Origin of the sequence: Amycolatopsis sp. WAC 01376 (assembly GCF_003947415.1) — a bacterium.
GTDB lineage: Bacteria > Actinomycetota > Actinomycetes > Mycobacteriales > Pseudonocardiaceae > Amycolatopsis.
Genome location: NZ_QHKL01000002.1, coordinates 1,414,558 through 1,470,505, shown reverse-complemented (window position 1 = coordinate 1,470,505; position 55,948 = coordinate 1,414,558). Strand labels below are relative to the sequence as shown.

At 68.5% G+C, this 55,948-nt stretch carries 58 protein-coding genes (1 of these 58 cut by a window edge); 20 read left to right on the top strand and 38 right to left on the bottom strand.

What is annotated here, in order from left to right; all coding sequences use genetic code 11:
* Positions 1–140: 140 nt before the first annotated feature.
* The 4 genes from DMH03_RS16240 (at position 141) to DMH03_RS16225 (ending at position 7,406) form a co-directional block, all read left to right on the top strand.
* Entirely contained in the window at positions 141–812 is a 672-nt protein-coding gene (locus tag DMH03_RS16240; protein ID WP_125792768.1) for a peptidylprolyl isomerase, read from the top strand.
* Positions 813–1,077: 265 nt separating this feature from the next.
* Complete coding sequence (locus DMH03_RS16235) at positions 1,078–2,166, top strand: acyltransferase (protein ID WP_125792767.1); 1,089 nt, start codon at positions 1,078–1,080, stop codon at positions 2,164–2,166.
* A 143-nt stretch (positions 2,167–2,309) separates the two neighbouring features.
* Positions 2,310–5,957: a methionine synthase gene (gene metH / locus DMH03_RS16230; RefSeq protein ID WP_125792766.1), complete on the top strand. Its 3,648-nt coding sequence runs from the start codon at positions 2,310–2,312 to the stop codon at positions 5,955–5,957.
* A gap of 12 nt (positions 5,958–5,969) precedes the next feature.
* Positions 5,970–7,406 (top strand): PLP-dependent aminotransferase family protein, encoded by a 1,437-nt coding sequence (locus DMH03_RS16225; protein ID WP_125792765.1) that lies wholly within the window; start codon positions 5,970–5,972, stop codon positions 7,404–7,406.
* 55 nt (positions 7,407–7,461) lie between these two features.
* Here the strand turns inward: DMH03_RS16225 and DMH03_RS16220 are convergent, their stop codons facing one another.
* Positions 7,462–8,190 carry an alpha/beta fold hydrolase gene (locus tag DMH03_RS16220; RefSeq protein ID WP_125792764.1) on the bottom strand — a complete coding sequence of 243 codons (729 nt, stop codon included), beginning with the start codon at positions 8,188–8,190 and terminating at the stop codon, positions 7,462–7,464.
* A 48-nt stretch (positions 8,191–8,238) separates the two neighbouring features.
* Here DMH03_RS16220 and DMH03_RS16215 point away from each other — a divergent pair, with 48 nt between their 5' ends.
* Positions 8,239–9,498, top strand: coding sequence for a cytochrome P450 (locus DMH03_RS16215; protein WP_125792763.1), 1,260 nt, complete (start codon positions 8,239–8,241; stop codon positions 9,496–9,498).
* 45 nt (positions 9,499–9,543) lie between these two features.
* On the opposite strand, the gene DMH03_RS16210 is transcribed toward DMH03_RS16215, so the two are convergent.
* Positions 9,544–11,001, bottom strand: a complete 1,458-nt coding sequence (locus tag DMH03_RS16210; protein ID WP_125792762.1) for an MFS transporter — start codon at positions 10,999–11,001, stop codon at positions 9,544–9,546.
* An 86-nt stretch (positions 11,002–11,087) separates the two neighbouring features.
* On the opposite strand from DMH03_RS16210, the gene DMH03_RS16205 reads away from it, so the two are divergent.
* From DMH03_RS16205 to DMH03_RS16180, 6 genes are all read left to right on the top strand, one after another.
* A complete protein-coding gene (locus DMH03_RS16205; protein WP_125786470.1) occupies positions 11,088–11,474 on the top strand; it encodes a MarR family winged helix-turn-helix transcriptional regulator in 387 nt (128 codons plus the stop codon).
* Positions 11,475–11,999: 525 nt separating this feature from the next.
* Complete coding sequence (locus tag DMH03_RS16200) at positions 12,000–12,428, top strand: hypothetical protein (RefSeq protein ID WP_125792761.1); 429 nt, start codon at positions 12,000–12,002, stop codon at positions 12,426–12,428.
* The gene (locus DMH03_RS16195; RefSeq protein ID WP_125673158.1) at positions 12,422–12,643 is read left to right on the top strand and encodes a helix-turn-helix transcriptional regulator; all 222 of its coding nucleotides are present in this window, start codon (positions 12,422–12,424) and stop codon (positions 12,641–12,643) included. The genes DMH03_RS16200 and DMH03_RS16195 overlap by 7 nt, the downstream gene beginning before the upstream one ends.
* A 7-nt stretch (positions 12,644–12,650) precedes the next feature.
* Complete coding sequence (locus tag DMH03_RS16190) at positions 12,651–13,613, top strand: NAD(P)-dependent alcohol dehydrogenase (RefSeq protein ID WP_125792760.1); 963 nt, start codon at positions 12,651–12,653, stop codon at positions 13,611–13,613.
* 84 nt (positions 13,614–13,697) lie between these two features.
* The gene (locus DMH03_RS16185; RefSeq protein ID WP_125792759.1) at positions 13,698–15,233 is read left to right on the top strand and encodes an alkaline phosphatase; all 1,536 of its coding nucleotides are present in this window, start codon (positions 13,698–13,700) and stop codon (positions 15,231–15,233) included.
* A gap of 162 nt (positions 15,234–15,395) precedes the next feature.
* Positions 15,396–15,737, top strand: a complete 342-nt coding sequence (locus DMH03_RS16180) for a hypothetical protein (RefSeq protein WP_125792758.1) — start codon at positions 15,396–15,398, stop codon at positions 15,735–15,737.
* 37 nt (positions 15,738–15,774) lie between these two features.
* Here the strand turns inward: DMH03_RS16180 and DMH03_RS16175 are convergent, their stop codons facing one another.
* Positions 15,775–16,638: an alpha/beta fold hydrolase gene (locus DMH03_RS16175; protein WP_125792757.1), complete on the bottom strand. Its 864-nt coding sequence runs from the start codon at positions 16,636–16,638 to the stop codon at positions 15,775–15,777.
* 28 nt (positions 16,639–16,666) lie between these two features.
* On the bottom strand, positions 16,667–17,572 hold the full coding sequence (locus DMH03_RS16170) for a GAF and ANTAR domain-containing protein (RefSeq protein ID WP_125792756.1): 906 nt from the start codon (positions 17,570–17,572) through the stop codon (positions 16,667–16,669).
* 289 nt (positions 17,573–17,861) lie between these two features.
* Between DMH03_RS16170 and DMH03_RS16165 the strand changes: the two genes are divergently transcribed.
* Complete coding sequence (locus DMH03_RS16165) at positions 17,862–19,364, top strand: PP2C family protein-serine/threonine phosphatase (protein WP_233611521.1); 1,503 nt, start codon at positions 17,862–17,864, stop codon at positions 19,362–19,364.
* Here DMH03_RS16165 and DMH03_RS16160 read toward each other — a convergent pair.
* The 5 genes from DMH03_RS16160 to DMH03_RS16140 all read right to left on the bottom strand — a co-directional run bounded on the left by DMH03_RS16160 (position 19,301) and on the right by DMH03_RS16140 (position 25,223).
* On the bottom strand, positions 19,301–19,855 hold the full coding sequence (locus DMH03_RS16160; protein WP_125792754.1) for an isochorismatase family protein: 555 nt from the start codon (positions 19,853–19,855) through the stop codon (positions 19,301–19,303). The two genes, DMH03_RS16165 and DMH03_RS16160, sit on opposite strands and share 64 nt — an antisense overlap.
* 69 nt (positions 19,856–19,924) lie before the next feature.
* Entirely contained in the window at positions 19,925–20,764 is an 840-nt protein-coding gene (locus DMH03_RS16155) for an acetylxylan esterase (protein WP_125792753.1), read from the bottom strand.
* 279 nt (positions 20,765–21,043) lie between these two features.
* The gene (locus DMH03_RS16150; protein ID WP_125792752.1) at positions 21,044–22,225 is read right to left on the bottom strand and encodes a cysteine desulfurase-like protein; all 1,182 of its coding nucleotides are present in this window, start codon (positions 22,223–22,225) and stop codon (positions 21,044–21,046) included.
* 80 nt (positions 22,226–22,305) lie between these two features.
* Positions 22,306–24,291 (bottom strand): exo-alpha-sialidase, encoded by a 1,986-nt coding sequence (locus DMH03_RS16145; RefSeq protein ID WP_125792751.1) that lies wholly within the window; start codon positions 24,289–24,291, stop codon positions 22,306–22,308.
* Positions 24,292–24,419: 128 nt separating this feature from the next.
* Positions 24,420–25,223, bottom strand: a complete 804-nt coding sequence (locus DMH03_RS16140) for a sulfite exporter TauE/SafE family protein (protein WP_125792750.1) — start codon at positions 25,221–25,223, stop codon at positions 24,420–24,422.
* A gap of 91 nt (positions 25,224–25,314) precedes the next feature.
* On the opposite strand from DMH03_RS16140, the gene DMH03_RS16135 reads away from it, so the two are divergent.
* From DMH03_RS16135 to DMH03_RS16125, 3 genes are all read left to right on the top strand, one after another.
* Positions 25,315–26,088 (top strand): helix-turn-helix domain-containing protein, encoded by a 774-nt coding sequence (locus DMH03_RS16135; protein ID WP_125792749.1) that lies wholly within the window; start codon positions 25,315–25,317, stop codon positions 26,086–26,088.
* A gap of 77 nt (positions 26,089–26,165) precedes the next feature.
* A complete protein-coding gene (locus DMH03_RS16130) occupies positions 26,166–26,942 on the top strand; it encodes an acetoin reductase (protein ID WP_125792748.1) in 777 nt (258 codons plus the stop codon).
* A gap of 18 nt (positions 26,943–26,960) precedes the next feature.
* Positions 26,961–27,284 (top strand): putative quinol monooxygenase, encoded by a 324-nt coding sequence (locus tag DMH03_RS16125; RefSeq protein ID WP_125792747.1) that lies wholly within the window; start codon positions 26,961–26,963, stop codon positions 27,282–27,284.
* 54 nt (positions 27,285–27,338) lie between these two features.
* On the opposite strand, the gene DMH03_RS16120 is transcribed toward DMH03_RS16125, so the two are convergent.
* Entirely contained in the window at positions 27,339–28,154 is an 816-nt protein-coding gene (locus DMH03_RS16120) for a DUF1206 domain-containing protein (protein ID WP_125792746.1), read from the bottom strand.
* Positions 28,155–28,241: 87 nt separating this feature from the next.
* Entirely contained in the window at positions 28,242–28,691 is a 450-nt protein-coding gene (locus tag DMH03_RS16115; RefSeq protein WP_125792745.1) for a hypothetical protein, read from the bottom strand.
* A gap of 108 nt (positions 28,692–28,799) precedes the next feature.
* Here DMH03_RS16115 and DMH03_RS16110 point away from each other — a divergent pair, with 108 nt between their 5' ends.
* Positions 28,800–29,384: a dihydrofolate reductase family protein gene (locus tag DMH03_RS16110; RefSeq protein WP_125792744.1), complete on the top strand. Its 585-nt coding sequence runs from the start codon at positions 28,800–28,802 to the stop codon at positions 29,382–29,384.
* A 22-nt stretch (positions 29,385–29,406) separates the two neighbouring features.
* Here DMH03_RS16110 and DMH03_RS16105 read toward each other — a convergent pair whose 3' ends face one another.
* Both DMH03_RS16105 and rlmN read right to left on the bottom strand, forming a co-directional pair.
* Positions 29,407–29,679 (bottom strand): hypothetical protein, encoded by a 273-nt coding sequence (locus DMH03_RS16105; RefSeq protein WP_125786489.1) that lies wholly within the window; start codon positions 29,677–29,679, stop codon positions 29,407–29,409.
* Between the two features lie 32 nt (positions 29,680–29,711).
* On the bottom strand, positions 29,712–30,818 hold the full coding sequence (gene rlmN / locus DMH03_RS16100; RefSeq protein ID WP_125786490.1) for a 23S rRNA (adenine(2503)-C(2))-methyltransferase RlmN: 1,107 nt from the start codon (positions 30,816–30,818) through the stop codon (positions 29,712–29,714).
* Positions 30,819–30,983: 165 nt separating this feature from the next.
* On the opposite strand from rlmN, the gene DMH03_RS16095 reads away from it, so the two are divergent.
* Positions 30,984–31,604, top strand: a complete 621-nt coding sequence (locus tag DMH03_RS16095; RefSeq protein WP_125792743.1) for a PadR family transcriptional regulator — start codon at positions 30,984–30,986, stop codon at positions 31,602–31,604.
* Here DMH03_RS16095 and DMH03_RS16090 read toward each other — a convergent pair.
* Positions 31,541–32,386, bottom strand: a complete 846-nt coding sequence (locus tag DMH03_RS16090) for a class I SAM-dependent methyltransferase (protein WP_125792742.1) — start codon at positions 32,384–32,386, stop codon at positions 31,541–31,543. The two genes, DMH03_RS16095 and DMH03_RS16090, sit on opposite strands and share 64 nt — an antisense overlap.
* A 116-nt stretch (positions 32,387–32,502) precedes the next feature.
* Between DMH03_RS16090 and DMH03_RS16085 the strand changes: the two genes are divergently transcribed.
* Positions 32,503–33,348, top strand: coding sequence for a VOC family protein (locus DMH03_RS16085; RefSeq protein ID WP_125792741.1), 846 nt, complete (start codon positions 32,503–32,505; stop codon positions 33,346–33,348).
* A gap of 40 nt (positions 33,349–33,388) precedes the next feature.
* On the opposite strand, the gene DMH03_RS16080 is transcribed toward DMH03_RS16085, so the two are convergent.
* From DMH03_RS16080 to rpsB, 6 genes are all read right to left on the bottom strand, one after another.
* A complete protein-coding gene (locus tag DMH03_RS16080; protein ID WP_125792966.1) occupies positions 33,389–34,900 on the bottom strand; it encodes a carboxylesterase/lipase family protein in 1,512 nt (503 codons plus the stop codon).
* A gap of 82 nt (positions 34,901–34,982) precedes the next feature.
* A complete protein-coding gene (locus DMH03_RS16075) occupies positions 34,983–35,897 on the bottom strand; it encodes a phosphatidate cytidylyltransferase (protein ID WP_125792740.1) in 915 nt (304 codons plus the stop codon).
* The gene (frr, locus tag DMH03_RS16070) at positions 35,897–36,454 is read right to left on the bottom strand and encodes a ribosome recycling factor (RefSeq protein WP_125786495.1); all 558 of its coding nucleotides are present in this window, start codon (positions 36,452–36,454) and stop codon (positions 35,897–35,899) included. The genes DMH03_RS16075 and frr overlap by 1 nt, the downstream gene beginning before the upstream one ends.
* Positions 36,455–36,505: 51 nt before the next feature.
* Positions 36,506–37,249, bottom strand: a complete 744-nt coding sequence (gene pyrH / locus DMH03_RS16065; RefSeq protein ID WP_005154669.1) for a UMP kinase — start codon at positions 37,247–37,249, stop codon at positions 36,506–36,508.
* A 92-nt stretch (positions 37,250–37,341) separates the two neighbouring features.
* On the bottom strand, positions 37,342–38,166 hold the full coding sequence (tsf, locus tag DMH03_RS16060; protein WP_125792739.1) for a translation elongation factor Ts: 825 nt from the start codon (positions 38,164–38,166) through the stop codon (positions 37,342–37,344).
* Positions 38,167–38,259: 93 nt separating this feature from the next.
* Positions 38,260–39,144, bottom strand: coding sequence for a 30S ribosomal protein S2 (rpsB, locus tag DMH03_RS16055; protein WP_125792738.1), 885 nt, complete (start codon positions 39,142–39,144; stop codon positions 38,260–38,262).
* Positions 39,145–39,526: 382 nt separating this feature from the next.
* Here rpsB and DMH03_RS16050 point away from each other — a divergent pair, with 382 nt between their 5' ends.
* Positions 39,527–40,132: a murein hydrolase activator EnvC gene (locus DMH03_RS16050; RefSeq protein ID WP_125792737.1), complete on the top strand. Its 606-nt coding sequence runs from the start codon at positions 39,527–39,529 to the stop codon at positions 40,130–40,132.
* 412 nt (positions 40,133–40,544) lie between these two features.
* On the opposite strand, the gene DMH03_RS16045 is transcribed toward DMH03_RS16050, so the two are convergent.
* From DMH03_RS16045 to DMH03_RS15960, 18 genes are all read right to left on the bottom strand, one after another.
* Positions 40,545–41,393, bottom strand: coding sequence for a FliA/WhiG family RNA polymerase sigma factor (locus DMH03_RS16045; protein ID WP_125786499.1), 849 nt, complete (start codon positions 41,391–41,393; stop codon positions 40,545–40,547).
* A 107-nt stretch (positions 41,394–41,500) separates the two neighbouring features.
* Complete coding sequence (locus DMH03_RS16040) at positions 41,501–42,496, bottom strand: tyrosine recombinase XerC (protein WP_125792736.1); 996 nt, start codon at positions 42,494–42,496, stop codon at positions 41,501–41,503.
* A gap of 105 nt (positions 42,497–42,601) precedes the next feature.
* On the bottom strand, positions 42,602–43,741 hold the full coding sequence (gene dprA, locus DMH03_RS16035; RefSeq protein WP_125792735.1) for a DNA-processing protein DprA: 1,140 nt from the start codon (positions 43,739–43,741) through the stop codon (positions 42,602–42,604).
* Positions 43,738–45,249 (bottom strand): YifB family Mg chelatase-like AAA ATPase, encoded by a 1,512-nt coding sequence (locus tag DMH03_RS16030; RefSeq protein WP_125792734.1) that lies wholly within the window; start codon positions 45,247–45,249, stop codon positions 43,738–43,740. The genes dprA and DMH03_RS16030 overlap by 4 nt, the downstream gene beginning before the upstream one ends.
* Positions 45,250–45,636 (bottom strand): YraN family protein, encoded by a 387-nt coding sequence (locus DMH03_RS16025; protein WP_125792733.1) that lies wholly within the window; start codon positions 45,634–45,636, stop codon positions 45,250–45,252.
* Between the two features lie 238 nt (positions 45,637–45,874).
* Positions 45,875–46,198: a DUF2469 domain-containing protein gene (locus tag DMH03_RS16020; protein WP_003096226.1), complete on the bottom strand. Its 324-nt coding sequence runs from the start codon at positions 46,196–46,198 to the stop codon at positions 45,875–45,877.
* Positions 46,195–46,974: a ribonuclease HII gene (locus DMH03_RS16015; RefSeq protein ID WP_125792965.1), complete on the bottom strand. Its 780-nt coding sequence runs from the start codon at positions 46,972–46,974 to the stop codon at positions 46,195–46,197. Before DMH03_RS16015 ends, DMH03_RS16020 begins: the two co-directional genes overlap by 4 nt.
* 58 nt (positions 46,975–47,032) lie before the next feature.
* On the bottom strand, positions 47,033–47,962 hold the full coding sequence (gene lepB / locus DMH03_RS16010) for a signal peptidase I (protein ID WP_125792732.1): 930 nt from the start codon (positions 47,960–47,962) through the stop codon (positions 47,033–47,035).
* Between the two features lie 31 nt (positions 47,963–47,993).
* Positions 47,994–48,362: a 50S ribosomal protein L19 gene (rplS, locus tag DMH03_RS16005; RefSeq protein ID WP_125792731.1), complete on the bottom strand. Its 369-nt coding sequence runs from the start codon at positions 48,360–48,362 to the stop codon at positions 47,994–47,996.
* Positions 48,363–48,544: 182 nt separating this feature from the next.
* Positions 48,545–49,309 (bottom strand): tRNA (guanosine(37)-N1)-methyltransferase TrmD, encoded by a 765-nt coding sequence (gene trmD / locus DMH03_RS16000; RefSeq protein WP_125786506.1) that lies wholly within the window; start codon positions 49,307–49,309, stop codon positions 48,545–48,547.
* A complete protein-coding gene (rimM, locus tag DMH03_RS15995; RefSeq protein ID WP_125792730.1) occupies positions 49,309–49,821 on the bottom strand; it encodes a ribosome maturation factor RimM in 513 nt (170 codons plus the stop codon). The genes trmD and rimM overlap by 1 nt, the downstream gene beginning before the upstream one ends.
* Before the next feature lie 16 nt (positions 49,822–49,837).
* Entirely contained in the window at positions 49,838–50,077 is a 240-nt protein-coding gene (locus tag DMH03_RS15990) for an RNA-binding protein (protein WP_003103110.1), read from the bottom strand.
* A complete protein-coding gene (gene rpsP, locus DMH03_RS15985; RefSeq protein ID WP_005154724.1) occupies positions 50,074–50,520 on the bottom strand; it encodes a 30S ribosomal protein S16 in 447 nt (148 codons plus the stop codon). Before rpsP ends, DMH03_RS15990 begins: the two co-directional genes overlap by 4 nt.
* Before the next feature lie 158 nt (positions 50,521–50,678).
* Positions 50,679–51,485: a CPBP family intramembrane glutamic endopeptidase gene (locus tag DMH03_RS15980; protein WP_125792729.1), complete on the bottom strand. Its 807-nt coding sequence runs from the start codon at positions 51,483–51,485 to the stop codon at positions 50,679–50,681.
* Between the two features lie 57 nt (positions 51,486–51,542).
* A complete protein-coding gene (locus tag DMH03_RS15975; protein ID WP_125786934.1) occupies positions 51,543–52,292 on the bottom strand; it encodes a CPBP family intramembrane glutamic endopeptidase in 750 nt (249 codons plus the stop codon).
* Positions 52,293–52,337: 45 nt separating this feature from the next.
* Complete coding sequence (locus DMH03_RS15970) at positions 52,338–53,411, bottom strand: amidohydrolase family protein (RefSeq protein ID WP_125792728.1); 1,074 nt, start codon at positions 53,409–53,411, stop codon at positions 52,338–52,340.
* Between the two features lie 3 nt (positions 53,412–53,414).
* Positions 53,415–54,962 (bottom strand): signal recognition particle protein, encoded by a 1,548-nt coding sequence (ffh, locus tag DMH03_RS15965; protein WP_125792727.1) that lies wholly within the window; start codon positions 54,960–54,962, stop codon positions 53,415–53,417.
* Positions 54,963–55,073: 111 nt separating this feature from the next.
* Complete coding sequence (locus DMH03_RS15960) at positions 55,074–55,565, bottom strand: MarR family winged helix-turn-helix transcriptional regulator (protein WP_125792726.1); 492 nt, start codon at positions 55,563–55,565, stop codon at positions 55,074–55,076.
* 70 nt (positions 55,566–55,635) lie between these two features.
* Here DMH03_RS15960 and DMH03_RS15955 point away from each other — a divergent pair, with 70 nt between their 5' ends.
* Positions 55,636–55,948, top strand: the start of a protein-coding gene (locus tag DMH03_RS15955; protein ID WP_125792725.1) for an NAD(P)H-binding protein. Its footprint extends 545 nt past the window's final position; the window shows 313 of its 858 coding nt (coding positions 1–313); it begins with the start codon at positions 55,636–55,638; the stop codon falls past the right edge of the window.

Sequence of the window (55,948 nt, the reverse complement as noted above, 5' to 3'; positions counted from 1 at the left end):
ACCCTCAGGGTAGGCAAGGAGGCCTTCACGGACTCGCGACCCGCGATCACCACAGCCAGGTCGCCGCTCGCGACCACCTGGACACCGCACCCGCGTGAAGCGCTACCCGACGACCACCCTTTTGGGTTAGGTTCCCCCTCATGAAGCTGCGCTGGGGTGTCACCGCTGTCGTTTCCGCTCTCGCCGCCGTGCTCCTGCCCGGTGTCGCCACCGCCGCGCCCGCGTCTTCGGCGCCGATCGTGCGCTGCGAGTTCACGCCGACGCCGGAAAACCCCGCGGCCCGGCCGGTCCTGCGCCCGCTCCCCTTCGCGCTGACCCGCGGCACCGTCGACGTCACGTTCCGCTTCAACTACGGCCCGGTGACCGTGCGCCTGAACCGCGCAGGCGCCGCTCCGTGCGCCGTCCACAACCTGGCGAGCCTGGCCCTGCAGCGCTTCTACGACCGCAGCCAGTGCTGGCGCCTGACGAACTCGTCGCGCCTCGGCGTCCTTCAGTGCGGCGACATCTACGAAGCCGAGAAGGGCGGGCCGGGCTACAAGTTCCCGGACGAGGTCGACGGCACCGAGACCTACGAACGCGGCACCATCGCCATGGGCAACCAGGGCCCCGGCACGAACGGCAGCGAGTTCTTCATCGTGCACTCGTTCGCGAACATCCCGAAGAACTACTCGGTGATGGGCAAGGTCGTGCGGGGCATGGAGGTGCTGGACCGGATCGTGGCGAACGGCATCATCCCGACCGATCCGAACGGACCTGCCGACGGGCTGCCCGCGAAGCCGGTGAAGATCCAGAAAGCGTCTGTGGGCTTCTGAGTCATTCGCTGTCTCCCCATCGATACGAAAAGGCCGAGCGGGGAGGATTTGGGACGTTCAACGTCCCGGATCCTCCCCGCTCGTTTGCCATGAAGCTTGATCACGACCAGATTCGGCGACAAAAGAGCCATAAAGCTCGACAGCACGCAAATCTCCAACAATGTCCACAGGAAAACCACAGCCCCCTCACAGGAACGAGCGATTCACCCTTTAGAGTGACGCATCCTTACCGGCCAGTCCGCCGGTGTCGTTCCTGGGGGCCACGATGATGACTCACGAGCAGTACCTGTCCACCAAAAGATTCCCGGCCCTCGACGGGTTGCGTGCGATCGCCGCGCTCCTCGTGGTGGTGTTCCACTACGGAGGACCGTCGTGGGCCATGGCCAACGGATGGATCGGTGTCCACCTGTTCTTCGTTCTCTCGGGCTTCCTGATCACCACGCTGGCACTGCGCGAAGAAGACCGAAACGGCAGGATTTCGCTCGCCGACTTCTACATCCGCCGCGCGTTTCGCATTCTTCCGGTGTACTTCGCGGTTTTGGGCATCATCGTGGTGTTCACCTATCTCCGCGGCCAGTACACCTCGAGCGGGCTCTCCGGCGCGATGCCTTACTTCCTCACGTTCACCAACGAATTCGCCCATAATGCGCCTTTCGGTCAATCGTGGACGCTGGGCGTCGAGCAGAAGTTCTACCTCGTCTGGCCGTTCCTCGCCTTCGGCATCGCGGCGCTGAGCTTCCCGAAGCGACTCGGCCTGGCGATCGGCCTGATCGCGCTCATGATCGCGCTGATCCCGGTGATGCCGTACGCCGGTGCCTACTCCCCCATCATCATCGGTTGCGCGCTCGCCATCGGTCTCCACTACCGCAAGGGCTTCGCGGTCCTCCGCTTCTTCACCCACCCGCTGGCCTGCTTCGTCCTGCTCCCGGCGCTTGTGGTCCTCCAGATCCACATCACCGACATCGAGGCCTTCTTCAAGGACGGCGGCACGATCGGCGGCACGACGTATGCGGTCCTGGTCGCGCTGTTCATCACCTCGCTGATTCCGCGTGGTCCGATCGCCTGGCTCTTCTCCACCCCGCCGATGCGGTTCATCGGCGAGCGGTCGTACTCGGTGTACCTCTTGCAAGGGGTGGCGGCGACCGTGGTCGCCTTGTCGATCCCCCAGTTGGGCGTCCACCGGACCTTGACCGCGATCGTCGTGACCGTCGTCGCACTCGTCATCTCCGACGTCCTCTACCGGTGGGTCGAGGTGCCGATGATCGACGTGGGCCGCAAGGTGGTCGCCCGGCGCCGGCCCGTCCTGCCCGATCCCACGATCCGGGAAGCCGAGCCCGCTCTGGCCAGGGGCTGAGCGATTCGGGCGGATCACCCTTGTGCGGGTCCGGTACTGTGGTCGCCAAGGTCGAGAGGCGCTGCAACGGACCGCGGGGTCCGCCACGCTCGGCCCCGGACATCACCGCAAGGGCGCCTCCCACGACATGGGAGGAGCGCTGGATGGAAACGACCGCCCTGCGAAAGCTGCTGGATGAGCGCATCGTCGTGCTCGACGGCGCGTGGGGGTCGATGCTCCAGAACGCCGGCCTCGAACCTGAGGATTACCGCACCGAGCGGTTCCAGGACCATCCTCGTGACATCACCGGCGACCCCGACCTGCTGAACATCACCCGGCCGGACGTCGTCCTCAACATCCACCGCCAGTATCTGGACGCCGGCGCGGACATCACGACGACGAACACGTTCACCGCCACCACCATCGGCCAGGCGGATTACGGGCTCGAGAACCTCGCGTACGAGATGAACCTCCGCGGCGCCCAGATCGCGCGCGAGGCGGCGGACGCGGCGGGCGGGAAGTTCGTCGCCGGGTCGGTCGGGCCGCTGAACGTCACGTTGTCGCTGTCGCCGAAGGTCGAGGATCCGGCGTTCCGCGCGGTGACCTTCGACGAGGTGTACGCGGCGTACGCGGATCAAATCAAGGCGCTCGCCGAAGGCGGTGTCGATCTGCTGCTGATCGAGACGATCTTCGACACCCTCAACTGCAAGGCCGCGATCGCCGCCGCCCGCGACGTCGCGCCGCACCTGCCGCTGTGGATCTCGGTGACGATCGTCGACCTGAGCGGCCGGACGCTGTCGGGGCAGACGGTCGAGGCGTTCTGGAGTTCCATCGAGCACGCCGATCCGCTGCTGGTCGGCGTCAACTGTTCGCTGGGCGCCGAGGAAATGCGCCCGCACATCGCCGAACTGTCCCACCTCGCCGGCACGTACACGGCCTGCCATCCGAACGCCGGACTGCCGAACGCGTTCGGCGGGTACGACCAGACGCCCGAGGAGACCGGCGGGCTGCTCGGCGACTTCGCCACGGCAGGGATGGTCAACGTCGTCGGTGGCTGCTGCGGCACGACTCCCGCGCACATCAAGGAGATCGCCGACGCCGTCCGCGGGATGGCGCCGCGGACCGTGCCGGAGCCGAAGGCGAACACCCGGTTCAGCGGCCTGGAGCCGTTCGAGATCGGCAAGGACACCGGGTTCGTCATGATCGGCGAGCGGACCAACGTCACCGGATCCGCCAAGTTCCGCAAGCTGATCGAGGCCGACGACCACCAGGCGGCCGTCGACGTCGCGCTGGAGCAGGTACGGGGCGGGGCGAACCTGCTGGACGTCAACATGGACGCCGATTTGCTCGACAGCGAAAAGGCGATGACCACGTTCCTGAACCTCATCGCCACCGAACCCGAGGTCGCCCGGCTGCCGATCATGATCGACAGCTCGCGCTGGACGGTGCTCGAGGCCGGGCTGAAATGCGTGCAGGGCAAGGGAGTCGTCAACTCCATCAGCCTCAAGGAGGGCGAGGAGCAGTTCCTCCAGCAGGCCCGGCGCATCCGCGACTACGGCGCGGGCGTGGTCGTGATGGCCTTCGACGAGCAGGGCCAGGCCGACACCGCCGACCGGAAGGTCGACATCTGCGGGCGCGCCTACGACCTGCTGACCCAGAAGGCCGGTTTCGTCGCCGAGGACATCATCTTCGACCCGAACGTGCTCGCGGTCGCGACCGGTATCTCCGAGCACAACGGGTACGCCAAAGCGTTCATCGACGCGTTGCCGCGGATCAAGGAACGCTGTCCCGGCGTGCACATCAGCGGCGGTATCTCGAACCTGTCGTTCTCCTTCCGCGGCAACAACGTCGTGCGCGAAGCGATGCACTCGGCCTTCCTGCTGCACGCGGTACGCGCCGGGCTGGACATGGGCATCGTCAACGCCGGGCAGCTCGCGGTCTACGAGGACATCCCCAAGGATCTGCTGGAGCTGGTCGAGGACGTGCTCTTCGACCGCCGTGAGGACGCCACCGACAGGCTGGTCACCTTCGCGGAAACGGTCAACGGCAAGGGAACCCAGCGCGTCATCGACCTGTCCTGGCGCGAAGGTACGGTCGAGGAGCGCCTCAGCCACGCGCTGGTGCACGGCATCGTCGACTACATCGAAGAGGACACCGAGGAAGCCCGCCAGAAGCTGCCGAAGCCGCTCGAGGTCATCGAAGGCCCGCTGATGGACGGCATGAAGATCGTCGGGGACCTGTTCGGGTCCGGGAAGATGTTTCTGCCGCAGGTGGTCAAGAGCGCGCGCGTGATGAAGCGGTCCGTGGCCTACCTCGAACCGTTCATGGAGGCCGAGAAGGAGAAGGCGCGCCTCGAAGGCCGGGTCGAAACCCGCCAGGGCAACGGAAAGGTCGTCCTGGCGACGGTCAAGGGCGACGTGCACGACATCGGCAAGAACATCGTCGGCGTCGTCCTCGGCTGCAACAACTACGAGGTGATCGACCTCGGCGTGATGGTCCCGGCTTCGGTCATCCTGGACACCGCTGTCTCCGAGGGCGCCGACGCCGTCGGGCTCTCCGGCCTGATCACGCCGTCGCTGGACGAAATGGTCAACGTCGCCGCCGAAATGGAGCGGCGCGGGCTGAAGCTGCCCCTGCTGATCGGCGGTGCGACCACGTCACGCCAGCACACCGCGGTCCGCATCGCGCCCGCGTACGAGCAGACGACCGTGCACGTCCTGGACGCCTCGCGCGTCGTGGGCGTCGTCGGTGACCTGCTCGACGCGGACCGCGCCGATATCCTCGACAAGAAGAACCGCGAGGACCAGGAAGCGCTGCGCGTGCAGCACGCGAACAAGCAGCGGACGCCGTTGCTGACGGTCGAGGAGGCCAGGGCCAACCCGGAGAAGGTCTCCTTCGACGACATCCCGACGCCCGAGTTCACCGGCGTCCGGTACGTCTCGCCGACGCTCACCGAGCTGCGCGAGATGATCGACTGGACCTTCCTGTTCCTGGCCTGGGAGCTGAAGGGCAAGTATCCGGCGATCCTGAACAACCCGGTGGCGCGGGAGCTGTTCGACGACGCGAACACCCTGATGGACCAGATCATCGCCGAGGAACGGTTCCAGGCGAAGGGCGCGTACGCGTTCTGGCCGGCGCACTCCGAGGGCGACGACATCATCCTGGACTGTGCTGATGCGCCCTCGGCGGGAAAGAGTGCCTCGGGCGGTGGCGTCAAGTTCCCGATGCTGCGCCAGCAGACCAAGAAACCGTTGTCGCGGCCCAACCGCTGCCTGGCGGACTACATCGCCCCGGCGGGCGCGGGAGACCACCTCGGCGGGTTCGCGGTCACCATCCTCGGAGCCGAGGATTTCGCGGCCGAGTTCGAGGCGGACCAGGACGACTATCGCGCCATCATGGTGAAGGCGCTCGCGCACCGGCTCGCCGAGGCGTTCGCCGAGTACCTCCACCTCCAGGCGCGGCGGGACTGGTTCGAGCCGGACGCCGATCCGAAGCTGGAAGACCTGCACGCCGAACGCTTCCGCGGCATCCGCCCGGCGCTGGGGTACCCGGCGAGCCCGGACCACAGCGAGAAGCAGGAGCTGTTCGACCTGCTCGACTCGGACCGGCTCGGCATGGGACTGACGGAGTCCTTCGCGATGACGCCGGCGGCGAGCGTCAGCGGGCTGATCTTCGCCCACCCCGATTCGCGGTACTTCACCGTCGGACGGCTCGGCAAGGACCAGGTCGAGGACTACGCCGCCCGCCGCGGCCTCGAACTGTCCACTATGGAGCAGTGGTTGCGGCCGAACCTCGCCTACGAACCCGAATGACACAATGATCGGGTGACTGCCGAGGGCTCGGACTTCCTGCAGCTGGACATCGGGGACGCACCACCGGGGCGCCGGTCGGACTGGCTGGCGTCCCGGTTGCGGCACGCCATCTCCGACGGCCGCCTGCCGGTCGGCAGCAGGCTGCCCGCGACCAGGGCGCTGGCCGCGGACCTGCGGGTCTCCCGCGGTGTGGTCACCGAGGCGTACCAGCGCCTCGTCGAGGACGGCCACGTCGCCGGACGGGGCCGGGCGGGCACGGTGGTCGTCGCGGCGCCTGCCCGGACGAAGGAGCAGAGGACGTCCGGGCCGCCGTCCGCGGGCACGATCTTCCAGCCCGCTCCCGGGATCGGCGTCTTCGACTCGCTGCGGTCGACCCCGGCGAGGATCGACCTGTCCCCCGGCGTGCCGGATCTGACGGCCTTCCCGCGAACGGCGTGGTTACGCGCCGAGCGCACTGTGCTCAACGACCTTTCGGCGGCGGCCTTCGGCTACGGCGACCCTCGGGGCGCTCCCGCGTTGCGGCGGGCCATCGCGCACTGGATCGCCCGTACTCGGGGCATCACCGCCGACGCGGACGACGTGCTGATCGTCGCCGGTGTCGCGCAGGGCCTCGGGTTGCTGGCGCAGGTGCTCTGCGACAACGGGATCTCCGAGATCGCCGTCGAGGATCCGAGTTCGCTGGGCGCTCGGCAGCATCTTCACGACCGACGGCTGGCTACACCACCGATCCGGGTCGACGACGACGGCATCGACGTCGACGAGCTCGTGCGCAGCGGCGCGCCCGCCGTGCTGCTCACTCCCGCGCATCAGTTCCCGACCGGTGTCGTGCTCGGTGGCGAACGCCGTCGCGAGCTCATGCGCTGGGCCGCGAACGGCGGGCTGATCATCGAGGACGACTACGACGCCGAGCACCGTTACGACCGCCCGCCGGTGCCCGCGTTGCGCTCGATGCTCGCCGAGCAGGTCTGTTACGCGGGCAGCGTGTCGAAGTGGCTCGCACCCGCGCTCCGGGTGGGCTGGATGCTGGTGCCGCCGCGGTACCGGGACGAGGTGGTCGCGGCCAAACGGTTCGCCGACCTCGGCAACGCAGTCCTCCCGCAGCTGGTGCTCGCGCATCTCATGGAGTCCGGGGAGATGGAGCGGCAGCTGCGGTTCGTCCGCAAACGGCACCGCCGTCGGCGGGACGCGATGATCGACGCGCTCCGGGCGCATCTCCCGGACGCCGTGGTGCACGGCGCCGCCGCCGGGCTGCACCTGACGATCACCTTTGATGCCGAGTTCTCCGATCTCGACTTCGCCGCCCTCGCGCTGGAGCAGGGCGTGAAGGTGCAGCCGCTGTCGTGGCACTGTCAGCGCCCGATGAATCCCGGCCTCGTCCTCGGCTACGGGGCGAGCCCGGCGAGCGACATCGCCGAGGGCATCGCCGTCCTGGGGCGGCTTCGGCGCTGACACCCCCCGCGTTTCGTCCTCTACTTGCGGTGGTTCGGCTGTCGAACTACCGCAACTAGAGGGCGAATTGCGCGGGGAAGGGCAGGAGCGCGGTCGGGTCTTCGACGTGGGCGTTGTGGCCGAGCCCGGGGAACTCGACGGTGAACGGGCTGAGAGCGCGAAGCTGCTCCGGACGGCTCATCGGGTCGTGCTCACCGGCGGCGAGGACGACCGGGCAGCGCGCCGCGCCGAGCAGTCCGCGCATGTCGGGTGCGCCGACGCCGAACGCGCGGGGGTCCAGCGCCAGCCGCCAGCCGCCTTCGGTTTCGGTCACACCGTCGGGATCCGCGCCGGTGAGGCCTGCCAGGCCGGCGATCTTGAGGAAGGCGCGTTCGGCGTCCTCACGGGTCGGGAACACCCTCGGCGGCTTGGCCGCCATGGCGGCCGCCCTCGCGAGGTCGTCCTCGCTCCATTCGACCTTGACGCCGACCGTGAACAGCCCGGCTACCTTCACCCCGAACCAGCCGCTGGCCAGCGCCAGCCCGACCACGCCGCCAAGGGAATGGCCGATCACCAGCACCGGACCGCGTTCCGGGAGCGCGTCGGCGACCGCCGCGGCCAGCCCGCCGAACGAGTAGTGCGGCAACCGGGGCGATCCCCCGTGGCCGGGCAGATCCGGCGCGAGCCAGCGATATCCCGGGTGCGCCATGAGGCCGTCCCAGACCGCTCCTGTCGCGCCGAGGCCGTGCAGCAGGAGCACGGGCGGGCCTTCGGTTCCGGCGGTGCGCATCTTCAGTGTTTCCACCGGACGGATCTTTCCTCAGTCCCCCGCCCGCGGGCTAGGGTCGACGGCGTGATCACCGATCCGGACGTGTACACGCGGGGCGTGCCGTACGAGCACCTCGCGTCGCTGCGCCGGGAGTCGCCGGTCACGCGGGTGGACGATTTCTGGGCCGTGCTGCGGCACTCCGACGTCAAGTACGTGCTGAAGAACCCGAAGCTGTTCTCGTCGCGCCTCGGCGGGACGCAGATCCGGGACCCGGCGACCGAGCAGGACCTCGGCTACGTCCGGCGGATGATGCTCAACATGGATCCGCCCGAGCATGCCCGGCTGCGCGGCCTGCTCACCAAGGCGTTCACGCCGCGCGCGGTCGGCAGGCTGACCGAGCGGATCCACGGCTGGGCGAGGAAGCTGATCACCGAGGTCGCCGCGGACGGCCGGTGCGACTTCGCCGCCGTCGCCGCGGATCTCCCGCTGCTGACGCTCGCCGAGGTCTTCGGGATCCCCGAACAGGACCGGCGGCTGATGTACGACTGGAGCAACCGCGTGATCGGCTACCAGGACGCCGACTACGCGGTGAGCGCGACCGTCGAGGCCGGCGAGGTCACCGATCTGGCGCGGGCGGCGCTGGCCGTCCGGCCGGTTCCGGGACCGGACGGGTCGATGCCCGACCCGCGCACTCGCGCGGGGATGCCGGATCTCTACGCGTACGCCACCGCGCTCGGCGAGTACAAACGCCGTCATCCCGGCGACGACGTGATGAGCACTCTGATGGGGCACGTCGACGATGTGGACGGGCGGGTCTCGATCGCGGAGTTCGAAAACCTGTTCTGGCTGTTTTCCGTGGCAGGCAACGAAACCCTGCGCAACGGCATCCCGGGCGGGATGCTCGCGCTGCTTTCGCATCCCGATCAGTACCGGCGCCTGTTGGCCGACCGGTCACTGCTTCCCGGTGCGGTGGAAGAGATGCTGCGCTGGTGGACGCCGGTGATGCACTTCCGCCGGACCGCGACCGAAGACGTCGTGCTGTCCGATGTGGACATCCGGGCGGGCGAGAAGGTCGTCGTCTGGTTCTCGGCGGCGAACCGCGACGAGTCCGTTTTCGACGATCCGGACCGCTTCGACATCGGCCGCACGCCCAACGATCACGTGACCTTCGGGCACGGCCCGCATTTCTGCCTCGGCGCCCAGCTCGCCAGGGTGCAGCTGCGGGCGATGTTCGAAGCGGTGCTCGACCTGCTCGGCGAGGTCGAACTCGCCGAGGAGCCGGTGCGGCTGCGGTCGAACTTCCAGAACGGCCTGAAATCGCTGCCGATCCGCTGGCGGCGATGAGCCCCTTCCCGCCCCCGAGCGCGGGAAGGGGCCCTCACCCCCTGGTCATTCGGCCGCGGCGAACTCCGGTTCGGCGACGGTGGAGCGTGCCTCGGCCTTGCGCAGGCCGATGACTCCGGACAGTGCCACCAGGACACTGATCACGGCGATACCGGTGACGACGGTCAGCGCGGGCGCCAAGCCGTTCAGCAGCGCGGCCGGGCCGGTGGCACCACCCGAGTTGCCGGTCAGGACCGCGGTCACCACGGCGAGGCCGATCGCGCCGCCGACCTGGATCGACGTGTTCAGCAGTCCGCCGGCGAGCCCCTGCTCGTCGTCGGAGATACCGTTGGTCGCCTGGATGTTCAGCGAGGAGAACGCCAGCATGAAGCCGATACCCAGCAGGATCATGCTCGGCAGCACCGAACCGGCGTAGCTGGAACTCTCGTCGATCCGCAGGAACAGCGCGTAGCCGATCACGTGGGCGACGACACCGGCGAGGATCGTGCGCGGCGTGCCGAGCCGGTCGATCAGCGGCTCGATCCTGGGTGAACCGAAGGCGACGATCAGCGCGGCGGGCAGGAATCCGAGCGCGGTCTGCAACGCGGACCAGCCCAGCACGTTCTGCAGGTACAGCATGACCACGAACTGGAAACCGATGTAGGCGCCGAAGAACGTCGCGCCGCCGAGGTTGGCTCGGGCAAGCGGGCCGGAACGCAGGATGCCGAGGCGGAGCAGCGGGTGCTTGCTGCGCTTCTCGATGAACACGAACGTGACGAGCAGAGCGAGCGCGAGGGCGAACGAGATCAGGGTCCGCGGAGCGGCCCAGCCGATCTCCGGCGCCTCGACCACGGCGAAGACCAGCAGGAGCGAACCGGCGGCACCGGTGATCGCGCCGGGGAAGTCATAGCCGCGACCGGTTTGCGGCTGGTAGGACGGGATCAGCTTGATCGCGGCGACCAGCGCGGCGAGCGCGATCGGCACCGGCAGCAGGAACGTCCAGCGCCAGCCCACCTCGGTGAGCAGACCGGAGAAGACGAGGCCCGCGGAGTAACCGCTGGCACCGAACACGGCGAAGATGCTGATCGCCCGGTTGCGGGCGGGGCCTTCGTGGAAGGTCGTGGTGATGATGGAAAGGGCCGCCGGCGCGGTGAACGCGGCCGCGAGTCCCTTGATGAACCGGGTGGCGATCAGCAGCGCGCCGTCGTCGACGAGGCCGCCGAGCAGGGAAGCGAGCGCGAAGACCGCGACGGCGACGAGGAAGACCCGGCGCCTGCCGAGCAGGTCGGCGGTGCGGCCGCCGAGGAGCAGCAGGCCGCCGTAGCCGAGCACGTAGGCGCTGATGATCCATTGCAGGGCACCGGTGGAGAGGCCGAGTTCGGCCTGGATGGACGGGAGGGCGACGGCGACCATCGACACGTCGAGCGCGTCGAGGCCAACGACGACGGACACAGTGAGCAGGACACCCCAGAGGCGCGCGTCCCACCTTGTCGAGCTGGTGGACAGCTGCACGGAAGAACTCATGATCGGTACACTACATGCACACGCATCTAATGCAAGTGCATTTAATGACTTTGCATAAAATTCACGTGCATGCTATCTTGGGCCGCGTGAGCGACGACGCCGAACAAGACCTGCTGCGGGAGTGGCACGACCTGTCCGCCCGGCACGCGGCGGTCTTCGGACGCCTCGAGTGCCGGCTCCAGGAGCGTCACGGCCTCGGCGTCACCGAGTTCGAAGCCCTCGAACGGCTGGTGAACTGCGTTGTCGGCAAATGCCGCGCGGCCGATCTGACCGAGGTCGTCCACCTGAGCCAGAGCGCCACCTCACGGCTCGTCGCGCGCCTGGAACGCGAGGGACTCGTCCAGCGCTCACTCTGCGAGTCGGACCGGCGCGGGATCTTCGTCATCGTGACCGACGAAGGCCGCCGTCGCTACGAAGAGGCGAAGCCCACGCACCGGGCGACCCTCGAAGAGACTCTCACCGTCGGAGCCTGAAGCCCGGCGGTCCCCGAAACATCGGGGACGGCGGCGACGAGGATCAGTGCGACGGTCTTCGGCATTCGCGGACTCCCCTCTGAGACGGTGAGACCGAGAGGAGTCGCGCGGCGGACTCGGGTGACGCGACACCGCACTCAAGTGCTCAAACCCGGATCTCGCGTGTTTACAGACGTAACTCGCGTGTTCAGAGACGGAACTCCCAAGTGCGGCATCCAGACACGCGAGTCACGCCTTCCTTGCCGACCGGCCGCCGAGGCCACAGCCGCCCCACCGTCACCAGGGATCACATCTGACGGTAGCGAAAGCCTCCTTCACTACCGTCAGGGTAGGCAAAGAGGCCCTCACTACCAGGAGAACGCCCACACAGAAGCGGACACCGGCCCCGCCCCGCGCCACATTTGCCCTTCCCCTCAATAACACCCGGTCGGGTCGAGTTCGGGCGACTTCGTCCGTCTCACCCGGCGCGGGCGTTGAGGTAAAGAATATTTGACATGATGTCTAGAACTCTTTACCTTGACTCTCGTGGCCTTGGAAGAGAAACGCGCATGGATCATGGCGGTGGTGACGGTCTTCGCCTATGCGGCGTACCTGATCGTCGTCTTCGGCCGGGCAAGCTCCGGCACGGTCGTCGATGTCCCTTACGTGGCACCGTTGCTGTGGACCGTCGGGGCGGCCATCGTGGCCTCGATCGTGCTGCACATCGCCGCGGCGATCGCCTCACCGCGTGACGCGGGCCGCAAGGACCAGCGCGACCGCGAGATCGGCCGGTTCGGTGAGCACATCGGGCAGTCGTTCGTCGTGATCGGCGGGGTCGCGGCGCTCGTCATGGCGATGGCGGAGCTGGACCACTTCTGGATCGCCAACTCCGTGTACCTCGCCTTCGTCCTGTCCTCCCTGCTCGGCTCGATCGCGAAGATCGCCGCCTACCGCTGGGGATTCCAGGCATGGTGAAACCGACCAAGGTCACGAACTCCATCCGCGCCCTGCGGTTCGCGAAGGGCGAGATGACCCAAGCGGAACTCGCGGACCGGATCGACGTCACCCGCCAGACGGTGATCGCCATCGAACAGGGCCGCTACTCGCCGTCCTTGGAGATGGCCTTCCGGATCGCCCGGGTGTTCGGCGTCGGGCTCGACGACGTTTTCCAGTACCCAGACCAGGAATGAGGCCGCCGTGAAGGCGATCGCCCAGAACGAGTACGGCACGATCGACGTCCTGACCCTGACCGACCTGCCCGAACCCGAAGCCGGACCGGACGGTGTGGTCGTGCGGATCCGGGCGGCGGCGGTCGATCCCGGCGTCTGGCACCTCATGGAGGGCACGCCGTACTTGGTGCGGCTCATGGGGTTCGGGGTACGGAGACCGAAGGCCCGGGTCCGCGGGCTGGATTTCGCCGGCGTGGTGCACGCCGTCGGCGGCAACGTGACGCGATTCCGTCCGGGCGACGAGGTTTTCGGAACCTGCGAAGGTTCTTTCGCCGAGTACGCGCTGACCACAGTGGACAGAGTCGCCAAAAAGCCCGAGCGGCTCAGCTTCGAAGAAGCGGCGGCGGTCCCCATCTCCGCTTTCACCGCGCTACAGGCGCTCCGGGACCGAGGGCAGCTCGCGCCACGGCAGAAGGTCCTGGTCATCGGCGCGGGCGGCGGCGTGGGCACCTTCGCGGTGCAGATCGCCAAGGCGTTCGGCGCCGAGGTGGACGGCGTATGCGGCACGGGCAAGGTGGAGCTCGTCCGTTCACTCGGCGCGACCCGGGTTTTCGACTACACCCGCGAGGATTTCGGCGGCGGCTACGACCTCATTCTCGACACCGCCGGGAACCGTTCGCTGAAATCGTTACGCGAATCCCTTACCCCGCAAGGCACCCTCGTCATCATCGGCGGTGAGGGCGAGGGGAAGTGGATCGGCCCGGTGGGTCGCAATCTGCGAGCACTGCTCCTCGGGCCGTTCGTGAAGCAGAAGCTTCGCGGCCTGTTCTCCAAGGAGAACCAGGACGATCTCCAGACGCTGCGGGCGCTCATCGAGGCGGAGAAACTGACACCGGTCATCGACCGGGCCTTCTCACTCGTCGAGGTGCCCGAAGCCATCAGCCACGTGCGCGAAGGACACGCACGCGGCAAGGTCGTCATCACCCTCTGATGTTCTCCTCCACGTCGGCCTCCGGCCATCTTGGGAGTGTTCGCTCTCGGGGAGCGATCCGCCGAAGGCCGAGGGAGAACACCGATGTCCGTCAACCGCCGGGACCTGTTGCGAGGCGCCGCCACCGCCGGGGCGCTGGGGCTGGCCTGGCCGTTGAGTTCGCGGATGACGGTCGCGCAGGCCGAGGAAGCCGCGGTGGCGCTGGGCGCGACCTGGGACGAAGCGCCGTTCACGCTCGGTGTCGCGTCCGGCGACCCGGTCCCGTACGGCGTCGCCCTTTGGACCAGGCTCGCGCCGAAGCCGATGGAGTTCGAGCAGCCGCTCGAAGACACCGTCGAGGTCGCCTGGGAGGTCGCCACCGACCGCGGGTTCCGCCGCCGCGTGGCGCACGGGACGACGGCCGCGACCGCCGGGCTCGGGCACAGCGTGCACGTCCCGGTTTCCGGGCTGGAGCCGGGCTCGCAGTATTACTACCGGTTCCACGCGCTCGGCAAGGTCAGCCGGATCGGCCGCACCCGTACCGCGCCGGTCGGGCCGGTCCGGCGGGTGCGGTTCGCCTCGGCGAACTGCCAGGCGTTCCACGACGGGTTCTACGCGGCGCACGCCGGGATCGCCAGGGAGGAGCTCGATTTCGTCGTCCACCTCGGTGACTACGTCTACGAGCACGGTCAGGTCGGCGGGAATCCGCTGCGCGACCACGAAGGTCCCGAGGTGCTGACGCTGCAGGCGTACCGGCGGCGGCACGCGCTCTACAAGTCCGATCCGTCGCTGCGGGACGCCCACGCGGCTCATCCCTGGTTCATCACCTGGGACGATCACGAGGTCGTCAACGACTACAGCGGTACCACCCCGTCGCTGCGGGCGCGGCGTTCGGCGGCGTACCAGGCCTGGTTCGAGCACATGCCGGTTCGCCCGGACCATCCGTCGACGCCGAGGATCCACCGGCAGCGCCGCTGGGGCGACCTGCTCGATCTGTCCATTTTGGACCTCCGGCAGTACCGGTCGGCGCAGAACCTGCCCGACGGCACGATCCTCGGCGCGGACCAGAAGGCGTGGCTCAAGGACCAGGTGACCGGCTCCGGCGAGGCATGGCACTGCTGGGTGAACTCGATCATGCTGAGCCAGCTGGCGAAACCCGGTGGCGGCTACATGTTCACGGACCAGTGGGACGGCTTCCTCGCCGAGCGCAAGGAGGTGCTGACCCACGTGGCGAACAGCGGCCTCGAAGACCTCGTGGTGATCACCGGCGATTGGCATTCGGCGTTCGTCGACGACATCCGCCCGGACTTCGCGGATCCGGCCACCCCCGTGATCGGCACGGAGTTCACCGCGCATTCGGTCACCTCCGGCGCCTACTCCCCCGAGTGGAACGCCACGAACGGGCCGAAGATGGGCGCGGCGAACCCGCACCTCAAGTACTTCGAGGGTGACCGGTACGGCTACGACGTCTACGAGGTCACCCCGCGCCGCTGGAGCACGCACATGCGGGTGATCGGCGACCGGCGCGACCCGCGTTCGCCGGTGAGCACCCTGACGACGTTCCACGTCGACCGCGGCAGGCCGGGGTCCTATGAGGACCGGGCCACGATCAACTCCCCGGCGCAGTACCGGCGACGCTAGGCCAAAAGGGGAGCCGGGGACTCAGAAGGGGGGCCGCGACGCTCTTTCGGAGCAGCGTGGTTCACCGCACGCGATCTCGTTTCACCTGCCCGATGAATTCACGACAATTCTTCCGTGCGGCTAATCTGGGCATTCCATTGGGATCGAGCCGCGGGAGAAAGCATGAAGAAGAAAATCGCCGCTTTAGTCATGGCCGCCTTTTCGGCGGCCGGATTCCTGGCCGCCGCACCGGCCGCCGCGGCGACCGAAGGCAAGTTCCCGCCCTACGGCTGCGGCAGCGATCGCTATGGAATCCTCTTCGGCGAAGGCATTTCCCTGACCTGCTTCTCCCTGCCGAGACACTCGGGAACCTATCGAGTGGTCGCCCACTGCGCGTCGGGGTCGTCCTATTGGTACACCGTCGGACATTGGGTTCCGGTCGGCTTCGGACCGTCGACGGCGGAATGTCACGGCGCATTGCTTTCGAGCGCCTATGTGGCCGGCTATCACGTAGACGACTTCTAATATCCGAATGGAACGATGTTGATCTTGGCGGCGCCTTTCAGCGTCCGCTCCCGGCGGGTCCCCACCGGTCCACTTCCGCCGTGAGCCACCGATGCAGGGAAAAGGCCAGTTCGACCGGCGCGTCGTACTGGATCAGATGTCCGGCATCGGGGATGACGTCCAGGAGGGCACCGGGAATCGCGCCGGCGAGCTGTTCCGCGCGGTCCGCCGGGATCCACGTGTCGTCCGCGCCCCAGATCACCTTCACCGGCAACGTGAGTTCCGGATAGCGGTCCTGGATCTCGTCGGTGTACCGGACGTCCGCCTCGGCGATCTGCCGGTAGAACGCACGTTGCCCCTGCGCGTCCAGCCAAGGCCCGGTCAGGGTGGCCAGTTGCGCGCCGGTGAGACCACGGTGGGAGGCCGTCGCGATGTAGGACTCCAGCGCTCCCTGGTGCACGGCCGGGGGCTGCGCTTGGAAGACCTCGGCGTTCTCCGCGACGAGCCGGAAGAATTCCGAGCCCCACGGCCGCAGCGCGACGACGTCCACCAAGGCGAGCGAGGCGTACTCGGCGCCGTGCAGCAGCTTCGCGCGCAGGGAGACCGCCCCGCCGTAGTCGTGGGCGATCACGTGCGGGGCCGTCAGCCCCCAATGCCCGAGCAGGTCGGCGAAAAGCTCGCCCTGCGTCCCGAGATCGACGGCGTGGCCGGGTTCCTTGGACGAACGGCCGTATCCCGGCATGTCCCAGACGTACACGGCGAACTCTTCGCTGAGCGCTCGCGCGAAAGGCGCCCACAGTTGCGCCGACCACGGTGTCCCGTGGCACAGCACCACCGGGGCGCCTTCGCCGAGGCGTTCCCACGCCACCGACCGGCCACGCCAGTCGAACGTCCGCGACAACTCCAGCTCGCCGAAACCCATGATCGCGATCGTAGCCGCGGCCGGACGGTCAGTCGGGCAGCCGCAGTTCGGTATGCCGCTTGGACAGCATCTCCGCCAGCTCCCGGAGTTTGACGTTCATGTTCTGCGACGTGTGCCGCAGCACCTCGAACGCCTCCGCGGCGTCGATTCCGCGCCGCGCCATCAGGATGCCCTTGGCCTGCCCGATCGCGTCCCGGCTGTCCAGCGCCTGCTGGAGCTGTTCCTCCTGGAGCTGGCCGCGGGTGACCGCGTGTGTGGTCGCCAAGGCCAGTGACGCGTGCGTCGCCAGGAGCAGCAGCACGTCACGGTCGGCCCTGGCGATGCCGTGGGGACGCCGCGAGTAGACGTTCAGCGCACCGGAAAGCTGCGAACTCGACGCTTCCGGCAGCAGGGCCGTCGAGACCAGCGAATGGAACCCGAGCGCCGCGGCGGCCGGGCCGAAGCGCGGCCAGCGGGCGTCCTCCGCGAGGTTGTCGCTGAAGGCCGCGGCCGGTCCCGAAACCCGCGCCGCGTCGACGCAGGCACCCTCGCCGTACTGGTACTGCAACTGGTCCAGCTCGCCGGCGATCTGGTCGGTCCGCACCGGCGTGTGGAACCCGCCGTCGGGATCGAGGAGGGTGACGCTGACCAGATCCGCGCCCGGCACCAGGTCGCGCGTCGCGAAGACCACTCGTTCGAGGACCGCCCCGATCGAACCGGAATCCAGCAACGCCCTGGTCAGGGCTACGAACTGGGTGACCAGTGGTCCGGCTATGAGCCGGACGCCTTTCTCAGAGGTCACCGGCAGTTCGCCGTCGCCGACATCCTCGACGAATCGGTTCTTGTCCTGCTGCCAGTCGAATTCATCGGCCAAAGCCCGCCTCTCCCACTTCTGCACATCGGCGTGATGCACCACGGGAGTCACCGGCGGGAACCGGCGCCGAGCGCGCACCATCAACCGCCGCAACCAACCCGGTTACCGGCGGATCGGCGCTAACTTCTCAACGCTCAGAACCGCTTTCGGAAACCGACCTTAGCCGAATGCGATCACCCCGCCTCCCGCGCCCCACGTTCCGCCCGTCCCGGCTCGTCTCGCCCTGTCACGGCGACCCGAATCGTTCGTCCACCTGGTCTAACCGTCACCGCGCCACAACGGACCGCCGATCATGTGCCCGACTCATGTTTCATCCCGGGTCACCGTTGGTATCCAGGCCGGTGTCCGCCAAGAAGCGGGGGTAATCACTGTGTCCGCCCTCAAGGCCGAGGAGCAACGACGGATCGTCGCCGCGTGCTTCGCGCGAACCGGGCTCACCGTGGAGCAACTGTGGCTGAGGTATTTCGCCCTGGGTGGCGACGTCAGCGAGGTCGAACTGGACGCGTTCCTGCAGGGGGTGCTCCCCCTGCCCAGAATCCAGCGGGACATGGTGACCCACGCGGTCAACGAGCGGCTCGACGAACTCTCCGGCGTACGACGGGCGCCCTACAGCGGCGAGACCGGTGAGAGCACCCGCCCGCGCGGTACTTTGGCCGCTCTGCTGGGACTCCTCGACGGCGCCCACCATGCCGCCCCGGAGCGGTTGCCCGAGGTCATCGCCACCGCGGGGCGTGCGCTGAACCTCGAGATCGCCGTCTATCTCGCCGACTACGACCAGCGTCATCTCCTTCCGTTGCCAGGGTCGGTCTCAAGCCGGGCACCGTTGCCCATCGAGACGAGCAACGCCGGCCAGGCTTACCGGCACGTCGACACCCTGCTGGCCGAGGAGCCGGGAGGACCGCGGTTGTGGGCCGTGCTGCTCGACGGCGACGAGCGCATGGGCGTGCTCGAGGTCGAAGCCGGTGCGGACACCGACCTCCACGACCCCGCCCTGCGAACCCAGTGCCGGTGGCTCGCGTCGCTGGCAGGCCATCTCATCGCCGCCGCGATGCGTTATGGCGACACCCTCGACATGACACGGCGTGGACGGCGACGGGACCCCACAGCGGAGTTGCTCTGGCACAACCTGCCTCCGTTGACCGCGGCGACGCGCGACGTGACGGTGGCGGGCGGTGTCGAGCCCGCCTACGACCTTCGCGGTGTCACCTTCGACTACGCCCTGTCCGAAACGACGGCGTGGCTGGCCATCTTCGACGCGGGCCGGGACAGCTCGTCCGCGGGTCTCGTGGTCTCGACGGCCCTCGCGGCCTACCGGTCCGCCCGCCGCGAGGGCCAGGACCTGCGCGGCCAGGAGACCGCTGTCGACAAAGCGCTCTCGACACAGTTCGGTGACGGCGCCGCGGTTCGCGGCACGCTGGCCGAACTGGACCTCGCCCACGGCGACCTGCGCCATCTCGAAGCGGGCGGGCAGCCACCGCTCGTGCTCGGCACCGAGCACGAAGCGGACCGTGCGTCCACAGTGGACAGTCTGCCGCGGTCGCCGTTCGGCACCGGGCCGCCCGGCCGGATCATGACCACCCGCCTCCGGCCCGGAGATCTCGTCGTCCTGCACACCGAGGGCCTCTCGGACGCGCGTGACGCCGACGGCGAACGGTTCGGGCTCGCCGAATGCCTGAACGCCCATGCCGGGCGGCTACCGCCCGAGACCACCCGGCGCGTGCTCCACGCGGCGAAGTCTCACTGTCGCGGCACTTTCACCGGAGACGCAGGTCTGCTGGTCGCACTCCGGCACGCCGGCCACGAAGCGGTTCAGCCGCCGAATTCCACGTCTTCGGTCTTGACCGTCCCTCCTTTCCGGCCCGGCGCGGCCTGATACCGCCAGTACAGATTCGTGTGCGCGATGACCTGCTCCGGCGCGGGCGCCCCCCGCTCCGTTTTGTCCACGGTGGTGTGCGCGTCGCCGACCAGCGTCGCGTCGTACCCGCGGACCATGGCGCCGTGCAGCGTCGAGCGGATGCAGGCGTCGGTCTCCGCACCGACGACCACGAGCCGCCCGACCCCCAGCTCGGCAAGGACCCGCTCCAGATCGGTGTCCTCGAACGAGTCCCCATAGGACTTGTCGACGAGCGGCTCGGCGTCCTCCCGGTTCAGCTCGCCGACGATGCGCCATTCTTCGCTGCCGCGCACGAGTCCCTCGTCGGAATGCTGCACCCACACGACCGGGACGCCTTCCCGCCGTGCCTTGCCGACGAGCCCGCCGATGTTCGCGACCACCGCGTCGCGCTCGTGGCCCTCGTCGACGACGCCGTTTTGGACGTCGACGACGAGGAGCGCGGTGTTCGGCCGGTTGTCGAGAGTGGTCATGACGTGGTGTCCCTCCTGATCAGGCTGCTGCGGCAGACCCTAACCCGGAGCACCGACAAGAACCGGCGATCAAGCACCGGGGACGGCCAGCGCCTTCGCGTTGCGCCGGACGTCGGACCACGCCCCGTCGCCGCACAATCCGCACGAGGGACCGAAGAACTCGGCGCGGGCGCGTTCGTCACCGGAAAGCCAGAACCGGAACCACGCCGCGATCGCGCCGCGGAACCCACCACCGTCGCCGACGGGCGTGAAGTGGGTCGCCCCGCCGAGTTCGCCGTAGAGCGCGGGCACCTGGTCCGCGAGGCGGTACCGCGGGATGACCAGCAAGCCGGGAACGACGATGGTGTCGAACTGGCCGCCGAGGAAGAACGAAGGCCCCTTCAGTGCCGTGGCGGAGCCCTGCGGTCCCGGCTCGATCGGGATCGTGGTGATGACGCGGGAGTCGGCGCCGGCGGCGATCGCCCCGCCACCGCCCTGGGAGTGGCCGGTGGCGCCGATGTGCGCGGTGTCGATCTTCCCCTGGAAGCGGCTGCCGGGGCGGGAGTTCTCGGCGATCAAGGTCGTGGCTCCGGCGAGCATCTCCTGACCGGAACCCGCGTTCGGCGTGTCGGCCGCCGCGACCACGAAACCGTGAGAGGCCAGATGCCGCAGGAGCCCGTCGTAGGTCTTCGGGTTCGCCCCGGTCCCGTTGCCCCACAGGATCACCGGATGCTTCTCCAGCCTCGAAGGCCGGTACACGGTGTGGGTGCTGTCAAGTGCTTCGACCGTCACCGCGAAGGGACCGGGTTTGCTCCACTGATCCGCGATTCCGGTCGTCGTGGCAGGCGCTGCCGTCGCGGCGGGCGCGAAGCCCACCGTCGCGAGCGCGACCATTCCGGCGATCAGTGTCCGTGCGCGAAGACTCCCCATGGCGGGTCACCGTCCTGTTCCGTTCGGGCCCCGTTGGCCGTTTCCTTCCCAGGGTGACGGTCCGGTTACCGCAGGTCCATGGGGCCGGTCACAAGATCGGGCGAACGGGTCTTGTGATCGGCCCCAAACCGCGCCGGGGGTCGTGAGTGGGCGGCTGCTTCAGTGCTTCCGGCGGTCCGGCGTCGCGCTCTTATGTCGTGAAGGGCCCCTTTGAGACCTTCAACGTCTCAAAGGGGCCCTTCACGACATCCCCACGGACCGTGACCACTCACGCAAGCGTCACCCGAACGTCGAAAGCCCGTCCAGCAACCTGTCGACGTCCTCGGCGCTGGTGAACGGCGCCAGCCCGACCCGGAGCGCCGGATCTTCCAGCTTCAAGGAGGCGAAGACTTCGTAGGCGTAGAAGGAGCCTGCCGGGGCGACGACGTTCCTTTCGGCGAGATGCCGTTGCGCCTCACGCTCGCGGCCGCCGAGGCTCATCAGGACGGTCGGAGTCCGGTCGGCGGCCTTGCCATGGACGGTGACGGCGTCGCCCAGTCCCTTCTCCAGCCTGGCGCGCAGCGTGCTTTCGTGCTCGTGCAACGAATTCATCGAGTTCGCCAGGCGCTCCCGCCGTGCTCCGCCCGCTCCCGGGTCGAGCGCGGCGAGGAAGTCCACCGCCGCCGTCGCGCCCGCGAGCAGTTCGTAGGGCAGCGTGCCGAATTCGAACCGTTCCGGCACGGTGTCGGGTGACGGCATGAGCTTGTCCGGCTCGACGGTTTCGAGGAGGGCGGGCGACGCGCCGAGCACCCCGCAGTGCGGGCCGAGGAACTTGTACGGCGAGCAGACGAAGAAATCCGCTCCCAGCGCGGGAACGTCCACGAGTTCGTGGGCGGCGTAGTGCACGCCGTCCACGAACACCAGCGCCCCGGCGTCGTGGGCGAGATCGGCGATCCGGCGGATCGGCGGCTTGGTGCCGAGGACGTTCGAGGCCGCCGTGACCGCGACCAGCCTCGTCCTCTCGGTGAGAACGAGGGAATCGAGATCGAGATCGGTGGTTTCGGGATCGATGTCGAGCCAGCGGACGGTCATCCCGGCCCGTTCGGCTGCCTGCACCCACGGCCGGACATTGGCGTCGTGATCGAGACGGCTGACGACGATCTCGTCCCCCTCAAGCCAGTCCTTGGCCAGGTGCCGGGAAAAGTCGTACGTCAGCTGGGTGGCGCTGCGGCCGTGGACGACGCCTTCGGCAGGCACGTTCAGGAAGTCGGCGTAGGCGGCGCGGAAGTCCGAGACGGCTCGCTCCGCGTTGAGTTCGGACGGGCTGACCGTGCCCCGGTTCGACAGCGGACCGGTCAGTGTCCCGGCGATGGCGTCGGCGACGGGCCGGGGTGTCTGGGTACCCGCGGGTCCGTCGAAGAAGGCGGTTCCGTCGGCGAGGGAAGGGAAGTGAAGCCGGAGGGCGGCGACGTCGATGGCCATGCCCCGACTCTGACATCCGGCGCGGGACCGGGTAAACGCTTCGCGGCCGGAACTTTCGCCGGCCACGAAGCGTCCCGTGCTCAGTACAGGTTCAGCCGGTACGCACCGGACTGCGCGGTGCCCGCGAACAGGTACCGGCCGTCCGCGCTGATCGCCATGGACAGCACCCTGGTGTCGGGCAGCGCACCGGGCACGGGCGACCAGGTGCGGCCGAAGTCCGTGCTGCGCAGCACGCCTTCCCCGGTCGAGTCGCTCGCGAACCACACCCGGAAGTCGAACGGATGCGGCAGGATCCGGCTGATCCCGAGGGGATTCTCCCCGTCACGGACGCGGCGGAACGTCCGGCCGTCGTCCTCGCTGAGCAGGATGCCCGCGCCACCGGCGAGGACGCGTCCGCCACCCCATCGGCTGACCGAGATCGAACTGACCGGTTCGCTGGAGACGTGCGTCCAGGTCTTGCCGCCGTCGTCCGACCGGGACAGACCCTGGGAGTCGCCGCCCCAGACCCGATCCGGGTTCCACGGGTCACCGGCGAACGCGATGAAACCACTGTCGGTCGCCAGCTTCTCCCAGGTCTTCCCGGCGTCGTCACTGCGGTAGAGCACGTAGCCGCTGGGCGCGAAGGCCGAGACGAAGATCCTGTCCGGTGCGGCCGGATGGGCGAAGATCGCCTGCGGAAGACCTTGTTTCGCCTTCGCCGCGAACTGCCAGGTCCGCCCGCCGTCACCACTGCGGAGCACGTCGAGCGCGAAACCGTTCCGGGTGACCTGCCAGACGACGTCCGGGCGAGCGGGTGAAACCGACAGGCGCGCGTCCTCGTGCAGCCGGTCGGTGGGATGCGACTGCCAGACCCGGTCGGCCGCGGAAACCTTGCCACGCGGGAGCGGCGTGTTGTAGATCTCCTGCACACCGGCCGCGACGACGTGCTCCCGCAGGAGGTTCCCGGTGGTCACGAGGTCGCGAATGGATTCGCCGGGTACGCCGATCTGCCGGTAGCCGCTCTTGCCGGCGTCCGCGTACACACCGCGGTAGAGCGAGGAGATCAGCGTGGTGGCGGATTTGCCCGCCGCGGCGGGAAGATCGATCATGTCGCTGACGCCCTCGCCCGGTGCGGGCACCGGCTTGCGAGTCCAGGTGCGGCCGCCGTCCGCGCTGACGTCTATGTCGTTATACGTCGAGACGTACAAACGCCCGCCGACGAAACGCGGTTCCCGCAGGGGCTGTCCGGTGGGATCGCGGCGCAGCACGGTCCAGGTCTTGCCGCCGTCGGCGGAGCCGTGCAGTTCGGGGCCGACCGTGACCACGAGCAGCTTGCCGTCCGAAGCGACCTGTCCGACCTCGCCGTTGGCCCGGTACACGAGTTCGGCCCGCGGCTCCTTGCCAGTGACCCCGCGGACCGCCCACAGCGCGTACTCCGGGTAGACGGTCGCGAAGTAGGCGTCGTCACCGACCAGCGTGAGTTTGAGCGCGCCGACCGGCGCGGCGATCCCCTCGCGCGGCCAGGTCCTCGGCACGTCGTTCCAATGCACGCCACCGTCGATGCTGACGCTCAGCGAATCGAGGTTCTGCACCACGACGACCCGGCCCGCCGGATCCGTGGCCATACCGAACGCGCCGTCGGGGTACCACTCGCGCAGGGTCTCCCAGGTCTGACCGCGGTCGGTGGTGCTCAGCAGCAGACCGCGCCACTCGCCGAGCATGCCGACGATCTTGTTGCCCACCGCGAGCATCCGGTCCGGGTTCACCGGATCGGCGAAGAACCCCTGGATGACGGTTTCCGCGGGCAGGCCCCGGCGCGCGGACCACGAAGCGCCGCGATCGCCGGAGAGCCACAGCGCGGGCGGACTCGGCTGCATCATCGCGAGTCCGGCGGGCGAAGCGGCCAGCAGCCCGCCCACGCTGTTCGGGCCGACCGGCTCCCAGCCGCCGCGCGGCAGCCCGGTCGCGTTGACGTCCGCGGGCGGTCGCTGGGGTTCGGCGGTGGCCACCGACGTCGCCCCGGTGGTCCCGAGAACCGTCAGCAGCCCGAGAACGAACATGCGTTTGGTGATCGATCTCAGTTTCATGCGGGAGATCTTGGCGCAAGATCCGCCAAAGAGATAGAGGATTCGTCGGATCTTTGCCTGGCGCTAACCCCTTCCCATGGCGCCGATTCCCTGTCAAGGGCTTGACATCGACAGCACTCATCCGATCACTAGCGGACTACGATCGCGATCAGCGCGGCGGCGAGCAGAGCGAGGTACGCGATCGCGTGCGCGCGGTCCGGGATCCGGCCGACCACCCGGCGCGTCACGGCGATGGTCGGCAACGAGCCGCACAGCAACGCACCCGCGGCCACCAGGTCGATGTAGCCGAGGTGGGCGGTGCCCGAAGCCGTGCCCGTCGCCGCGAAGGCGTAGACCGCAGTGCCGATCACCGCCACCGGCAGGCTCAGGGGGTTCGCCAGCGCGGCCGCGTCGGCCATCGGCAGGCCCTTGCGCCGCATGAGCGGGACGGTCAGCACGCTGCCCCCGACCCCGAGGAAGCTCGCCACGGCACCGATCCCGGTCCCGCCGGCGGTGGTGGTGAGCCCGCCGAGCGCACGCGGCCGGATGTCGTCCCGCCTGCTCACGAACCCCTTCCTGGCCAAGCTGTCGGCGATGGTCAGCGCGAGGTAGGCGACGAAGAGCCAGCGCAGGACACTCTCGTCGGCCACGGTGGCGGCGAAAGACCCGAGCACGGCGCCGAGGCCGATGAACGCGATGAGCGGCCACAGATAGTCGCGGCGAAGCCGCCCTGTCCGCAGTTGGGCGAGGGTCGCGCTGCCGGCGTTGACCACCATCACCGCGGTCGAGGTGGCCACCGCCACGTGCATCGCGCCCAGGGCGTGATCCGGTTCGGCGAGCGCGAAGGCGTAGACGACGGGCACGGTGATGAATCCGCCGCCGAATCCGAAAAGGACGGTGGTGACGCCGCTCAGGCAGCCGAACCCGAGGAGCACCAGGATCTCGATCAGCACTCCTTCGACGGTAGGCGCCTCCGGCGCGGCGGGCATTCGAAAGAGTGCCAGTTTCTTTCGCCGATCGGACACCCGGCGTAACCTCGGTGAGGTGCGTGACATCCCCATCGACGAGGTCGACCAGCTCGACCGCGCGGTGGTGGCGATCCGCACCGATTACCCACCGGGGCACCGGATTCCCCCGCATCGGCATCGGCGCGCGCAATTCCTCTACAGCGCGACGGGATCGATGCGGGTCGAAACGGCCGACGGCACGTGGACCATCCCGACCCTGCGCGCGGTGCTCGTCCCGCCGGAGACCACCCATCAGGTCTTCACGACCACCGTGAGCACCCGCAGCCTGTACATCGAGCCGAAGGCGGTGCCGTGGTTCCCGCGACGCTGCCAGGTCGTCGAAGTCTCCGCATTGCTCCGGGAACTACTGAACGAGGCCGTCGCCGTGCCGGAGTTGTACACCCCGCGTGGGCGGGACGCCGCGGTCATCGGCCTGACCCTGCACGAGATCCGCCGCTCCGCCCCGGTCCAGCTCGATCTCCCACTGCCGAAGCACGAACGGCTCCGTGCGCTGTGCGAGTCCTTTTTGGACCATCCGGACATCCATGAGCCGGTGAACGCCTGGGCTTCCCGGCTGCACGTCAGCGAGCGGACACTGAACCGGATGTTCACCGCCGAGACCGGGATGGGATTCGCCCGCTGGCGGCAACGGGCCTGCGTCCTGCATTCGCTGTCGCTGCTTTCGGACGGCCGTCCGATCGCCGGCATCGCCGCCTCGCTCGGCTACGAAAGCCCGGCCGCGTTCTCCACCATGTTCACCCGGCTGCTCGGCACGTCGCCGAGGGACTACCGCGCCGCTGTCTCAAAGTGAGACACGACACCCCTCCCCTGCTTTCTCCCGCGCCCCTACCTTCCGTTCAAGCCCAGGCGAACAAGGGAGTTCAGCGCATGAGCAAGAACGTACTCGTCACCGGTGCGGCACGAGGGATCGGAAAGGGGATCGCGCTCCGGCTCGCCGCCGACGGGCACGACGTCGCGGTCAACGACGTCGCCGCCAACGAGGCGGAACTCGAGGCGGTCGCCAAGGAGATCCGCGAAGCGGGACGACGCTCCGCGGCGGTCACGGCGGACGTTTCCGACCCGGCGTCGGTCACCGCCATGGTCGGCGAGACCGTCGGCGCGCTGGGTTCCCTGGACGTCATGGTCGCGAACGCGGGGATCGCGCAGGTCCTCCCTCTGCTCGAAGTGACCCCGGAGGACTGGGACCGGATGATGGCCGTCAACGCGCGCGGCATGTTCCTCTGTTACCAGGCCGCGGCCAAGCAGATGATCGAACAGGGCGACGGCGGCAAGATCATCGGCGCGGCGTCCATCGTCGCCCATCGCCCGTTCGCGTTGCTCGGCCACTATTCCGCGTCGAAGTGGGCGGTGCGCGGGCTGACCCAGGCCGCCGCGATGGAATGGGCGAAGCACGGCATCACCGTCAACGCGTACTGCCCGGGTATCGTCGGGACCGCCATGTGGGACCTCATCGACGAGAAGCTGGCGGAGTCGGAAGGAATCCGGAAGGGGCAGGCGATCGAGAAGTATTCGAACCTGATCCACCTCGGCCGGGTCTCCGTTCCCGAGGACGTGGCGGCGTACGTGTCGTACCTCGCTTCCCCGGATTCCGATTACATGACCGGCCAGTCGGTGATGATCGACGGAGGAATCCAATTCTCCTGAGCAGGAAGTAGGACGATCATGATCTTCATCACGGCGAAGTTCCGGGTCCGTCCCGAACACGCGGACCGGTGGCCGGAGATCGCGCGCGATTTCACCGAAGCGACCCGCGCCGAACCCGGTTGTCTTTGGTACGACTGGTCTCGCAGCCTCGACGACCCGAACGAATACGTGCTCGTCGAGGCGTTCCGGGACGACGACGCGGGCGCGGCCCATGTCGGTTCGGAGCATTTCCGCACGGCTCAACGCGAACTGCCGCAATACCTGGCCGAAACACCGCGGATCGTCAACGCGAAGGTGGATCAGGACGGCTGGTCGGAATTGGGCGAACTGGCCGTCGAGTAGATTCCTTCTCCCGCCTCGGTTCCTTGTCCGGGCCGAGGCGGGAAAGGCCGGTTCTCAGCCCCGTTGCGCCCGTGCCGCCCCGAGGCAGTACGCGCCGAAAGCCGCGACCCCGATGGCCACCACGATGAGCAGCACCGCGCCGAACGGCTGGGCCGCCAAGGTCCGCAGGGCCGCGTCGAGCCCACCGGAACGAGACGCGTCGTGCGTCAGCGCCGCGTATCCCACCAGCACCGCGACCATGCCGAACACGACACCCCTTGCCACATAACCGATCCTCCCGAGCCGCTCCACCCACCGCCGGGTACCCGACGGGAGCCGCGAGAGGTCGAGATCCTGCTCGAAGGTCCGGCGTACGCCCTTCACCACCGAACCCACCGCGACGCCGAACACGATGACGGCCACCACGGTCACCAGCAATGGCCCGGCGGGCAACGCCAGCAACCGCGCGGTGAACTCCTGCTGCTTCTGGTCACCGCTGCCCTGCTGCCCCGCGCCCGCGGCGACCCGGGCCGCGTAGACGCCCAGCGAGATCCCCACCAGGCAACGGACTCCGGACGTCACCCGCTTGACGGTGCGGGTCCGCTGCTTGCCGATCCAGGTGTAGCCGACCGCGGCCAGCAGCGCCTGCCACAGGCCGTATGCCACCAGCCCCGCCGCCAGAATCCACAACAGCACGCCGCCCACCGGGGTCGAACCGACCTCGGTGATCGCGCCCCGTCCGTCGGCCTCCTGGCCGCCACCGTCGACGGCGACCCGCACCGCCAGGTACCCGATGAGCAGGTACACCAGGCCGTAGCAACCCATCCCGATCCGTCCGAGCAACTGGACGGCCTTGTTGTGGCGCACCTGTCTCGCTTCGGTCGCGGACATCCGGTCCACCTCCTTCGGTGTCTTCAACCGAGTGTCACGGCCGAAGGCGAAGAACGCCGGGTGACTGGTCCGTCCGGCCCAGTGCGCCTAAGTGAGGACCCAGTCTCCCGTGTAGCGGTGCCTGCCGAGCCCGACGGCGTCGAACTCGTCGAAGTGATCGCCTTTGACCACGCCGAGCCACCGAAGCGCCTGAGAAATCGGACTGCCGCCGGAGTCGTCCTCAGCCGAATGCAGCGGCCCGAGGACTGTCTCGCCGCCGTCCCACACCTGTACGGACTGCGTCCCGGTGCCGCCGAAGTACTCGGCTTCGACGTACGCCACGGCACCGCGCCGGGAGCACTCGGCGAGAAGCCGATCGAAGCCCGCGGGCGCGGTCCAGAATTCGCCGAAGGCGGGCACTCCGGCGTCGACCAGCACTTCGGTCAACGGCAGCAGTGACAGGTGCTGTCCGAGCGCGACGAGGCGCGCTCCCTGGATCGAATCGAGCAGCTCATCGCGTGCGGACTCGGTGACGATGACGGCTTGCAGGCTGTACACGTCCGCATCCTGTCACTTCGACGACGCCCGGCAGGTTTTTTCGCGGCGATGTCGAAAACCGCCGGGCCCGTTCGTCGCCAAAGTAAGAGACACCATCGAAGGAGCATCATGACCGCGACTTACACGTTCGACGTCTTTTCCACCCTCGACGGCTACGGCTCCACCACCGGCGATTGGGGCGGCTACTGGGGCAAGCAGGGCCCCGAGTTCCTCGAACACCGCCTCGGCCTGTACTCCGAGCGGCAGCGGATGGTGTTCGGCGCCACCACGTTCCGCGCGAACATGGAGATGCTGAGCGCGGACGTCGTGGCGACCGAGGCACTGGACCCGTGGGTCACCCGGATGAAGCACCTTCCGGCGACGGTGGTGTCGACCAAGCTGCGGGAACCGCTGGACTGGCCGGACGCGACGCTCGTGAGCGGTGACGCCGTCGACGTCGTCGCCCGGCTCAAGAAGGAGTCCGACGTGCCGTTGCGCTCGCACGGCAGCCTGGCGATGAACCGGGCGTTGATGGCCGCCGGTCTTGTAGACCGCCTCCAGGTGACCGTTTTCCCGGTGATCACCGGGAAAACGGGTGCCGGCTCGCTCTTCCGGGGCGCGGCCGACTTCGACCTCGAACTGCTCGAGAGCCGGACGTTCGACGGGCGCGTCCAGGAGCTCGTTTACCGGCCCACCGTGCACGAATCGAGCTGATCGTCCACAGTGGACTGATCGGTCAGCGGCCGAGCCAGGGCGCCAGCAAGGCTTCGAGGTCGGCATCCGAAAGCGCGTACGGCCCGCCGTGGAACTCGTGCCACCGCGAAGCGTCCCGCGCCGCCATGTACTCCACCTCGAACGCCCGCATCAGGACGTAGGTGAAGGTCACCGAGCTGAACCGATCGCCGAGCAGCGTCCTGGCCTCGCGCGCGACACCGGTCGCGCCATGGCCGATCACATCCGCGAGCTTCAGCTCCTCCGCAGCCGGGTCCAACAGGCTGGGGGCATACATCACGACAGTTTCTCCATCACTGAAAGGAAAACTCAGTTCTCGGCGGCGAGCTGACCGCAGGCCGCCGCGATCTCCTGGCCACGCGTGTCACGCACCGTGCACGCCACTCCGCCCGCGTTCACCAGCCGGACGAACTCCCGCTCCACCGGCTTCGGCGAGGCGTCCCACTTCGAACCCGGGGTCGGGTTCAACGGGATCACGTTCACATGGACCAATTGTCCCAGGTGCTGGCGAAGCCGCTTCGCGAGCAGCTCGGCCCGCCAAGGCTGATCGTTGATGTCCCGGATCAACGCGTACTCGATCGACACCCGCCGTCCGGAGGTGTCCGCGTAGTACCGGGCGGCGGACAGCACCTCGTCCACCGACCAGCGCTCGTTGACCGGCACCAGCGTGTCCCGCAACTCGTCGTCCGGCGTGTGCAGCGAAACCGCCAGCCGCACCTGCATCTTCTCGTCCGCGAGTTTGCGGATCGCCGGGGCGAGGCCCACCGTCGACACCGTCACCGAACGCTGGCCGATCCCGAGCCCCTCCGGCGAGGGATCCGTGATCCGCCGGACCGCCGCGACCACCCGCTTGTAGTTCGCCAGCGGCTCGCCCATGCCCATGAAGACGATGTTCGACAGACGGCCGGGGCCGCCGGTCATCAGTCCGTCGCGCATCACGGCGGCGGCGGCGCGGACCTGGTCGACGATCTCCGCGGTCGAGAGGTTCCGGTCGAGGCCGCCCTGCCCGGTCGCGCAGAACGGGCACGCCATGCCGCAGCCCGCCTGGCTCGAGATGCACAGGGTCGCGCGATCCGGGTAGCGCATCAGCACGCTCTCCAAGAGCGTCCCGTCGTGCGCGCGCCACAGGGTCTTGCGGGTGGTGCCGTCGTCGCAGGCGAGCGCCTTGATCTCGGTGAGCAGCGGCGGCATCAGATCGGCGACGAGCTTCTCCCGCGACGCCGCCGGGATGTCGGTCATCTCCTCGGGGTTCACCGTGAGCCGCGAGAAGTAGTGGTTCGACAACTGCTTCGCACGGAACGGCTTCTCACCCAGCTCGGCGACGGCGGCGGCCCGCTCGGCGGCGGTGAGGTCGGCGAGGTGGCGCGGCGGAAGGCCGCGCTTGGGCGCGTCGAAGACGAGAGGGAGGGCAGTCATAGCTCAACCATTGTCCCATGTCCACCTTCGACGCACCCGAGCCGCCCCGGTTCACCGCATCCACACAAGCCTCTGAGACCCAACTCACACCAGAAGGGTTGTCGATACGACTGGTTCCGATATATCGTAAACATGTCGGAACAGTACGTAGAGAGGATTCACATCATGCGACGACGACCTTTCCCTCCAGAACACGGCCGTCCCGCCTTCGGGCCTTGGGCACGCGGCGGCTTCGGCGACTTCGCCCCGGGGCCGGGCGGGCCGGGACATCGGCACCGGCACGGCCGTCGCGGCGGCCCCGGCGGCAGGCGCGGCAAACGCGGTGACGTCCGCGCCGCGATCCTCGCGCTGCTTTCCGAGCAGCCGAGGCACGGGTACGAGATCATCCGCGAGATCGGCGAGCGCAGCGGCGGCTTCTGGAAGCCGAGCCCCGGCTCCGTCTACCCGACCCTGCAGATGTTGGCCGACGAAGGCCTGGTGATCAGCAAGGACGAGAGCGGCAAGAAGCTGTTCGAACTCACTGATTCCGGCCGCGCCGCGGCCGAGCAGCAGGACGCCGTCCCGCCGTGGGAGCAGATCGCCCACGACGTCGACCCGGCCGAGGTGAACCTGCGCAAGGCGGCCGCGACCCTGGCCGCGGCGGTCGCGCAGGTCATGCACGCCGGCAGCGAAAGCCAGCAGGCCCGCACCGTCGACGTGCTCAACGAGGCACGCCGGACGATCTACGGCATCCTCGGCGAGGCCGAGGACGGTACTCCGGAGGCGTCCGCCGAGGACGCGGAGTGACCTGGTACGACGAGGCCGGTGGGCTTGGTGCGCGTGTGCACGCGATAGCCCACCGGCAGCGTCATCCGCTTTTCCCCGGCAGCTGACGAGACCTCGTTGAGACGCCGGATCTCCGCGATCGCCTTCTCCGCGACCGGGGCGCTGAACTCGATCTTCAGCACGGCTTCCATCGCGGCGGCGTCCTCGAACAGCCACCGCGTCGGCACCTTGCGGCAGTCGAAACCCTGACGGTCGAAGAACTTCTCGACCCCGGGCGGGTCGTACCGCGGCAGATCCAGCCGCATCCAGCGTCCGTAGGGCTCGCTCGCCACATCGAGATCCACGATCATCAAGGTCCCGCCAGGCCGCAGCACGCGCTCCGCTTCGCGAAGACCAGGTTCACAACCAGGGCCGAAGAAGTACGCGGTGCGCGCATGGACGACGTCGAAAGCCGCGTCCGGCAAGGGAAGCCGCTGCGCACGACCTTGCCGCACCTCGACGTTCGGCAGTTCCCCCGCCCGGTTCCGCGCGTCGCGCACGAGTGGCTCATGGGGTTCGATCCCGATCACCGACCGCGCCGTCGCGGCGAACCGCGGCAGATGGAACCCGTCACCGCAGCCGATGTCGAGGACGTCCTCACCGGACCAGTCGCGACACCCGGCGAGGACGCGCCAGATCTCGTCGTCGACGTCCTGCGCGCGGTTCTCGACCTCGTAGGCCTTTTGGTAGTACCAGATGTTCGGACTCGGCAACACCTCGTCGCCGCGGCGGCGGGAGGAGACAGCTCGGGGAAACCAGCGCACGGAAGCTCCAACGACGGGACACCGGGCTGGGTTCCATGCTCATCCGGGTCGAAATCTTTAACGGAAACAATGCGGTCAGCGACTAGACTTTACTCCCACCGGAAAGGGAGAACCGCATGTCGCTCGGCTCGGCCGCCCAAACTTCCGTCATCCCTTCAGGAATCCCGTGCTGGATCGAGCTCGCGTGCAGAGACGAAGCGGCCGCACAAGCCTTCTACAGCGGGCTTTTCGACTGGGAGTTCACCGTCCAGCGTGATCCGGCGACGCCGACCGGCCGGTACTCGATCGCGACACTGAACGGCGTTCCCACCGGTGGTCTGTACCGCGCGGGCACGGACGGGCCGACCGGCTGGAGCGTGCACATCTCGGTTTCCCAGGCGGCCGCGGCCGCCGAATGGGTCGACAGTCTCGGCGGCCGGGTCACGCTCGGCCCGATGGCGATTCCCCATCGCGGCAACATCATCCACGCCATCGACGCGTGCGGCGCACACGTCGTCTTCTGGGAGCCGCCCGCCACCTGGCAGTTCGCGACCGGGGTGCCCAACACCTTCAGCGGCGCGGATCTCAACACCCACGACGGCGCGGCAGCGGATCATTTCTACTGCCGCCTCTTCGACTACACCAGCCACCAGATCGGCGATGGCGCGTCGCTCGACTACGCCGAATGGCTCATCGAGCACGAACCGGTGCTGTACCGGTACGTGATGGGTTCGGAATACCGGCCGGACACGCCCCCGCACTGGATGGTCTACCTCGGACTGGATCCGGCGCGCGGCGCGGACGCCGCGGCGGGGCAGGCCCTGATGCTCGGCGGCGCCGTCGTGGTCCAGCCCTACGACACCCCGTACGGCAGGATGGCGATCCTCGCCGACCCGGACGGTTCGGTGTTCGCGGTGATCGACCACTCCCGGGCCACCGAGGGCTGGGGCACCGCCGAAGTCGACGATCCGTACGACGACTGAAACGAAGAGCCGGGGCGACGACGTCACCCCGGCTCTTTCGTCAGAGTCCCGCCCAGAACCCGCAGTCGTGCACGGCCACGAGGTCGACCGGGCCGATCCGGCCCGGCGCCAGCGACTGCGTCCGCGGCGAGGGACGCCACTTCGGCAGTTCCCCACCGTTCGGATTCCCGGTGCGCGCGAACGCGGTCCAGTACTGAATCATTTGCGCCGCGAGTTCCTGCTGCGCGGGCGTCAATTTCGCCGGAAAGCCAGCCAAATCAGACAAATAAGCTAATTCGGATCCATGCGCGGCGCCGGAACGCATTCCCGGCGGAGCGGGGAAAAGCGGCGGAGCGTCCCGGTCGGCGAACTCGTAACCGAAGGTACGCGTGCGCTCGCGCAACAACCGCTCGGTCCCCACCTGCGGGCAACCCCAGATCCGGTCGGTCATCGCGTCCGCGAACGCCATCGCCGGGCCGCCGTGCTTCGCCGACGGGTACCGGGCGGCGACGAGCGGCGCCTTCTCCTTGAACGCGGTCCGCAGCAGCTCTTGGTAATGCTCCTCGGTGAACGGCTGCCCCGGGAACATGGAGACGAACAGTCTCGCCTCGTCCCTGGTGACCCCCGTCAGCACCGGGACGCGGGCGAAGTGCCCCGCTTTCAGCGCGTCGGCGGGATGTTCGGGCAGCAGACCGGTGCCGAACGCGGGGGTCCCGATCGGCTGGTTCACCAGATCCTTGGCCGGAAGCCGCCGCATGCAGGCGACGTCGGCGCAGCCGAGTTTCCCGGCCCCTTCGGCACCTATCGCTTCGACGTCGGCGCGGGGCAGGTACGGCGAGCCTGCGGGCACGCTGGGGAAGAACCCGCCGTCGGGCCAGGTCAGCGTGCACGGGCCGCTTTGGATGATCGCGCGGTGGAACAGCCCCGCGGCCGAAGGAGAGGCCAACTGGGCGCAAGTGCTCATCGCACCGGCGGATTCGCCGAACAACGTGACGTTCCGGGGATCTCCGCCGAAGGCACGCGCGTTGCGCTGCACCCAGCGAAGGGCGGCCTGCTGGTCCTGGAAGCCGAAAGCACCGGAATCGCGGCCGAGTTCCGGATGCCCGAAGAAGCCGAACACACCCAGCCGGTAGTTCACGGTCACCACCACGACGTCCCCGCCGAGGGCCATGCGCTTGAAGTCGTAGTCGCTGCCCGCGCCGGAGGTGAAGCTGCCACCGTGCACCCAGACCATCACCGGACGCGGTTTGCGCGACGGCCCCGCCGGGCTGATCACGTTGAGGTACAGGCAATCCTCGGCGTCGCTCGCCGGCGAACCGAGGCCGGCTCCCTGCGCGCATCGAGGCCCCGGTTCGGTCGCGTCCCGCACGGCGGTCCACGGCTCGGGGCTCCGCGGCGGCGCCCAGCGCAGGTCGCCCACCGGCGGTGCGGCGAACGGAATGCCTTGGAAACTCCGGTATTCGCCGGTACTCACGCCGCGAACGGGGCCGGAATCCGTGCGGACGACCGGGCTCGTGCCCGCTTCCGCCGCGGTCGTCGTCAGGGCGCCGAGCGTCACCACGCTCAGTGCCATGGCCAGAAGTCGCTTACTCATCCGTTGAGTGCGCATACTCCGACCTTGGCCCAGCGCTACGGGCTTGTCACCTGCGTTTCGGCTAAACGGGGACGAACGCCGAGAGCAGCAACCAGGAGACGACGGCCGAGGGGAGCAACGAGTCGAGGCGGTCCATCAGCCCGCCGTGCCCCGGCAGCATGTTCCCCATGTCCTTGACCCCGAGATCACGTTTGATCAGGGACTCGACGAGATCGCCCAGCGTCGCCGTGCACACGATCGCCGCGCCGAACAGCACACCCTGCCAGGCATGGCCGTCGAGCAGCAGGCTCAGGGTCAGCGCGCCGGCGACCACACCGGCCACGAGCGAACCGGCGAAACCTTCCCAGGTCTTCTTCGGGCTGATGCTGGGCGCCATCGGATGCTTGCCGCCCAGTACACCGGCGATGTAGCCGCCGGTATCCGAAGCGACGACGCCGATCATGAACGCCAGCACCCGGCCGACGCCGTCCTCCGGCGGGACGAGCATCGCGGCGAAGGCACCGAAAAGCGGGATGTACGCGACGGCGAAAACAGACGCGCTGATGTCGCGCAGATAGCCGTCCGCCCCGCCGGGCAACCGCCACAGCAGGCAGACGAGCACCGTCAGCACGAACGCAGTCAGCGCGCCTTCCCGGCCATACGGCCACGCCAGCCAGATCATCGCCTGACCGCCGACGAGCACCGGGACCAGCGCGATCCGGATGCCCGCCGCGCGCTTCAGTGCCCCGGCCAGCTCGATCGTGCCGACCGCGATCGCGATCGCGATGATGCCGATGAACAAAAAGCGGACGGTGAGCAGGGACGTGACAATCGCCGCCCCCAGCAGCAACCCGACCCCGATCGCGGCGGGCAGGTTGCGGCCGGCGCGGGAAACCTTCTGCGCCGGTTCCGGCACGGTTTTGGAATCCGGCGCTGTGGCCGGAACCGGTTCCGGGTTCTCCACCCGGTCCTCGCGTTCCTCGCTCACCTGGCTCATCAGACCTCGAGTAGCTCGGCTTCCTTGTGTTTCACCAGCTCGTCGACTTTGTGGCTGTACGTGTCGGTGAGGTTCTGGAGTTCCTTCTCGGCGTGGACGACCTCGTCCTCGCCCGCCTCGCCGTCCTTCTTGATCCGGTCGAGCTCTTCCTTGGCCTTGCGGCGGACGCTGCGGATCGAGACGCGGGCGTCCTCACCCTTGGCCTTGGCGACCTTCACCATCTCCCGGCGGCGCTCCTCGGTGAGCTGCGGGATCACGATGCGGATCACGTTGCCGTCGTTGCTCGGGTTGACGCCGAGGTCCGACTCGCGAATCGCCTTCTCGATGGCGTTGAGCGAGGTCTGGTCGTAGGGCTTGATCAACGCCATCCGGGCTTCGGGGATGTTGACGCCCGCCAACTGGTTCAGCGGGGTCGGCGCGCCGTAGTAGTCGACGACAACGCGCGAGAACATCCCAGGGTGAGCCCGGCCGGTGCGTACCGACGACAGGTCCTCCTTGGCGACGGACACCGCTTTTTCCATCTTCTCCTCGGCGTCGAGGAGGGTCTCGTCGATCACGGCAACTCCCGTAGTTGTGTATTCGTACCGATTGCGAAGGTCAGGGCAGGACTACGCGGGCACCCCGTCGGCGGGGGTGTCGACCAGGGTGCCGATCCTCTCACCACTGACCGCGCGGGCGATGTTCCCCTCGGTGAGCAGATTGAACACGATGATCGGCATGTTGTTGTCCATGCACAGGCTGAACGCGGTGGCGTCGGCGACCTTGAGGTCCCGTTCCAGCACCTCGCGGTGACTGATCTCGTGGAACATCTCGGCCGTCGGGTCGCTCTTCGGGTCCGCGGTGTAGACGCCGTCGACGGCCTTCGCCATCAAGACGGCTTCGCAGCCGAGTTCGAGCGCGCGCTGCGCGGCGGCGGTGTCCGTCGAGAAGTACGGCATGCCGACCCCGGCGCCGAAGATGACGACACGGCCCTTCTCCAGGTGGCGCTCGGCGCGGCGCGGGATGTACGGCTCGGCGACCTGCCCCATGGTGATGGCGGTCTGCACGCGCGTGGGCAAGCCCTCCTTCTCCAGGAAGTCCTGCAGCGCAAGACAGTTCATGACGGTGCCGAGCATCGCCATGTAGTCCGCGCGGTCGCGGTCCATGCCGCGCTGCGACAGCTCCGCGCCGCGGAAGTAGTTGCCACCGCCGATCACGACGGCGATCTGCACGCCCGTCCGCGCGACGTCGGCGATCTGCTGAGCGACCGAGTGCACCACATCCGGATCAACCCCGATGGAACCGCCGCCGAACATCTCGCCGCCCAGCTTCAGCAGCACCCGCCGGTATCCGCCTTCGACCCGGACACCCATGTCGCCCTCCCTAATGCTCTGAACCCGACTGTGCCCCGTCCCCGATGGACGGAGACGGGGCACAGTGGTGATTCTTGTGTTCCGCGCCTGGATCAGGCCTGGCCGACCTCGAACCGGGCGAACCGGCTCACGGCCACGCCGGCCTCGTCGAGCAGGGCCTTGACGGTCTTCTTGTTGTCCTTGACCGACGGCTGCTCGAGCAGGACGTTGTCCTTGTAGTACGCGTTGACCTTGCCCTCGATGATCTTGGACATGGCCTGCTCCGGCTTGCCCTCTTCGCGGGCGGTCGCCTCGGCGACGCGACGCTCGTTCTCGACGATCTCGGCAGGCACCTCTTCGCGGGTGAGGTACTTGGCCTTGAGCGCGGCGACCTGCATGGCGGCGCCACGAGCGGCCTCGGCGGCGGCCTCGCCCTCACCGGTGTACTCGATGAGCACGCCGACGGCGGGCGGGAGGTCGGCACCGCGACGGTGCAGGTACGTGGTGGTGGTGCCCTCGTAGGCGGCGACACGGCGCAGCTCGAGCTTCTCACCGATACGGGCGGCCAGCTCCTGGACCTGCTCGTCGACGGTCTTGCCGTCGAGCGAGGCGGCCTTCAGCTTCTCGACGTCGCTGGTCTTCTCGGCCTTCGCGACCTCGACGATCTTCGCGGCGAGGGCCTGGAAGTCCTCGTTCTTCGCGACGAAGTCGGTCTCGGAGTCGAGCTCGATCAGCACGCCGCCTTCACCGGCGACGAGGCCCTCGGCGGTGGCGCGCTCGGCGCGCTTGCCGACGTCCTTCGCGCCCTTGATGCGCAGGAACTCGACGGCCTTGTCGAAGTCGCCGTCGTTCTCTTCCAGCGCCTTCTTGCAGTTCATCATGCCGGAGCCGGTCAGCTCGCGGAGACGCTTCACGTCTGCGGCGGTGTAGTTCGCCATCGTGGGTGTGTCCGTCCTTTTTCAGGTACGAGAAAAGTCTTTGGGGAAGTCACCCGTGGGGCCGCCCGGAGGCGGCCCCACGGGCTGGGTGCATCAGGAGGAGGCGGTGGCCTGCTCGGCCGGAGCCTCGGTGGGGGCCTCGGCGGGAGCCTCGGTCGCGGCGGCCGCTTCCTTGGCGTCCGCGGCGGCGGTCTCCGAGCCGGCGAGCAGCTCCTTCTCCCACTCGGCCAGCGGCTCGTCCGTGGCGACGCCGGCCTCGGGCTTGGCGTCTGCGGAGGAACCGTTGCGGCTGGAGCGGGCCATCAGACCGGCGGCGGCGGCCTCGGCCACGACCTTGGTCAGCAGCGCGGCCGAACGGATCGCGTCGTCGTTACCCGGAATCGGGTAGTCGACCTCGTCCGGGTCGCAGTTGGTGTCCAGGATCGCGACGACCGGGATGTTCAGCTTGCGAGCCTCGCCGACGGCGATGTGCTCCTTCTTCGTGTCGACGATCCACACGATGCTCGGCACCTTGGCCATGTCGCGGATACCGCCGAGGGTCTTCTCGAGCTTGTCCTTCTCACGGGTGAGCGTGAGGATCTCGCGCTTGGTCAGGCCGGCGAAACCACCGGTCTGCTCCTGCGACTCGAGCTCCTTCAGGCGGAGAAGACGCTTGTGCACCGTCTGGAAGTTGGTCAGCATGCCGCCGAGCCAGCGCTGGTTCACGTAGGGCATGCCCACGCGCGAGGCCTCGGAGGCGATGGCTTCCTGAGCCTGCTTCTTCGTGCCGACGAACATGATGGTGCCGCCGTGCGCGACGGTTTCCTTGATGAACTCGTACGCACGGTCGATGTACGTCAGCGTCTGCTGCAGGTCGATGATGTAGATGCCATTGCGCTCGGTGAAGATGTAGCGCTTCATCTTCGGGTTCCACCGACGAGTCTGGTGCCCGAAGTGCACGCCGCTGTCGAGCAGCTGCTTCATGGTGACGACGGCCATTGCCGGAATCAACCTCTTCTGTGTCGTGCGCGCCCGGCTCCGCCGGGACGCGCTTGCTCGGTTCGTCGCTCTCGGCCGGGTGGCCGATCGCCCTGGTGCCGATGCTCGGGCCCGGACCCGGGAGTGAAGTGATTCCAGGGACCGCCGGGCCGTGTGCCCCCGGCTGTCCTGACCCTCCGTGAGGAGATCGGCCATCGGGGGCGCGCACGTGCACGCGAAGTCAGTCCGCTGACGCGGACCGCGCAAAAGAGTCTACTCCCTGTCGCCACCGGGTACCGCACCGGCAGCCCCTGATGAGAGGGGTTGTCCACAACCGCCTCGGTTATCCACAGATTTCCCCGGCCCGCCCCATCCGCCTCACGTCTCCCCCAGCCTGGAACACATGACGATGACGAGCTGTTCCCGCCCTGTCACCAGGCATTCCTTCGCGATCGACCGCACCGGCGGCAGGCACCGCCGCCCGGGGCACCCTCGGCGTCTTCCCCTCCTCGCGATCTTCGCGACCGTGCTCGCGATCTTCGCGTCGGCGGCGATGCCGGGGACGGCCAGAGGCGCGCCCACACCGCAAGGACGCCTCTCCTGGCCGCTTTCCCCGGCACCGAGCGTCACCAGGTACTTCGAGCCGCCCTCGACGCCGTACGGCCCCGGTCACCGAGGCGTCGACCTCGCCGCGGCACCGGGCACGAACGTGCTCGCGGCCGCCGAAGGGGTGGTGATGTTCGCCGGTCAGGTGGCGGGCCGCGGAGTGGTTTCGATCGATCACGACGGAGGCCTGCGCACCACCTACCAACCACTCGCCCCGACCGTCACCGCGGGTGACCAGGTCTACCGGGGTCAGGTGCTCGGAACACTCGCGGCAGGCCATCCGGGCTGCCCGGAGCCGGCGTGCCTGCATTTCGGCGTCCGGAAGGGCGAGGAGTACGTCGATCCACTCGCCCTGATCGGCGAACCGTCCGAGATCCGCCTCAAACCGTGGGAAGGAGACTGAGCCGACTGTTTCGGAAGGTCCCCGCTCGTGGCCTGGTTTCGTCCTGGCGTGGCCCTGCTTGCTCGTGCCGCTTCTTCCGCAGATGGCGCGATTCGCGTGTCCAGGCACGGGACACGCGTGACTGGGAGCGCACACGCCGGGACCGGACTCCGCAGTGTGATCCGGCTGGAAACACGAGTCGTCTGCCCAAACACACGCGGCGTCCGGCGGGACACACGTGTCGTCCGTCCAAGCACGCGTGTCGTCCGGCTGAGCACATGTGTCGTCCGCTGCCAGCAGGAGCATCGACGCGATCGCAAGGGAAGGGGCTTGTAGTGCGGCGCGGGCGTTGGGTCTTCGCAGCCCACCCGAAGCGAACCGGCGAACCTGGACAGGCTGCGACTCAGCTGAGCGTCGCGGAGCAGGACAGTGGCTAGGCTTGCTCGACCAGTTTGGCGCGCAGCCGCATGACGGCGCGGGTGTGCAGCTGGCTGACCCGCGATTCGGTGACGCCGAGGACTTTGCCGATCTCGGCGAGCGTCAGGCTCTCGAAGTAGTAGAGGCCGACCACGATCCGGTCGCGTTCGGTGAGCTGGGCGATGGCCTGCGCCAGCTGGCGGCGGTTGTCCTGGTCGACCAGGACGGCCACCGGGTCGACGGCACCGTCGTCGGGCAGGGTGTCGACCAGCGAGCCGCTGTCCTTGCCGGCGGCGACCAGGTCTTCCAGCGCGATGACGCTGGTCAGTTGCATCTGGCCGTAGAACTCGCGCAGGTCGTCGACGCTGATTTCGAGCTCGGCCGCCAATTCGGCATCGGTCGGGGTGCGGTTCAGCCGGGCGCCGAGGCGTTCCAGGGCACGCTCGGCCTCACGGGCCTTGCTGCGCACCGCCCGGGGAACCCAGTCCTGGGAGCGAAGGTCGTCGAGGATCGCGCCGCGGATGCGCTGCATGGCATAGGTCTCGAACCGCAGACCCCTGGCGGGTTCGAACTTCTCGATCGCGTCGACCAGGCCGAAGATCCCGGACTGGATCAGGTCACCGACGTCGACATGGGTCGGCAGCCCGGTGCCGACCCGGCCCGCGACGTACTTGACGAGCGGGGCGTAGTGCAGCACGAGCCTGTCGCGCACCATCTGGTCCGGCGACTCGGTGAACTCCCGCCACAAGGCCTGGATTCCGGCGTCCACCTCGTAGCTGGTCCGCGCTTCGGGCGCGACGGCAGGACCGTCGCCGCCGGGACGGTGTTTCCCGGCGGCTTCGGTGACATGTGGGTCGGCGGTCATCGGACCGCCGTTCTCAGCATGCGACTCAGAGTGGTCTCCGTGCTCGTGCGGATGCGCGTGCGCCGTCGGTTCGGGCTGCCGGGTCTCCTGCCGAGTCCTCCCCGGCATCATCGGGCCCGGGGGTGCGCGCGGTCGTGGATCGCCTTCAGCCGATCGACGGTCACATGAGTGTAGAGCTGCGTTGTAGCCAGCGTAGCGTGACCAAGCAGTTCCTGAACGCTTCGAAGATCGGCGCCGCCTTCGAGCAGATGAGTGGCTGCCGAATGCCTCAGGCCGTGAGGTCCCATGTCGTTCGCGCCCGGCACCGAGCCGACGGCGTCGTGGACGACCCGGCGGGCCGCCCGCGGATCGAGCCTGCCGCCTCGCGCCCCCAGGAAGAGCGCCGCTTGCGTCGGCCCCTTCGTCTCGACTGCGAGCTTTCCCCTGCCCTCGTCCAGCCACAGCCGCAAGGCCGCTTCGGCGGGGACACCGAACGGCACGACACGTTCCTTGCCGCCCTTGCCCAGCACGAGCACGACCCTGCGGGAGAAGTCGACGTCGCCCACATCGAGCCCGCACAGTTCCGAGACCCGCACACCGGTCGCGTAGAGCAGTTCCACGATGGCACTGTCCCTCAAAGCCACCGGGTCGCGCTGTTCGGCACCGGCGGCTGAGAAGCGCATGACGTCACTGGCCTGCTCCGCTCGCAGGACCCCGGGAAGCTTGCGGTGCGCGCGCGGCGCCACCAACCGTCCGCCCGGATCCGACGCGAGCGCCCCACCTCGGTGAGCCCAAGCGGTGAAGGTGCGGGCTGCCGCCGCTCGCCTCGCGAGTGTCGTCCGGCTGGCGCCTTCTTCGCGTTGCCGGGCGAGCCAGCCACGCAGTGTCCCGATGTCGAGATCGGAGAACCGGCCGCCGTTCCCGTCCACGAAACCCATCAGCGACACCACGTCGCCGAGGTAGGCCCGCACCGTATGCGCGGACAGCCCGCGTTCGAGCGAAAGATGCCGCTCGTAGTCGTCGATCAGCTTCCGGACAGGCTCCGGCAGCGCGGCACGGGCGGCGCGCAGATCGGGTCTGCGGGCGCGTTTCCCCGTGCCGTGAGGACCTTCGGTCGACGGCATGCCGATCACGCTGCGCGATGTACGACGGATGGTCAAGTATCGCCGCACCCTGTTGCGGTGTCCGTGGTCGGATCGTGCCGGGATGGCGTCTCAGGTGTAGGCCAGTCAGGTCTTGGCGGCCCGTCTTCGCCACCCTGCGTCACTCCTTTCCGCGAAGCCGTCGAGTTCCAGTTCCGGAAGCAGCGAGCGGACGCGCTCGACCGGGATCCCGGACTCGGCCGCGATCCGTTCCTCGGGTCTCGCCGACCGGTCGGACAGCGCGTCGTGCACTCGCAGCGCCTCCGGCCCGAGCCGATCGGTGCGGCGGCGAGGTTTCGACGGATCCGCGCCCGCCGACCCCAGCCGTCCGGCGGTCTCGAGGATCTCGTCGACCGAGGTCACCAACGTGGCCTCACCTTCGCGGATCAGCGCGTGACACCCCGCGGACATCCCCGACGACACCGGCCCCGGCATCGCCATCACGACCTTGCCGAGGACCCCTGCCGTGGTCGCGGTGTTCCGCGCGCCGCTGCGCCTGCCCGCCTCGACCACGACAGTCCCTTCCGTGAGTGCCGCGATGAGCCTGTTCCGCACGAGGAAGCGATGCCTGGCGGGTGAGGTGCCCGGCGGGTACTCGCTGACCACCGCGCCGGTCTTCGCGATGCTGCGCAACAAGGTCGCGTGCTGTGCCGGATAGCCGACGTCGACCCCGCAGCCGAGCAGAGCGACCGTCGTCCCGTCCGCGCTCAACGCGCCCCGGTGGGCCGCGCCGTCGATGCCGTACGCCGCCCCCGAGAACACCGGGATCCCCCGGCTCGCGAGGTGATAGCCCACCTCGGCCGCGTTGTGCTCGCCGTATCCGGTCGCCGCGCGGGCACCGACTACCGCGATCGCCTGGTCCACGGCCTCGTCGAGCCTGGCCGGACCGCGTACCCACAGCGCCGGCGGAGGTGCCACACCGGAGACGCCCCTGCGCTGGGCCACGGCCAGGGAAAGCAACGGCCAGGCAGGCCATTCGTCGTCTTCCGGGATGACGAGCCTGGCCTCATCGGCCGCCGCACGCTCCAGATCCCGCTCGGCGTAATCGTGCGCCCGCCTCGCGGACGTCTCGTCGCGCACCTTCGGCGGGCACTGGGCACGCCTCACTCGTTCCGCGGCGACTACAGGGCCGTGTTCACCGATGAAGCCTGCCAAGGCTGGCGCCGGAGGCTCGGCGACGCGCAAAAGGTACGACCGCGCGATCCGCTCGGCCTCGAATTCACTCATCCGGATGACCTCTCCCTGAAGTTCAGGGCCGCCGCGACCTCATCCGCCTCCGGCTTGTCGGCGCCCTTCAAATCGGCGAGGGTCCAAGCGATGCGAAGGCAGCGGTCCGCGCCGCGCGCGGTGATAGCCCCTCGTTCCAACGCGCGGTCCAGCAGCGCCGTGACCTGCGGCGGCAGAGCGAACTCCCGACGCAGTGCCGGACCCGGCACCTCCGCGTTCGTCAGCCAGCCCTGGTCCATCCAGCGTTTTCCGGCCCGCTCGCGTGCTTCCAGGACCCGTTCCCGGACGGCCGCCGACGCTTCGGGCGGCTCGCTCAGGTGCGCGCTGAGCGCGGAAAGCGGACGCAGCCCGACCCTCAGATCCACCCGATCGAGTAACGGTCCGGACAGCCGGCCCAAGTACCGCCTTCGCACGGTCGCCGAACACATGCAGTCGGCGTCTTTCGCCGGGGCGCACGGACAAGGATTGGTCGCCAGCACCAATTGGAAGCGTGCCGGGTACCGCACAGAGCCCTTCACCCGCGCGATCCGCACTTCGCCCTCCTCGAGCACTGTGCGAAGCGACTCCAGCCGTTCCGGGCCGAATTCGCATACCTCGTCGAGGAACAGGATCCCCCGGTGTGCCCGGCTGATGGCGCCGGGCACGGCCAGCCCGCTGCCACCGCCGATCAGCGCGGGGACGCTGATCGAATGATGCGGCGCGACGAACGGCGGCACGGTGACCAGCGGTTCGGACCGCGATAGCGATCCGTCGATCGAGTGAACCGCCGTCACCTGCAACGACTCCTCGGCGGACAGGCGCGGGAGGAGGCCGGGAAGGCGTTTCGCGAGCAGCGTCTTGCCTACCCCGGGAGGACCGGTCATGAGCAGGTGATGACCACCCGCCGCGGCCACCTCCAAGGCCCACCGCGCTTCCGGCTGTCCCACGACGTCGGCGAGGTCGGGTACCCGCGGCGGCTCCTGGATGACGGCCGGCTCGGGCCGGGTGAGCTCCCCTTCACCCTTGAGCCAGTCCACGAACTCACTCAGCCGGGTTACCCCGCCGACCTCCAGCCCGTCCACGAGAGCCGCTTCGAACAGCGACTCGGCGGGGACGACCGCCCGCCGGTATCCGGCGTTGCGCGCCGCCAGCAGCCCCGGCAGCACGCCGCGGACGGCCCGTACCCGGCCGTCGAGGGCGAGTTCGCCGAGCAGCACGGTGTTGAGCAGTTTGGTGGCCGGGACCGACCCTGTCGCGGCCAGGACCGCGGCCGCGATGCCAAGGTCGTAACCGGATCCGACTTTCGGCAGGTTCGCCGGGGAAAGGCCGAGGATCACCCTCTCGTCCGGCCACGTCCGCCCCGAATTCCGGACGGCCGAGCGGACCCTGTCCTTGGCTTCTTTGAGTCCGGTGTCGGGCAACCCGACCATCGTCACCTTCGGCGAGCCGCCGCCGATGTCGGCCTCGATCTCGATCATCCTGCCCTCGACCCCGAGCAGCGCGACGGACCAGGCTTTCGCCAGGGCCATTCAGAACGCCGCCTTGATATGGCGCACCTGCGGCCGGGCGTCGGGCCGGGCGACGATCGCGATGATGTCGTAGCGGACCGGGCACCAGCGGAGCATGAAAGCGCGCTGCCACTGGTGGGCGAGACGGCGGATGCGGTCGGCCTTGTCCGGGGTCACCGCCTCGGCGGGAGTGCCGAAGCCGACCCCCGTCCTCGTCTTCACCTCGCAGAAGATCAGGCGTTTCTTGTCCGTCGCGACGAGATCCAGTTCGCCGTCACGGCAACGCCAGTTGCGGCTCAGTACGACATAGCCCGCCTTCTCCAGATGCCGGACCGCGAGTTCCTCGCCCCACCGGCCCAGCTCGATGTGCGATGCCCCAGTGGACGGCTGTTCGGCCGTGTTCATCATCTCGATCCCCCTCAGCGATCGTCACAGTGCGTGTGCGATCAACGCTGCCAGGGTGAGCGGGTGCCGAACAGGCTCAATTCCGGCGCCTGTGGACAACTGGGGTGTTGTGGATGGTTCGGCCGTCGCGGAGGCTCACCGGACGGAATCGTCGGTGGCCTGTGCTAAGCGCCCCGCGAATACATGAAGGCCCCCTTCACGTGCCTGAACACGATGAAAGGGGCCTTCAGTAGACCGAAGATCAGCCGGAGAACGGCCCGTCTTCCGGCAACCGGAGATCCGGCTTGTCGAGTTCCTCGACGTTGACGTCCTTGAACGTGATGACCCGGACGTGCTTGACGAACCGTGCGGGCCGGTACATGTCCCAGACCCACGCATCGGACATGCGGACCTCGAAGTACACCTCACCGCCGCCGTCGCGCACCTGCACGTCGACGGCGTTCGCCAGATAGAACCGCCGCTCGGTCTCCACCACGTACGAGAATTGGCCGACTATGTCGCGATACTCGCGGTAAAGCGAGAGCTCCATCTCGGTCTCGTACTTCTCGAGATCCTCTGCGCTCATGAAATCCGCGCCCCTCCTCGCGATTTTGCTGCTGTTCCAGCGGCGGAGCGTTCATTGTTACCCACGTACGGGCCGAGGGCACGTATCGGCACGCTCGGGTTTTCCAGTGCCGCGACGGTGAGCACGACCGGGTGAGGCGGCCGCACCCGGTGTGCGGCGGCCGCGGTGGCCACGTTCGCGTACGACCAGCGATGGACCGGACTCGGACCGTGAGTGTTCAGCGCGGCGCTGTGGTCGGTGGTGCTGTACCCCTTGTGCACGTCGAAGCCGTAATGCGGGTGGACGTCGTGCAGGTCGCCCATGATCCGGTCGCGGGTGACCTTGGCCAGTACGGACGCCGCCGCCACGCAGGCGACGGCCTTGTCACCCTTGATCACGGGGGTGCTCGGGGCAGGAAGCCCGGAGACGCGGAATCCGTCGGTCAGGACGTAGCCCGGCGTGGTCCGCAGCGCCGAAACCGCACGTCGCATGCCTTCGAGGTTCATGACGTGGATGCCGAACAGGTCGACCTCGGGCGCCGGGATGACGATGACCGAGTAGTCGACGGCACGCTGGACGACCCGGTCGTAAACCCGGTCGCGGGCCTTGGCCGTGAGCACCTTCGAATCGGTGAGCTCGGGCAGCCGCGCGGCATCGCCGGGGCGCAGCACACAGGCGGCCACGACGAGCGGGCCGGCGCAAGCACCGCGCCCTGCCTCGTCGACACCGGCGACGGGCCCGAGGCCCCGCCGGTCCAGCGCACTCTGCAACCCCCAAAAGAGGTCGCCACGCACCACTGCCCGCGGCGGCCGAAGCGGCTCGGCCGGTGTGAGCGGTACAGGAACTCTCAAGGCCTTACCGCCTCCGGTCGACCGCCTTGCGCACTCCGGACGACATTCGCCTGCCGAGGAAGACCACGGGCCACGCCGCGGCGACACCGACACCCAGGGGAAGACCCTGCTGCCATGCGGGCGCGCCGAGCGCCAGCGGCTGGGCGTTCGCCTGCGGGTTGTGGTCCGAAACGCCACCCCAGCGGCCGGGCGGGAGCACGATGACGCGCGCCTTGCCGATGATGTTGTCGACCGGTACCGCGCCGTTGACGCCACCGCCGCCCTGGAAGCGGGAGTCGCTCGAGTTGTTGCGGTTGTCGCCCATCACCCAGACGTATCCGGCGGGCACCTTGACCGGCTCGAACGTCTTCTCGGTGGGCGCCATGCCCTCTTCCCAGTGGACGTACGGCTCGTCGAGCGCCTTGCCGTCCACGACCACGCGGTTGTTGTCGCAGCACTGCACCGTCTGGCCGCCGACCGCGATGATCCGCTTGACGAAGTCACGCTCGTCCGGCGGCGCGAACCCGATCAGGGATCCCAGCGCGCGGAAGCCGCTGACGAAGATGTTGCTGGACTCCGGCGTGTCGATCTCGCCCGCCCACGCCGGCGGTCCCTTGAAGACCACCACGTCGCCGGGGCCGGGATCGGTGAAGTCGTACGTGATCCGGTCGACCAGGATCCGGTCTCCCGTGCATCCCGCGCAGCCGTGCAGAGTGGACTCCATGGACCCCGAGGGGATCATGTAGACCTTGGCGAGGAACTGCTGGATCAAGATCGTCAGCACGAGCGCGACGACGATCAGGATCGGCAGTTCCTTCCAGAACGACCGCTTCTTGTTGACCTTGCCGAATTTCTTGGACCCGGACCGGCCCCGTCGGGAGGCCCTGGTCGGGCGCTCCTCTTCGGGGCGATCGGGCTCATCTTCGGACGTGTTCTGTGACACGGGTTCGACCACGACGCCAGGTTACCTGTAACCGCGAGGCTACTCAGGAAGCGGAGGTCTTCTCGCGGTTTTCGCGGCGTTCCTTGATCTTGGCGGCCTTGCCGCGCAGCTCGCGGAGGTAGTACAGCTTCGCCCGGCGGACGTCGCCGCGCTTGTAGACCTCGACCTCGGCGATGTTCGGCGAGTGCACCGGGAAGGTGCGCTCCACGCCGATGCCGAACGACACCTTGCGGACCGTGAAGGTCTCGCGGATGCCGCCGCCCTGGCGACGCAGCACGACGCCCTGGAAGATCTGGTTACGCTCGCGGTTGCCCTCGATGACGCGGACGTGAACCTTGAGCGTGTCGCCCGGTCGGAAGTCCGGGATGTCGGAACGCAGTGACTGCGCATCCAGCGCGTCCAGGGTGTTCATCGGTGGTCCGTCCTCGTCTTCGTATGGCTTACGTGCAGCTTGGGCGCGCAGTATCGGGACTGCGACCTACCCGGGGGCTGATGGCGTTCCGGACGAGCTCGAATCTCTTACAACGGCCACTGTCCGTTGTACAAATTCACGCGTCTGTCCACGCCAACCTGTCAAGTATTGCAGACCAGGACTCAGGTACTCGACCCGGCCTGGCCGGTGTCCTCGTGCAACCGCTCGAGGACCCCGAGATCGTGCTTGTCGAGACTACCTTCCGGCAGTTGCCCGATCAGTTCGGGCCTGCGCCGGACGGTACGTTCCAGCGCCTGGTCACGGCGCCAGCGGTCGATCAGCGCGTGGTTTCCCGAACGCAGGACGTCCGGCACGGCCAGGTCTCGCCAGACCTCCGGCCGGGTGTAGCTGGGGCCTTCGAGCAGGCCGTCGGAGAACGAGTCCTCCTCGGCGGAGCGGGCGTTGCCGAGGACGCCGGGCAGGAGCCGGACGACGGCCTCGACCATCACCAGCACCGCGGCCTCGCCGCCGACCAGCACGTAGTCGCCGATCGAGACCTCGTCGACGGGCATCCGCTTCGCGGCGTCGTCGATCACCCGCTGGTCGATGCCCTCGTAGCGGCCGCACGCGAACACGAGGTGCTCCTCGGCGGCGTACTGGTGGGCCATGGCCTGGGTGAACGGCCGTCCGGCCGGGGTGGGGACCACGAGGCGGGTGTTCTCGCCGCAGACGTCGTCCAGGGCGGGGCCCCAGATCTGCGGTTTCATCACCATTCCCGGCCCGCCGCCGTATGGCGCGTCGTCGACCGCGCGGTGGACGTCGTGCGTCCAGTTCCGCAGGTCGTGCACGCCGACCTCGATGAGGCCGCGGTCGATCGCGCGGCCGAGCAACGCGGCGCGGAGGGGGTCGAGGTATTCGGGGAAGATCGTGACGACGTCGAGGCGCATCAGGCGTCCAGCAGGCCTTCCGGCGGGTCGACGACCACACGGCCGCCCGGGACGTCCACCGCCGGGACGATCGCCTTCACGAACGGCACCAGCACCTCGCGTCCGTCGTGTTCGATCGACAGCAGTTCCCCGGCGGGCGAATGCACGATTTCGAGCACCTTGCCGAGGACGGTGCCGTCGGCGAGTTCGGCCCGCAGTCCTTCGAGTTCGTGGTCGTAGAACTCGTCGGGGTCTTCTGTCGGCGGCAGCGTCGAGGTGTCGGCGATCAGCAGCGCGCCGCGGAGGGTTTCCGCGACGTCCCTGGTCGGCACCTCTTCGAAACGCACCAGCAGCCGCCCGCTGTGTTCGCGGGCGGCTGCGATGGTGAGGTTTCTGCTACTGCCGTCACGCAGCTTCGTCGTGACGGCCGAACCGACCGCGAATCGCTGTTCCGGCGAATCCGTGCGCACGTCCACCGCGAGTTCCCCGCGGATTCCGTGCGCCTTGGCGATCCGGCCTACTACGACGTCCATCCCGTTGTGTCCTTGGTCAGCGATCGGTGTCGACGACGTCCACACGGACGCCGCGGCCACCGATGCCGCCCATGACGGTGCGCAGGGCGGTCGCGGTACGACCGCCCCGGCCGATCACCTTGCCGAGATCGTCGGGGTGCACATGCACCTCGAGCGTGCGGCCACGGCGAGTGGTCAGCAGCTCGACCCGGACCTCGTCCGGGTTGTCGACGATCCCGCGCACCAGGTGCTCGAGGGAGTCAGCGAGGAAGCTCACGCCTCGGCCTTGTCACCCTCGGCGGCCTCGGCCTTGTCGGCTTCGGCCTTCTTCGGGGCGGACTTCTTCTTCGGCGTGGTGGCCTCGGCGGAGGCCGAGTCACCGGCGGCGGCGAGCGCGGCGTTGAACAGGTCCTGCTTCGACGGCTTCGGCTCGGCGACCTTCAGGGTGCCCTCGGCGCCCGGCAGGCCCTTGAACTTCTGCCAGTCACCGGTGATCTCGAGGATGCGCTGGACCGGCTCGGTCGGCTGGGCGCCGACGGACAGCCAGTGCTGGGCACGCTCGGTGTCGACCTCGATGAAGCTGGGCTCTTCCTTCGGGTGGTACTTGCCGATCGTCTCGATGGCCTTGCCATCACGGCGAGTGCGCGCGTCGGCGACGATGATGCGGTAGTACGGCGCACGGATCTTGCCGAGACGCTGCAGCTTGATCTTGACGGCCACGGGTGTGGGTACTCCTCAGTTCTCTCTGATGCAGGTGGAAGGCGTGCGCCGGCCGAGTGGGGAACGGCTGCGCACACCCGAAGGTCCGAAGCTCGGGCGCGGTGAGAGGGTCCGGCCAAAGCAGGCAAGCGTACATTCTGCCAGACGCCGACCGGCCGTCAGAACGCGGCTATCCCGAGCGAGGCGAGCAGGATCGTCACGGCCGGGAGGAAGTTGTTCACCTGATGGGCGACGACGCTGCCGAGCAGCCGTCCGGTGAACACCCTGGCGAGCCCGATCGGGATCGCGATCACCAGCAGCAGCGTGGTGCGCAGTGGTTCGAGGTGGCTCGCCGCGAAAACGGCCGTGGAGACCAGGAACGCCGCGATCCTCCCCCAGCGTTCGGTGCGCCACGTCAGCCGTTCCACCGCTCCCCACAACAGGCCGCGGTAGATGATCTCCTCGCAGATCGGCCCGACCAGCCACAGGTAGATGAACATGACGACGGCGGCCGAGACCGACATCCGCCGGTCTTCCACGAGCGCGCTGATCGCCGACGTCGCGTTCTCGTTGCCGACGACCTGCGTCCAGACGTAGGCGGCGAGCGAGGTGAACCCGAGACCGAGCACACCGAGCTTGAGCCCGATTTTGACGTCGGCCCAGCTCCAGCCGATCCGCAGGTCGACGAATGGGCCGTTGCCACGCAGCCGGGTGATCAGCAGCGCGACCCCGGCGGCGATCATCGTCGGCACCATGGTGCCCAGCAGCACCATGCGCATCGGCAGTGGCTGGCCGGGCTGGACGTCGCCGAGCAGGACGCTGATGAACGCCGCCGACGCCAGGAGGACGGCTTCCACCAAGAGGAAGGCCCCGAATCCCCAGCGATGCGACGGTGGCGTGTCGAGCGCGGCCACCTCACCTCCGGCAGGTAGTTCGTCCGGCGGCGCGGCCTCGGGGATCGGCTCCCTGGGCTGAGATACGGTCACGCCGATCCTCCGGTGATCGTTCGGTTACTCAAAGACTCTAACCGCCTTGACGGGCGATCACCTCGCCGCGAAGAGCAATACAGCCGGTGGGAGGTTGTTGGCCGCGTGCGCGATGACCGACGCGCTCACCCTGCCGGAAAGATATCGGGCGAGGCCGATGGCGATGCCTTGGCCGAACAGCGCGATCGTGCGCGCGGCTTCCCCGTGCAGCTGGGCGAAGACCAGCGCGGTGACCAGCAGGATCACCCACGACGGCAGGCGGTGGAAACCCATCGCGTTCCACAGGGTGCCGCGGAAGAGCAGTTCTTCGGTGACCGGGGCGGCGAGGACGACGATGACCGCGGCCAGCACCAGCCAGACCGTGTCGCCTTCGGTGGTGCCGGACAGTTCGGTGATCGGGCCGGGCGAGACGTCGGAAAAGGTCCTGTCGTCGCTGTCGGTCCCGTAGACGGCGAGCAGGAGCAGGTTGAGGAGGTACCCGGCGGCGAGCGCGGCCGCTCCGCAGGCGAGCCCGATCCGGACGTCGCGCCAGGTGGGCTTGAGCCCGAAGTCTTCGCGAAGCCCCTGTCCCCACAGGCGGGACCCGACCGCCGGGCCGAGACCGAGTACGAGGGTCGGCAGGAACGCGAGGATCAGCAGCGGGCCGACGTCACGGAGTTCGAGCGGGTCGTAACCGCCGAAGCGGCCTGACATCACGAAGCTCATGACGAGCGTGACGAGGTGATATCCGGCGATGCCCGCGAAGAACGCTACGAAGCCCCAGTGCGCCCCGAGCACCAGACGCTCGCGAGCCTGCCCGTCGTCCACCACGCCTCCACGCTAAGTGCCGCTCCGGTGACGGATGGAGTCGGGTCAGGCGTAGATCTTGCCACGCAGGACGATATGGCTCGGATGCCGCAGCACCGCGAGATCCTCACGCGGGTCGGCCGGGTAGACGAGCAGATCGGCCGAAGCGCCGTCCACGATTCCGGGCACGCCCAGCCATTCGCGGGCCGCCCACGAAGCCGAAGCCAGCGCCTGTTCGGCGGACATGCCCGCCTTGTGGAGTGCCTCGATCTCGTCGACGAGCCTGCCGTGTTCGACCATGCCGCCCGCGTCGCTTCCGGCGTACACCCGCACGCCCGCCTCGATCGCCGTCGACACCATCTCCCCCACGCCGGCGTGCAGCGCCCGCATGTGGTCGGCGTACACCGGGTATTTGCCCGCCTTGTCGGCGATCCCGGGGAAGTTCTCGATGTTGATCAGGGTCGGCACGAGCGCGATCCCGCGTTCGGCGAGGACGTCCAGCTGGTCCGGGAGGAGTTCCGTGCCGTGTTCGAGGCAGTCGATCCCCGCGCCGATCAAGCCCGGCAACGCGGCCTGGCCGAACACGTGCGCCGTCACCTTGGCGCCCGCGGCGTGCGCGACGGCGATGGCCTCGGCGAGGACGTCGTCGGGCCACAGCGGCGCGAGATCGCCGACGCCGCGGTCGATCCAGTCGCCGACGAGTTTGACCCAGCCGTCGCCGTCGCGGGCCTGTTCGGCGACCGCCTTGGGCAGTTCGGCCGGGTCATCGAGTTCGATGCCGAGGCCGGGGATGTAGCGCTTGCGCAGGGCGAGATGCCGTCCGGCACGGATGATCCGCGGCAGATCGGCACGCTCCTGCAACGGCCGGACGTCGATCGGCAGCCCGCAGTCGCGGATCAGCAGCGTCCCGGCGTCGCGATCGGTGATCGCCTGTCCGGTGGCCTCTTCGAGGGTGGTCGCGCCGCCGACCCCGATGCCGGGATGACAGTGCGCGTCGACCAGTCCGGGGACCAAAAAGCCTTCCCGGACCACGGTTTCCGCTCCGGCGACCGGCTCGGTGGTGATCCGGCCGCCGGTGACCCACAGCTCACGGTGCTCGCCGTCCGGCAGGACGACGCCTGCCAGGTGCAGCGCCTCCACGGGCTATTTGTCCTTCGGCAGCTTGAACTTCTTCGGGTCGAACCCGGGTACGTCGTTCATGCCGCCGAGCTGGGAGAGGTCGGGCATACCGCCGCCGCCGGCGCCACCGGGCATCCCGCCCGGGGGCAGCATCGGCATGCCACCGGGGAAGCCGCCGCGGACCTTGGGCTGCGTCGGACCGCGCCCCTTGCCCTTCTTCCCCTTCTTGCCCTTGCGGTTCTTGCTGCCGCCGCCTCCGCCGCCGAAGCCGAAGCGGCCCGCCATCTGCGCCATCATCTTGCGCGCTTCGAAGAACCGGTTGACCAGGTCGTTGACGTCGCGGACGGCGACACCGGACCCTTTCGAGATCCGGACGCGGCGCGAGGCGTTGATGATCTTCGGGTCCGCCCGCTCGGCGGGGGTCATGCCGCGGATGATCGCCTGCAGCTTGTCGAGCTGCTTGTCGTCGACCTGCGCGAGCTGGTCCTTCATCTGCCCGGCGCCGGGCAGCATGCCGAGCAGGTTGCCGATCGGGCCCATCTTGCGGACCGCGAGCATCTGCTCGAGGAAGTCCTCGAGGGTGAGCTGCCCGCTGCCGAGCTTGGCCGCGGTCTGCTCGGCCTTCTCCTGGTCGAAGTGCTCCTCGGCCTGCTCGATGAGGCTGAGCACGTCACCCATGCCGAGGATCCGGCTGGCCATCCGGTCCGGGTGGAAGAGGTCGAAGTCTTCGAGCTTCTCACCGTTCGAGGCGAACAGGATCGGCTGGCCGGTGACCTGGCGGACCGACAGCGCGGCACCACCGCGGGCGTCACCGTCGAGCTTGGTGAGCACGACACCGGTGAAGCCGACGCCGTCGCGGAACGCTTCGGCCGTGGTGACCGCGTCCTGACCGATCATCGCGTCGACGACGAACAGCGTCTCGTCCGGCGAAACGGCGTCGCGGATGTTGGCGGCCTGTTTCATGAGCTCTTCGTCGACGCCGAGACGGCCGGCGGTGTCGACGAGGACGATGTCGTGCTGGGCGCGCTTGGCCTCGTCGATGGCGCGGCGGGCGACGTCGACCGGGTCGCCGACCCCGTTGCCGGGCTCGGGCGCGAAGACCGCGACCCCGGCCCGCTCGCCGACGACCTGCAGCTGCGTGACCGCGTTGGGGCGCTGGAGGTCACAGGCGACCAGCATCGGCGCGTGGCCCTGCTTCTTCAGCCACATCGCGAGCTTGCCCGCGAGCGTCGTCTTACCGGCACCCTGCAGACCCGCGAGCATGATGACCGTCGGCGGGTTCTTCGCGAACGTGAGCCGCCTGGTCTCGCCGCCGAGGATGGTGACGAGTTCTTCGTTGACGATCTTGATGACCTGCTGCGCCGGGTTCAGCGCGCCGTGCACCTCGGCACCCTTGGCGCGCTCCTTGATCCTGGCGATGAAGTCCTTGACCACCGGCAGCGCGACATCCGCCTCGAGCAGCGCGATACGGATCTCACGCGCGGTGGCGTCGATGTCGGCGTCGGAGAGCCTGCCCTTGCGAGACAGGGTCTGCAGGGCGGACGTGAGCCGATCGGAGAGGGTGTCGAACACGGGTGTGCACGCTCCAGCTGGGGTCGTCGTGGCTTGCCGGTACGGACCGACGGCTTTCCAGAGTAGTCGGTGTCCGGGGCCGGCGTTTGACGCGGTTGCGGACGAGGCCGCCTATCCGGATTCCCCGGCGAGGTCCCCGGTCGCGTCTTTCCCCGCCATGGTGGTGCGCCGCAGGAAATCGGAGATCACGTCGAGTTCCGCGTCGGTGTAGCCGGCGCAGACGTCGTCCATCTTCGCGTTCATCCCCGCCAGGTGCCGGTACACGTCGCCGTCGCGATCGCCGGTCGCCGAAACGACGACCGCGCGGCGGTCGGCCGCGTCCGGCGGACGGTCACGGGTGATCCATCCCGCGCGCTGCAGACGGTCCAGCACCCCGGTCATGGTGGCCGGATGCAGGCCCGCCTGTTTCGCCAGGGCGCTCGGGCTCAACGGTCCGTGCAGGTTCAGCAGTTCGAGGCAGTCGAAGTCCACCGGCTTGAGCGTGACCTTGGCGCTGACCTGGTGATTGAAGAGCGAGAGCTGGTTGTTCAGCGCGCGCAACGCCCCTTTGATCACCGCGACCTTCCGTCGCCGAGGCCTGCCCTCAGGTGTTACGGAAGTCATATCATCTCGTTTCCATGTTCCAAAGTGATACGGTTTCCATATTGTATGGCACTCAGCAAAGGAGTGGGTCATGTACCTGATCACTGGGGCGAGCGGGACCGTCGGACGGCCGTTGATCGACAGCCTCACCGAGGCTGGCGCACGCGTCCGCGCCCTGACCCGGGACGCCAAAGCCGCGTCCGGCTGGCCTTCGGGAGTCGAAGTCGTCGAAGGGGATCCGTCGCGCCCCGACAGCATCGCTCCCTTCATGGCGGGCGTCACCGGGATCTTCCTGCATTCCCGGGCCGCGGCCGCCGCACCTTCCGAAGTGCTCGCGCTGGCGAAGGACCACGGCGTACGACGGGTTGTCGCGTTGTCCGCCACCAACGTCGACGAGCCCGCGG

What these genes read in the sequence shown, in the direction of transcription:
- DMH03_RS16240 (WP_125792768.1), top strand. Translation starts at nt 141, where the DNA reads ATGAAGCTGCGCTGGGGTGTCACCGCTGTCGTTTCCGCTCTCGCCGCC.
- DMH03_RS16235 (WP_125792767.1), top strand. Translation starts at nt 1,078, where the DNA reads ATGATGACTCACGAGCAGTACCTGTCCACCAAAAGATTCCCGGCCCTC.
- metH (WP_125792766.1), top strand. Translation starts at nt 2,310, where the DNA reads ATGGAAACGACCGCCCTGCGAAAGCTGCTGGATGAGCGCATCGTCGTG.
- DMH03_RS16210 (WP_125792762.1), bottom strand. Translation starts at nt 11,001, where the DNA reads ATGAGTTCTTCCGTGCAGCTGTCCACCAGCTCGACAAGGTGGGACGCG.
- DMH03_RS16195 (WP_125673158.1), top strand. Translation starts at nt 12,422, where the DNA reads ATGGTGAAACCGACCAAGGTCACGAACTCCATCCGCGCCCTGCGGTTC.
- DMH03_RS16185 (WP_125792759.1), top strand. Translation starts at nt 13,698, where the DNA reads ATGTCCGTCAACCGCCGGGACCTGTTGCGAGGCGCCGCCACCGCCGGG.
- DMH03_RS16180 (WP_125792758.1), top strand. Translation starts at nt 15,396, where the DNA reads ATGAAGAAGAAAATCGCCGCTTTAGTCATGGCCGCCTTTTCGGCGGCC.
- DMH03_RS16175 (WP_125792757.1), bottom strand. Translation starts at nt 16,638, where the DNA reads ATGGGTTTCGGCGAGCTGGAGTTGTCGCGGACGTTCGACTGGCGTGGC.
- DMH03_RS16170 (WP_125792756.1), bottom strand. Translation starts at nt 17,572, where the DNA reads ATGGTGCGCGCTCGGCGCCGGTTCCCGCCGGTGACTCCCGTGGTGCAT.
- DMH03_RS16160 (WP_125792754.1), bottom strand. Translation starts at nt 19,855, where the DNA reads ATGACCACTCTCGACAACCGGCCGAACACCGCGCTCCTCGTCGTCGAC.
- DMH03_RS16155 (WP_125792753.1), bottom strand. Translation starts at nt 20,764, where the DNA reads ATGGGGAGTCTTCGCGCACGGACACTGATCGCCGGAATGGTCGCGCTC.
- DMH03_RS16150 (WP_125792752.1), bottom strand. Translation starts at nt 22,225, where the DNA reads ATGGCCATCGACGTCGCCGCCCTCCGGCTTCACTTCCCTTCCCTCGCC.
- DMH03_RS16145 (WP_125792751.1), bottom strand. Translation starts at nt 24,291, where the DNA reads ATGAAACTGAGATCGATCACCAAACGCATGTTCGTTCTCGGGCTGCTG.
- DMH03_RS16130 (WP_125792748.1), top strand. Translation starts at nt 26,166, where the DNA reads ATGAGCAAGAACGTACTCGTCACCGGTGCGGCACGAGGGATCGGAAAG.
- DMH03_RS16125 (WP_125792747.1), top strand. Translation starts at nt 26,961, where the DNA reads ATGATCTTCATCACGGCGAAGTTCCGGGTCCGTCCCGAACACGCGGAC.
- DMH03_RS16120 (WP_125792746.1), bottom strand. Translation starts at nt 28,154, where the DNA reads ATGTCCGCGACCGAAGCGAGACAGGTGCGCCACAACAAGGCCGTCCAG.
- DMH03_RS16110 (WP_125792744.1), top strand. Translation starts at nt 28,800, where the DNA reads ATGACCGCGACTTACACGTTCGACGTCTTTTCCACCCTCGACGGCTAC.
- DMH03_RS16105 (WP_125786489.1), bottom strand. Translation starts at nt 29,679, where the DNA reads ATGTATGCCCCCAGCCTGTTGGACCCGGCTGCGGAGGAGCTGAAGCTC.
- rlmN (WP_125786490.1), bottom strand. Translation starts at nt 30,818, where the DNA reads ATGACTGCCCTCCCTCTCGTCTTCGACGCGCCCAAGCGCGGCCTTCCG.
- DMH03_RS16095 (WP_125792743.1), top strand. Translation starts at nt 30,984, where the DNA reads ATGCGACGACGACCTTTCCCTCCAGAACACGGCCGTCCCGCCTTCGGG.
- DMH03_RS16085 (WP_125792741.1), top strand. Translation starts at nt 32,503, where the DNA reads ATGTCGCTCGGCTCGGCCGCCCAAACTTCCGTCATCCCTTCAGGAATC.
- DMH03_RS16080 (WP_125792966.1), bottom strand. Translation starts at nt 34,900, where the DNA reads ATGGCACTGAGCGTGGTGACGCTCGGCGCCCTGACGACGACCGCGGCG.
- DMH03_RS16075 (WP_125792740.1), bottom strand. Translation starts at nt 35,897, where the DNA reads ATGAGCCAGGTGAGCGAGGAACGCGAGGACCGGGTGGAGAACCCGGAA.
- pyrH (WP_005154669.1), bottom strand. Translation starts at nt 37,249, where the DNA reads ATGGGTGTCCGGGTCGAAGGCGGATACCGGCGGGTGCTGCTGAAGCTG.
- tsf (WP_125792739.1), bottom strand. Translation starts at nt 38,166, where the DNA reads ATGGCGAACTACACCGCCGCAGACGTGAAGCGTCTCCGCGAGCTGACC.
- rpsB (WP_125792738.1), bottom strand. Translation starts at nt 39,144, where the DNA reads ATGGCCGTCGTCACCATGAAGCAGCTGCTCGACAGCGGCGTGCACTTC.
- DMH03_RS16050 (WP_125792737.1), top strand. Translation starts at nt 39,527, where the DNA reads ATGACGATGACGAGCTGTTCCCGCCCTGTCACCAGGCATTCCTTCGCG.
- DMH03_RS16045 (WP_125786499.1), bottom strand. Translation starts at nt 41,393, where the DNA reads ATGACCGCCGACCCACATGTCACCGAAGCCGCCGGGAAACACCGTCCC.
- DMH03_RS16040 (WP_125792736.1), bottom strand. Translation starts at nt 42,496, where the DNA reads ATGCCGTCGACCGAAGGTCCTCACGGCACGGGGAAACGCGCCCGCAGA.
- dprA (WP_125792735.1), bottom strand. Translation starts at nt 43,741, where the DNA reads ATGAGTGAATTCGAGGCCGAGCGGATCGCGCGGTCGTACCTTTTGCGC.
- DMH03_RS16030 (WP_125792734.1), bottom strand. Translation starts at nt 45,249, where the DNA reads ATGGCCCTGGCGAAAGCCTGGTCCGTCGCGCTGCTCGGGGTCGAGGGC.
- DMH03_RS16025 (WP_125792733.1), bottom strand. Translation starts at nt 45,636, where the DNA reads ATGATGAACACGGCCGAACAGCCGTCCACTGGGGCATCGCACATCGAG.
- DMH03_RS16020 (WP_003096226.1), bottom strand. Translation starts at nt 46,198, where the DNA reads ATGAGCGCAGAGGATCTCGAGAAGTACGAGACCGAGATGGAGCTCTCG.
- rplS (WP_125792731.1), bottom strand. Translation starts at nt 48,362, where the DNA reads ATGAACACCCTGGACGCGCTGGATGCGCAGTCACTGCGTTCCGACATC.
- trmD (WP_125786506.1), bottom strand. Translation starts at nt 49,309, where the DNA reads ATGCGCCTCGACGTCGTCACGATCTTCCCCGAATACCTCGACCCCCTC.
- rimM (WP_125792730.1), bottom strand. Translation starts at nt 49,821, where the DNA reads ATGGACGTCGTAGTAGGCCGGATCGCCAAGGCGCACGGAATCCGCGGG.
- DMH03_RS15960 (WP_125792726.1), bottom strand. Translation starts at nt 55,565, where the DNA reads ATGACTTCCGTAACACCTGAGGGCAGGCCTCGGCGACGGAAGGTCGCG.